This is a genomic window from Halalkalibacter oceani, from assembly GCF_023715705.1.
Lineage (GTDB): Bacteria > Bacillota > Bacilli > Bacillales > Bacillaceae_D > Halalkalibacter > Halalkalibacter oceani_A.
Map to the genome: position 1 here is coordinate 1 of NZ_JAMBOS010000017.1, position 57,671 is coordinate 57,671.

At 46.5% G+C, this 57,671-nt stretch carries 52 protein-coding genes, 2 pseudogenes and 1 riboswitch (1 of these 55 running past the window's edge); of the genes and pseudogenes, 7 read left to right on the forward strand and 47 right to left on the reverse strand.

Annotation, left to right across the window (positions count from 1 at the left end; genetic code table 11):
- Positions 1 to 175 precede the first annotated feature (175 nt).
- The 20 genes and pseudogenes from M3212_RS14610 to M3212_RS14705 form a co-directional block, all read right to left on the reverse strand.
- Entirely contained in the window at positions 176 to 1,141 is a 966-nt protein-coding gene (locus M3212_RS14610) for an ABC transporter permease (protein WP_251194717.1), read from the reverse strand.
- Positions 1,141 to 2,199, reverse strand: coding sequence for an ABC transporter permease (locus M3212_RS14615; RefSeq protein ID WP_251194784.1), 1,059 nt, complete (start codon positions 2,197 to 2,199; stop codon positions 1,141 to 1,143). The genes M3212_RS14610 and M3212_RS14615 overlap by 1 nt, the downstream gene beginning before the upstream one ends.
- Positions 2,192 to 3,727: an ABC transporter ATP-binding protein gene (locus M3212_RS14620; protein WP_251194718.1), complete on the reverse strand. Its 1,536-nt coding sequence runs from the start codon at positions 3,725 to 3,727 to the stop codon at positions 2,192 to 2,194. Before M3212_RS14620 ends, M3212_RS14615 begins: the two co-directional genes overlap by 8 nt.
- A 327-nt stretch (positions 3,728 to 4,054) precedes the next feature.
- Positions 4,055 to 5,179 carry a BMP family lipoprotein gene (locus M3212_RS14625; protein WP_251194719.1) on the reverse strand — a complete coding sequence of 375 codons (1,125 nt, stop codon included), beginning with the start codon at positions 5,177 to 5,179 and terminating at the stop codon, positions 4,055 to 4,057.
- A 454-nt stretch (positions 5,180 to 5,633) separates the two neighbouring features.
- The gene (locus M3212_RS14630; protein WP_251194720.1) at positions 5,634 to 6,569 is read right to left on the reverse strand and encodes an alpha/beta hydrolase; all 936 of its coding nucleotides are present in this window, start codon (positions 6,567 to 6,569) and stop codon (positions 5,634 to 5,636) included.
- A gap of 105 nt (positions 6,570 to 6,674) precedes the next feature.
- Complete coding sequence (locus M3212_RS14635) at positions 6,675 to 7,850, reverse strand: CamS family sex pheromone protein (protein ID WP_251194721.1); 1,176 nt, start codon at positions 7,848 to 7,850, stop codon at positions 6,675 to 6,677.
- An 18-nt stretch (positions 7,851 to 7,868) separates the two neighbouring features.
- On the reverse strand, positions 7,869 to 9,893 hold the full coding sequence (ligA, locus tag M3212_RS14640) for an NAD-dependent DNA ligase LigA (RefSeq protein ID WP_251194722.1): 2,025 nt from the start codon (positions 9,891 to 9,893) through the stop codon (positions 7,869 to 7,871).
- 72 nt (positions 9,894 to 9,965) lie between these two features.
- Positions 9,966 to 12,164 carry a DNA helicase PcrA gene (gene pcrA, locus M3212_RS14645; protein ID WP_251194785.1) on the reverse strand — a complete coding sequence of 733 codons (2,199 nt, stop codon included), beginning with the start codon at positions 12,162 to 12,164 and terminating at the stop codon, positions 9,966 to 9,968.
- A gap of 60 nt (positions 12,165 to 12,224) precedes the next feature.
- Positions 12,225 to 12,920, reverse strand: coding sequence for a heptaprenylglyceryl phosphate synthase (locus M3212_RS14650; RefSeq protein WP_251194723.1), 696 nt, complete (start codon positions 12,918 to 12,920; stop codon positions 12,225 to 12,227).
- Between the two features lie 360 nt (positions 12,921 to 13,280).
- Positions 13,281 to 14,600 carry a CitMHS family transporter gene (locus M3212_RS14655; RefSeq protein ID WP_251194724.1) on the reverse strand — a complete coding sequence of 440 codons (1,320 nt, stop codon included), beginning with the start codon at positions 14,598 to 14,600 and terminating at the stop codon, positions 13,281 to 13,283.
- 226 nt (positions 14,601 to 14,826) lie between these two features.
- The gene (locus M3212_RS14660) at positions 14,827 to 15,540 is read right to left on the reverse strand and encodes a response regulator (protein ID WP_251194725.1); all 714 of its coding nucleotides are present in this window, start codon (positions 15,538 to 15,540) and stop codon (positions 14,827 to 14,829) included.
- Complete coding sequence (locus tag M3212_RS14665) at positions 15,533 to 17,194, reverse strand: ATP-binding protein (RefSeq protein ID WP_251194726.1); 1,662 nt, start codon at positions 17,192 to 17,194, stop codon at positions 15,533 to 15,535. The genes M3212_RS14660 and M3212_RS14665 overlap by 8 nt, the downstream gene beginning before the upstream one ends.
- Before the next feature lie 114 nt (positions 17,195 to 17,308).
- Positions 17,309 to 18,337, reverse strand: a complete 1,029-nt coding sequence (locus M3212_RS14670) for a ribonucleotide-diphosphate reductase subunit beta (RefSeq protein ID WP_251194786.1) — start codon at positions 18,335 to 18,337, stop codon at positions 17,309 to 17,311.
- A gap of 28 nt (positions 18,338 to 18,365) precedes the next feature.
- A complete protein-coding gene (locus tag M3212_RS14675) occupies positions 18,366 to 20,558 on the reverse strand; it encodes a ribonucleoside-diphosphate reductase subunit alpha (protein WP_251194727.1) in 2,193 nt (730 codons plus the stop codon).
- Positions 20,559 to 20,745: 187 nt separating this feature from the next.
- Positions 20,746 to 20,936: riboswitch (cobalamin riboswitch) on the reverse strand.
- 110 nt (positions 20,937 to 21,046) lie between these two features.
- A complete protein-coding gene (locus M3212_RS14680; RefSeq protein ID WP_251194728.1) occupies positions 21,047 to 21,619 on the reverse strand; it encodes a hypothetical protein in 573 nt (190 codons plus the stop codon).
- Positions 21,620 to 21,781: 162 nt separating this feature from the next.
- Positions 21,782 to 22,097 (reverse strand): annotated as a pseudogene (locus M3212_RS14685) (YbjQ family protein).
- Positions 22,098 to 22,786: 689 nt separating this feature from the next.
- Entirely contained in the window at positions 22,787 to 23,311 is a 525-nt protein-coding gene (locus M3212_RS14690; RefSeq protein ID WP_251194729.1) for a hypothetical protein, read from the reverse strand.
- 234 nt (positions 23,312 to 23,545) lie between these two features.
- Positions 23,546 to 24,781, reverse strand: coding sequence for an OmpL47-type beta-barrel domain-containing protein (locus tag M3212_RS14695; protein WP_349774195.1), 1,236 nt, complete (start codon positions 24,779 to 24,781; stop codon positions 23,546 to 23,548).
- Between the two features lie 114 nt (positions 24,782 to 24,895).
- Positions 24,896 to 25,054: a hypothetical protein gene (locus M3212_RS14700; RefSeq protein ID WP_251194731.1), complete on the reverse strand. Its 159-nt coding sequence runs from the start codon at positions 25,052 to 25,054 to the stop codon at positions 24,896 to 24,898.
- A 17-nt stretch (positions 25,055 to 25,071) separates the two neighbouring features.
- Complete coding sequence (locus tag M3212_RS14705; protein WP_354573234.1) at positions 25,072 to 25,509, reverse strand: GLUG motif-containing protein; 438 nt, start codon at positions 25,507 to 25,509, stop codon at positions 25,072 to 25,074.
- A 718-nt stretch (positions 25,510 to 26,227) separates the two neighbouring features.
- On the opposite strand from M3212_RS14705, the gene M3212_RS14710 reads away from it, so the two are divergent.
- Positions 26,228 to 26,665, forward strand: a complete 438-nt coding sequence (locus tag M3212_RS14710; RefSeq protein ID WP_251194733.1) for a hypothetical protein — start codon at positions 26,228 to 26,230, stop codon at positions 26,663 to 26,665.
- A gap of 343 nt (positions 26,666 to 27,008) precedes the next feature.
- Entirely contained in the window at positions 27,009 to 28,040 is a 1,032-nt protein-coding gene (locus M3212_RS14715) for a helix-turn-helix transcriptional regulator (RefSeq protein WP_251194734.1), read from the forward strand.
- Between the two features lie 325 nt (positions 28,041 to 28,365).
- Here M3212_RS14715 and M3212_RS14720 read toward each other — a convergent pair whose 3' ends face one another.
- From M3212_RS14720 to M3212_RS14730, 3 genes are all read right to left on the reverse strand, one after another.
- Positions 28,366 to 33,669, reverse strand: a complete 5,304-nt coding sequence (locus tag M3212_RS14720; protein WP_251194735.1) for a leucine-rich repeat protein — start codon at positions 33,667 to 33,669, stop codon at positions 28,366 to 28,368.
- A gap of 32 nt (positions 33,670 to 33,701) precedes the next feature.
- Positions 33,702 to 34,160, reverse strand: a complete 459-nt coding sequence (locus M3212_RS14725) for a MaoC/PaaZ C-terminal domain-containing protein (protein WP_251194736.1) — start codon at positions 34,158 to 34,160, stop codon at positions 33,702 to 33,704.
- Between the two features lie 334 nt (positions 34,161 to 34,494).
- On the reverse strand, positions 34,495 to 35,085 hold the full coding sequence (locus M3212_RS14730; protein ID WP_251194737.1) for a TetR/AcrR family transcriptional regulator: 591 nt from the start codon (positions 35,083 to 35,085) through the stop codon (positions 34,495 to 34,497).
- A gap of 464 nt (positions 35,086 to 35,549) precedes the next feature.
- Here M3212_RS14730 and M3212_RS14735 point away from each other — a divergent pair, with 464 nt between their 5' ends.
- Positions 35,550 to 36,137: a cupin domain-containing protein gene (locus M3212_RS14735; protein ID WP_251194738.1), complete on the forward strand. Its 588-nt coding sequence runs from the start codon at positions 35,550 to 35,552 to the stop codon at positions 36,135 to 36,137.
- Between the two features lie 114 nt (positions 36,138 to 36,251).
- On the opposite strand, the gene M3212_RS14740 is transcribed toward M3212_RS14735, so the two are convergent.
- The 15 genes and pseudogenes from M3212_RS14740 to M3212_RS14810 form a co-directional block, all read right to left on the reverse strand.
- Positions 36,252 to 37,031 carry a sulfite exporter TauE/SafE family protein gene (locus tag M3212_RS14740; RefSeq protein WP_251194739.1) on the reverse strand — a complete coding sequence of 260 codons (780 nt, stop codon included), beginning with the start codon at positions 37,029 to 37,031 and terminating at the stop codon, positions 36,252 to 36,254.
- A gap of 51 nt (positions 37,032 to 37,082) precedes the next feature.
- Positions 37,083 to 37,247, reverse strand: a pseudogene (locus M3212_RS14745) (sulfurtransferase TusA family protein).
- A gap of 73 nt (positions 37,248 to 37,320) precedes the next feature.
- Positions 37,321 to 38,448 carry an MBL fold metallo-hydrolase gene (locus tag M3212_RS14750; protein ID WP_251194740.1) on the reverse strand — a complete coding sequence of 376 codons (1,128 nt, stop codon included), beginning with the start codon at positions 38,446 to 38,448 and terminating at the stop codon, positions 37,321 to 37,323.
- Positions 38,449 to 38,491: 43 nt separating this feature from the next.
- Entirely contained in the window at positions 38,492 to 38,887 is a 396-nt protein-coding gene (locus tag M3212_RS14755; protein WP_251194741.1) for a DsrE/DsrF/DrsH-like family protein, read from the reverse strand.
- A 17-nt stretch (positions 38,888 to 38,904) separates the two neighbouring features.
- Positions 38,905 to 39,138, reverse strand: coding sequence for a glutaredoxin family protein (locus M3212_RS14760; protein WP_035661034.1), 234 nt, complete (start codon positions 39,136 to 39,138; stop codon positions 38,905 to 38,907).
- Between the two features lie 11 nt (positions 39,139 to 39,149).
- A complete protein-coding gene (locus M3212_RS14765; protein WP_251194742.1) occupies positions 39,150 to 39,725 on the reverse strand; it encodes a sulfurtransferase TusA family protein in 576 nt (191 codons plus the stop codon).
- A 55-nt stretch (positions 39,726 to 39,780) separates the two neighbouring features.
- Entirely contained in the window at positions 39,781 to 40,065 is a 285-nt protein-coding gene (locus M3212_RS14770) for a rhodanese-like domain-containing protein (protein WP_251194743.1), read from the reverse strand.
- Positions 40,066 to 40,084: 19 nt separating this feature from the next.
- A complete protein-coding gene (locus M3212_RS14775) occupies positions 40,085 to 40,447 on the reverse strand; it encodes a rhodanese-like domain-containing protein (RefSeq protein WP_251194744.1) in 363 nt (120 codons plus the stop codon).
- Positions 40,448 to 40,465: 18 nt separating this feature from the next.
- A complete protein-coding gene (locus tag M3212_RS14780) occupies positions 40,466 to 40,945 on the reverse strand; it encodes a DsrE/DsrF/DrsH-like family protein (protein ID WP_251194745.1) in 480 nt (159 codons plus the stop codon).
- 71 nt (positions 40,946 to 41,016) lie between these two features.
- Positions 41,017 to 41,244, reverse strand: coding sequence for a sulfurtransferase TusA family protein (locus M3212_RS14785; protein WP_251194746.1), 228 nt, complete (start codon positions 41,242 to 41,244; stop codon positions 41,017 to 41,019).
- A gap of 160 nt (positions 41,245 to 41,404) precedes the next feature.
- Complete coding sequence (locus M3212_RS14790) at positions 41,405 to 41,665, reverse strand: metal-sensitive transcriptional regulator (RefSeq protein ID WP_035661025.1); 261 nt, start codon at positions 41,663 to 41,665, stop codon at positions 41,405 to 41,407.
- Positions 41,652 to 42,041 (reverse strand): hypothetical protein, encoded by a 390-nt coding sequence (locus M3212_RS14795; RefSeq protein WP_251194747.1) that lies wholly within the window; start codon positions 42,039 to 42,041, stop codon positions 41,652 to 41,654. Before M3212_RS14795 ends, M3212_RS14790 begins: the two co-directional genes overlap by 14 nt.
- A gap of 16 nt (positions 42,042 to 42,057) precedes the next feature.
- Complete coding sequence (locus M3212_RS14800) at positions 42,058 to 42,447, reverse strand: rhodanese-like domain-containing protein (RefSeq protein ID WP_251194748.1); 390 nt, start codon at positions 42,445 to 42,447, stop codon at positions 42,058 to 42,060.
- Positions 42,448 to 42,606: 159 nt separating this feature from the next.
- Complete coding sequence (locus M3212_RS14805) at positions 42,607 to 42,990, reverse strand: DUF302 domain-containing protein (protein ID WP_251194749.1); 384 nt, start codon at positions 42,988 to 42,990, stop codon at positions 42,607 to 42,609.
- Positions 42,991 to 43,088: 98 nt separating this feature from the next.
- Positions 43,089 to 43,481, reverse strand: a complete 393-nt coding sequence (locus tag M3212_RS14810; RefSeq protein WP_251194750.1) for a carbonic anhydrase — start codon at positions 43,479 to 43,481, stop codon at positions 43,089 to 43,091.
- Positions 43,482 to 43,974: 493 nt separating this feature from the next.
- Here M3212_RS14810 and M3212_RS14815 point away from each other — a divergent pair, with 493 nt between their 5' ends.
- The gene (locus M3212_RS14815; RefSeq protein ID WP_251194751.1) at positions 43,975 to 45,198 is read left to right on the forward strand and encodes a PucR family transcriptional regulator; all 1,224 of its coding nucleotides are present in this window, start codon (positions 43,975 to 43,977) and stop codon (positions 45,196 to 45,198) included.
- Positions 45,199 to 45,529: 331 nt separating this feature from the next.
- Here M3212_RS14815 and ade read toward each other — a convergent pair whose 3' ends face one another.
- Positions 45,530 to 47,245 carry an adenine deaminase gene (ade, locus tag M3212_RS14820; RefSeq protein WP_251194752.1) on the reverse strand — a complete coding sequence of 572 codons (1,716 nt, stop codon included), beginning with the start codon at positions 47,243 to 47,245 and terminating at the stop codon, positions 45,530 to 45,532.
- A 134-nt stretch (positions 47,246 to 47,379) separates the two neighbouring features.
- Between ade and M3212_RS14825 the strand changes: the two genes are divergently transcribed.
- The gene (locus M3212_RS14825; RefSeq protein ID WP_251194753.1) at positions 47,380 to 48,213 is read left to right on the forward strand and encodes a metallophosphoesterase; all 834 of its coding nucleotides are present in this window, start codon (positions 47,380 to 47,382) and stop codon (positions 48,211 to 48,213) included.
- A gap of 263 nt (positions 48,214 to 48,476) precedes the next feature.
- Here M3212_RS14825 and M3212_RS14830 read toward each other — a convergent pair whose 3' ends face one another.
- The 3 genes from M3212_RS14830 to M3212_RS14840 are packed head-to-tail and all read right to left on the reverse strand — an operon-like array spanning position 48,477 to position 51,631.
- Entirely contained in the window at positions 48,477 to 48,788 is a 312-nt protein-coding gene (locus M3212_RS14830; protein ID WP_251194787.1) for a YerC/YecD family TrpR-related protein, read from the reverse strand.
- Between the two features lie 26 nt (positions 48,789 to 48,814).
- Positions 48,815 to 49,837 carry a DUF3048 domain-containing protein gene (locus M3212_RS14835; protein ID WP_251194754.1) on the reverse strand — a complete coding sequence of 341 codons (1,023 nt, stop codon included), beginning with the start codon at positions 49,835 to 49,837 and terminating at the stop codon, positions 48,815 to 48,817.
- A 54-nt stretch (positions 49,838 to 49,891) separates the two neighbouring features.
- Positions 49,892 to 51,631, reverse strand: coding sequence for an adenine deaminase C-terminal domain-containing protein (locus M3212_RS14840; RefSeq protein WP_251194755.1), 1,740 nt, complete (start codon positions 51,629 to 51,631; stop codon positions 49,892 to 49,894).
- Between the two features lie 131 nt (positions 51,632 to 51,762).
- Here M3212_RS14840 and M3212_RS14845 point away from each other — a divergent pair, with 131 nt between their 5' ends.
- Both M3212_RS14845 and M3212_RS22305 read left to right on the forward strand, forming a co-directional pair.
- Entirely contained in the window at positions 51,763 to 52,020 is a 258-nt protein-coding gene (locus M3212_RS14845) for a YgaP family membrane protein (RefSeq protein WP_251194756.1), read from the forward strand.
- Between the two features lie 80 nt (positions 52,021 to 52,100).
- Positions 52,101 to 52,211: an EYxxD motif small membrane protein gene (locus tag M3212_RS22305; RefSeq protein ID WP_349774194.1), complete on the forward strand. Its 111-nt coding sequence runs from the start codon at positions 52,101 to 52,103 to the stop codon at positions 52,209 to 52,211.
- On the opposite strand, the gene purD is transcribed toward M3212_RS22305, so the two are convergent.
- The 5 genes from purD to purF form a co-directional block, all read right to left on the reverse strand.
- Positions 52,186 to 53,457, reverse strand: a complete 1,272-nt coding sequence (gene purD, locus M3212_RS14850; protein ID WP_251194757.1) for a phosphoribosylamine--glycine ligase — start codon at positions 53,455 to 53,457, stop codon at positions 52,186 to 52,188. The two genes, M3212_RS22305 and purD, sit on opposite strands and share 26 nt — an antisense overlap.
- Before the next feature lie 539 nt (positions 53,458 to 53,996).
- Positions 53,997 to 55,535, reverse strand: a complete 1,539-nt coding sequence (gene purH / locus M3212_RS14855) for a bifunctional phosphoribosylaminoimidazolecarboxamide formyltransferase/IMP cyclohydrolase (protein WP_251194758.1) — start codon at positions 55,533 to 55,535, stop codon at positions 53,997 to 53,999.
- Positions 55,536 to 55,588: 53 nt separating this feature from the next.
- On the reverse strand, positions 55,589 to 56,158 hold the full coding sequence (gene purN, locus M3212_RS14860; protein WP_251194759.1) for a phosphoribosylglycinamide formyltransferase: 570 nt from the start codon (positions 56,156 to 56,158) through the stop codon (positions 55,589 to 55,591).
- Positions 56,155 to 57,192, reverse strand: coding sequence for a phosphoribosylformylglycinamidine cyclo-ligase (purM, locus tag M3212_RS14865; protein WP_251194760.1), 1,038 nt, complete (start codon positions 57,190 to 57,192; stop codon positions 56,155 to 56,157). The genes purN and purM overlap by 4 nt, the downstream gene beginning before the upstream one ends.
- A 20-nt stretch (positions 57,193 to 57,212) precedes the next feature.
- A protein-coding gene (gene purF, locus M3212_RS14870) for an amidophosphoribosyltransferase (RefSeq protein ID WP_251194761.1) crosses the window boundary here: on the reverse strand, positions 57,213 to 57,671 show its final stretch. The gene runs 954 nt beyond the window's last position; 459 of the gene's 1,413 nt are visible here — the last part of the coding sequence; its start codon lies beyond the right edge, outside the window; its stop codon occupies positions 57,213 to 57,215.

Here is a 57,671-nt window from a genome sequence, read left to right on the forward strand (position 1 = left end):
TCCATTTGCTTGATATATTGGTTGGCGAACCACATATATCGTAGCATCACGAAGGAGTTTTTTTCATACCTCGCTGGAAGCTTTCCGGAACCCTAGGCCTAGCCTAGGGTTTTCTTTTTACAAAAAGGACGATGTTTCAAAAGGTCACATTCGAAACATCGCCACAAATTTGTTATTAACGGGAACCTTTTATATAAGGCTTGCCGATTGCCTTTGGACCTTCAGCGCGACCGACGAAGCCGGCCAGCGCGAGAATCGTCAGCACATAGGGCGCGATCAGGAGAAAAACGGGCGGGACGTTCACCAGAAGCGGAATCTGCTGCCCGGTTATACTCAATGCCTGCGCCAATCCGAAGAAGAGCGCCGCCCCGAGAGCGCCGAGCGGATGCCACTTTCCGAAGATGAGCGCGGCAAGACTCATGAAGCCTTGGCCGACAATTGTCGTCCCCGAGAAGTTTCCGGAAAACGTCAGCGCAAACACGGCTCCACCGAGACCAGCAAAAGCGCCGCTGAGCATGACGCCGATATAACGCATTTTGTTGACGTTAATCCCCATTGTATCCGCCGCCATCGGATGCTCGCCGACAGAGCGCAGTCGAAGTCCGAACGGCGTGTAAAAAATGATCAGATAGACAATCAAAGCCAACAGAATCGCCACAAAGGATGTAATATACACATTTGAGAAAAACAACGGTCCGATAACCGGAATATCACTTAAAACAGGGACATTAAAACGATAAATGCCATTTTGCACGGAATCGGTTTGTCCTTTGTTGTAAAAAAGCCGCACAAGGAAGACACAAAGCCCGACTGCTAAAAAGTTCAGCGCGACCCCGCTGACAATCTGATCCGCCCGAAAGCTGATCGAAGCGACCGCATGAAATAGTGAAAAAATCATGCCGACGATAATCGCCGCAAGGAGGGCAAGAAAAATCGATGTCCACCATGCTACACCGGCTCCTTGCAATGTCAGCGTAGTTACAATTCCGGTGAAGGCTCCCATTACCATCAGCCCTTCAAGCCCAATATTGACAACACCGGCCCGTTCGCTGAACAAGCCGCCAAGTGCCGTCAGGATAAGAGGAGCAGCTAGGTAAATGGCTGCCGGAATGACAGCAGCTAGTATTTGCATGAGATCCATCATACATCCTCCTTCTTCACACGGTTAATCACCCAACGAATCATATAGCTTGAGGCGACGAAGAAAATAATAAGCGCAATGACGATATCGATCAGTTCACTAGGTACACCGGCCTGCGACTGCATCGTCAGGGCGCCAACCTTTAAGCCCCCGAACAAAAAGGAAGCGAGGGCGACTCCTATCGCGGTATTCGCGCCGAGCAGAGCAACGGCAATTCCATCAAAGCCGACGCCGGAAAAGCCGGCAAGAATGCTCATATATCCATAGGTTCCAAGCCCTTCCATCGCCCCGGCAACACCGGCAAAGGCGCCTGAGACGACCATCGAGAGGACGATGTTCTTCTGCACGTTCATCCCGGCGTATTGCGAGGCGTGCTGGTTAAAGCCGACCGCCCGTAATTCAAAGCCTTTGGACGTTCGCCAAAGCAGAAACCACATAATGAAACAGCCGAGCAGCGCGATGAGAAAGCCATAATGTAAGCGAGAATAATCGGTAATGGATTGCAAAAACGGCGAAGCGAGCGAGGCTGTCGAATGGATTTCCTCCGTCCGCTCACCCGGCACGATCAAATACGTCCGAATAATCGCATTGGCTGTATGTAACGCAATATAGTTCATCATAATTGTCACGATAACTTCATGAACCTGAAAGCGGGCTTTAAGCAAGCCTGGAATAAAACCCCAAAGCGCTCCCGCAGCCGCCCCCGCCAAAATCGAAAGAGGTAGATGGACAATCAGCGGAAGTTCAACTGCCAGTCCGACGTAAACCGCTGCCAGCCAGCCAACGATCAACTGACCTTCCACCCCGATATTCAGCAATCCGGTCCGGAAAGCAAAGGCTACCGCCAGTCCGGCAAGAATGAGCGGTGTCATCGCCCGGATCGTTTCGCCAATATAATAGCTTTCCCCGAAAATTCCTTTTACCAATGCCGCATAACCGGCAATCGGATTATATCCGGTAATCAGCATAATCAACGCACCAATGAGACCGCCGAGCAGAACGGCAATCAATGGCACGGCTAACGACAGCAGTCTTCCTTTAGGAAGCCATTTAGCTATCACGTCTCTCACCTGCTTTCTCTTTCTTCGCGCCTGCCATTAGAAGGCCCAGCTCCTGTTCATTGGTCGTTGCCGCGTCGACAATCGCCACAATTTCCCCTTCGTACATGACCGCAATCCGGTCGCTAACATTCAAAATTTCATCCAGCTCAAGCGACATTAGCAGGACGGCCCGTCCTTTATCACGTTCCTGGACGAGCCGCTGATGGATCGTCTCAATCGCCCCGACATCCAGCCCCCTTGTCGGCTGAGCGGCAATTAACAGCTCAGGTGAACGATCAACCTCACGGGCAATGATTGCTTTTTGCTGATTTCCGCCGGACAGCGCGCGCGCCTGCGTCAGTTCCGTTGGCGTGCGTACATCATAATCCTCAATCAAATGACGGGCTTTCTGATAAATTTCCCCATATTGCAAAATACCATTTTTGGAAAACGGCTTTTGATAATAGGTTTGTAGCACGATATTTTCGCCAATCGTAAAGTCGAGCACGAGACCATGCTTATGGCGATCCTGAGGAATGTGGCCGATTCCGGCCTCCGTCACTTCCCGCGGCTTCAAATTTTGCAGCGGCTGACCTTTTAACTGGATTGTGCCTGCTTCCACTTTGCGCAGTCCCGTAATCGCTTCGATCAGCTCCGTCTGCCCGTTTCCTTCCACTCCGGCAAGCCCGACAATTTCCCCAGCTTTAATATCAAGGCTGAGGTTTTTGACAGCCTCGACACCGCGGCCGTCTTTGACTGTTATTCCTTTGACATCCAGCACAACATCCTGCGGCTTGGCCGGAGCTTTTGTAACCTTAAAGTTGACCTCGCGTCCGACCATCATCGCCGCCAGCTTATCTTCATCGGTTTCAGCGACATCTACCGTCCCGATCCCCTTGCCACGGCGAATGACCGTGCAGCGGTCACAAACAGCAAGAATTTCCTTCAGCTTGTGGGTAATTAAAATAATCGACTTGCCTTCGGCGACCAATGCTTTCATGATCGCAATCAGCTCTTGAATTTCCTGCGGCGTCAACACCGCCGTTGGCTCATCAAAAATCAGAATATCCGTCCCGCGGTACAGCGTTTTCAAGATTTCAACACGCTGCTGCATGCCGACTGAAATATCTTCAATCTTGGCGTAAGGATCCACTTTCAAACCGTAGCGGAGTGAAATTTGCTGAATTTCTTTTGCCGCTTTCTTACTATTAACCGTCCCGAACATCGTCGGCTCGCTTCCGAGAATAATATTTTCGGTAACTGTGAACTTTTCAACGAGCATAAAGTGCTGATGAACCATCCCAATCCCGAGTCGATTAGCGACATTCGGATCGGTAATCCTCTCCTTTTTTCCACGGACGATAATTTCGCCTTTTTCCGGCTGATATAAGCCAAACAGAATATTCATTAAGGTCGATTTACCAGCGCCGTTTTCACCGAGAAGGGCATGGATCTCCCCTTTTTTCACTTGGAGCGTTATATTATCATTTGCGACGATCCCCGGAAACTCTTTGCGAATATGATTCATTTCAATGACATAATTCATCTCGACTCACTCCTTGCTTCTCAGACTCAGCCGTAGTTCTTCCCCGGACTCCAAGCCTTGTTTTCTTGAAAAAAGGGGCAATGATGGATTGGGGAACAGCAATCCGTCATTGTCCCTTTTTCTCCATAATTCACATCCTGTTAAGGAAAAAGAGCAACCTATGCACCCTCACTCCTCGTTAGATCCAATAGCAGGCGACAGGATGCGACGCCCAGACTATTCTACAACTTAAGTCAGAACAGCATAAGTCACCCTGAGTGATGGTGCTCCGAAGATCGCCATCGACCTTCGGAGCAGTCTCTTGCATGAATGATTTCAGTCTGCTTATTACAGGGAAGAAAGATATTCCTCATATTCTTCATCCGTCTGAGGTACGCTAATTTCCCCATCCTGGATTTGAACTTTGTATTCGTCGACCGCATCAAGTGCTTCCTGCGGCACATTGTCAGTTGTCGGCGCAATTCCAACCGCATCCTCTTCCAAACCATATTCGAGGATCTCTCCACCAGGGAAGTCTCCGCTCATCGTCCGCTCAGATACAAGGTAAACAGCCGTATCAACACGCTTTACCATCGAAGTTAATGTAACAGACACATCGCCGGAAACACCTTCCTCATGCTGATCACGGTCAACTCCGATGACCCAGACTTCCTCACCGTTACGCGCTCGGTTAATCGCTTCCTGGAAGACGCCATTTCCCGCTCCTCCAGCGGCATGATAAATAATGTCCGCGCCTTGGCCGTACATATTATTGGCAATTTGCTGACCACGCGTCGCATCATTAAAGCTTTCTGTATACTGCGTTAAAATTTCAGCATCCGGGTTGACAGCCTTTACACCGGCTTTAAACCCGCTTTCAAACTTTTTGATCAATTCACTTTCCACGCCGCCAACAAAGCCGACTTTATTTCCTTTTGTTTGCAATCCGGCAACAACGCCGACAAGGAATGAGCCTTCATGCTCTTTGAACGTAACATTGGCAACATTGCTGTAAGGATTGCCATCCCCATCTGTAACAACAGTATCGACAATCGCAATTTGAGCGTCTTCAACCTGCTCGGCAATGGTCTTGACAGCATCCTCCATTAAGTAGCCAATCCCCCAAACAAGGTTGGCCTCTTCACGTACAAGTGTCCGAATATTAGGTTCAAAATCGTCCATTGTAGCCGATTGCAAATAACGATAGCCTGTCCCTTCTTCAAGACCCATTTCTTCACCAAATGCTGTTAAGCCTTCCCACGCCGACTGGTTGAATGATTTATCATCAATTCCACCGACATCGGTCACCATTGCGACAGTGAAATCTTCCGCTTCCGGTGTAGCTTCGTTTTCCGCGGGCTCTTCACTCGGAGCCGCTTCATCGGTCGTTCCCTCTTCTTCTCCAGCCCCACACGCCGTAAGGGCGACAACAGCCGCCGCCGTCATTGTTAATGTGCGTAACCACTTCTTCATCTTTCTTTCCCCCTTTTTTATTCTACAATAAAAATGCTTAACAAATGTACGCAATAAACGGTTTTCAAATCTGCTCATTCCTTTCTTATGGTTTTCGGCACTCTACTCTCCTATACCCATCAAGCAGCATCATTCATCCCTTATTTTGTACATCGTCAAGCCGACTATCACGCTCGTTAGACATCAGACCTCTGAGGACAGTCCATTGTCTTGAACGACATAAATATATCATGTAATGCGGCAATAATAAACACTTTTTTCATCATTTTTGTCGTATGTAACATACTAATTGTTGTACTTTTACAAGATTTTATTGATTGTACAGCGCTATCATCTTCGGCAGGAAAAAACAGAAATGAGAAAAGGCCGGGCCAAAAGATTGTTACCTTTTGCCCGGACCCTATCAAAGCCAGTTTTCTTTCATCCTCTTCAGCCCTACTGCCTCTCCTTCAGATTATTCACCCGCAGAACGCGCCAGTCTAGTCAGGGTCGCAGCAATTTGCCGATGCAGCTCACGGCTCTGTTCAAACAGCCGCGTCATCCGGAAAAAGCCGTGTATCATTCCTTCATATCTTGTTACTTCCACCGGAACGCCGGCCTCCCTTAAACGAGCGGCGTACAGCTCTCCTTCATCACGGTACGGATCATACTCAGCGGTGATCACAAGAGCCGGCGGAAGCTCGGCGTGTGACGCCGCCAAAAGAGGCGAGGCGAGCGGATCAGTCCGCTCCTCTTCCTGTAAATAGTGATGACTGTACCAATCAATCGCTTTCTTCGTAAACCCGTACCCTTCGCCATTTTCCTCGTAGGACGGCTTCGGCTCCGAAAAGTCCGTTCCCGGATAAATTAAAATTTGATAGTGTATAGCCGGCCCTTGCTTTTCCCGTGCCATTAAAGTCACAACCGCCGCCAAATTTCCACCGGCGCTGTCTCCGCCGACGACAAGAATACCTGGATTGCCGTTATAAGCGGAAATATGTTCAGCCACCCATTTTACCGCCGCATAACAATCGTGCGGCGCGGTAGGAAAGCGGTACTCCGGCGCTAAACGATAGTCAACGGACACGATCAGATACCCTGATAGATTGGTAAGCGCACGAAGCGGACGGTCAACAACATCCAGATCACCAAGCACCCAGCCGCCACCGTGAAAATAAACGAGCACCGGAAACGGTCCCGCTCCTTCAGGCGTGTAGATCCGCAGCTGTATCGTGCCGTCCTCAACTGGAATGGTCACCTCTTCCACCTTTGCCACAGCTTGCGGCTCCCCACTGACATCAATCGTTTCTCTCATTCGTTGGCGGTTTTCTTCCACCGTTAATTGTTCAATTGATTTTTGGCCCGCTGCCGCAGTCTCTTCCAAGTATTTTTTCACCTCTGGATGTAGCACACTGTCTCCCCCTCTTTTACATGAATATTCAGTTATTTTGTAGTCTAAGAAGACCTTGAAGACAGACGACTGCCTCCAAGACTTCACTTAGGCTACATTTTGAAACTAGTAAACATGGATAAACGGTTCTTCATTCGGATTTAAAATGACGATGCTTTCCGTATTGCCCGATACAGAGGTGATCGAAACACTGACCTTGTATCCTCCTTGAAAGCGTTGCTGGACCTGACTCGCCGCAAATTGGGACAGCGCGACAATTTCCGCCTTGCCCTGGTAGCGGATCGGGATTTCAATCGTTAACTCCTGTATCTGATTGTCTTCGTAGCGGCCCCTGGCAACAACTCCAATGTACGTGTCAAAGAAATCCTGGATATCATCCTTGAAGCGCTGGAACTGGTCGGCTTCATTACGCGCCTCTTCATTCGCTTCATTGGAAGGGAATAAATAGTAGCGCTGATTAATCCGCTGCCACCGCTCGAGACTGCCTCCCGGCTCAGCCTCGGCCTGGGCGATGAAGCTTCCTGGAATCACGGATTCCTGCGGCTGCTCCCGGAATAGGGCGACAATAATCGGAATCTCGTTAAAAGCCCCGTTCTCACGATCCTCAGCACGCAATCGATTGACCACTTCCTCCGCGATCCGTCTGCCTTCCTGTTCAATCATTGCTTCGGAAAGCGGAGTCTCGTAGAAGTAGTAACGCCCCTGTTCATCTTCCACGCGGAAATTATACACACTGTTCATTGAAAGGCCGATAACAATCCCGCCAAGGTTCAGCTGACCGTTCTCCCCCTCGACCATATAATTATGCTCCAAAATGTGCGACAGAGCTCGCGGCTGATTCTCTTCCCGTTCACGCATCGTGTCTCCTTCTCCAAGCGGCGGATTCAGACCGAGCGGATTATCGTTCTCATCATAGCGCCTCAGCCAACTATTTAATTCTTCACGCTCTATAAACTGACCTTCCCGAAAGAAATAATTCTCCGGCTCAAAATATTGCTGGGCAATGCGGGTCAAACCAATTTCAAGCTCGTCCAAATCAAGCCGGTTATGGACGACGGAATTCCCGAACCCGCGTGATTGTCCATGCAAATAAGTTCCATCATAAAGCACGCTTTGATAATAATTATCCGGCGTAATGACTTGCGGTACGACTTCTACACTCGGTTCCCCGTCGTCAACCGCTTCCTCTACTTCTGCTTCTTCCTCTTCCGGAGGGGCGATCGGTAAGCACCCTGCCAATAGCAGCAGGGTAAGTGACAATCCTGCCAGACGTTTCAACATGTCAACCCCCTCTCCTTTCTATTTTTCTAGACCGTTCTCATGGAGCACGGCAACGAGCTCCTCCTCATTCCAGACCGTAATCTTAAGCTCAACGGCTTTCTCAAGCTTTGAGCCTGCCTCTTCACCGGCAATAACAAGATCTGTTTTCTTACTTACGCTTCCTGTCACCTTACCGCCCAACTGCTCGATTCTTTCCTTTGCCTCGCCTCTTGTCAGCTGCTCCAGCTTTCCGGTCAGGACTACCGTCTTACCGGCAAATGGACTCTCTTCAAGCTCAGAAGCCCGCGGAATCTTTGGCCCTGTATACGTAAAGTTCAAGCCCAGTTCCTTCAGCTTGGCGAGCAAAGTCGTCACTTCAGGCTTTTCAAAATAGCGGACGACTGAAGCCGCCATTTTTTCGCCGATTTCATTGACCGCCATCAATTCCTCTTCCGTTGCCCGCTGGAGGTTTTCCATCGTCTCGAATTCCATCGCCAACGTTTTCGCCGCTTTGGCACCGACAAAGCGGATTCCCAGGCCAAACAGCAGACGCTCAAGGGAGTTTTCCTTTGTTTTTTCGATTGCCGCCAAAAGATTGTCTACCGATTTTTCTCCCATACGCTCCAGCTTTAGCAGTTCATCGCGCTCCAGCCGGTAAAGATCGGCGACATCGCGAATCAGCTGATGATCGAAAAGCTGCCCGATCACCTTTTCCCCGAGTCCGTCAATATTCATCGCGTTACGGGAAACGAAGTGAATCAGACCTTCCTTGATTTGTGCAGGACACTTCGGATTGATGCATCGCAGCGCCACTTCTCCTTCAAGTCTGACGAGCTCGCTGCCACAGGCAGGGCATTCCGTCGGCATTGCAAACTCGCGCTCATCCCCCTTACGTAAATCGGTCAGCACATTGACCACTTCCGGAATAATGTCCCCGGCCTTCTTGACGACAACGGAGTCGCCGAGCCGAATATCCTTCTCCCGGATCAAGTCTTCATTATGCAGCGAGGCGCGCTGAACTGTCGTGCCGGCAACGGTCACCGGCCGCAAAAGAGCTGTCGGTGTAATGACGCCGGTCCGGCCGACATTTAACGTAATATCCTCCAAAATCGTCACTACCTCTTCTGCCGGAAATTTGAAGGCAATCGCCCAGCGTGGACTTTTCGCGGTAAAGCCAAGCTCCAGCTGCTGATCAAGCGAATCGACCTTAATGACGATTCCATCAATTTCGTATGGAAGCTCAGCCCGCTTTTCGACCCATTCCTCAGTAAAAGCAATGACCTCTTCAATATCGGCGCAAAGCCTGCTTTCCGGGTTGATCCGGAAGCCAAGCTCCTGCAAATAGCGGAGGCTTTCATGGTGGGACGGAATTACTTTCCCTTCCAAATGGTTCATCGAATACACATAGATCGAAAGATGGCGCTTCGCGGCCAGCTTCGGATCTAGCTGACGCAAGGAGCCGGCGGCGGCATTACGCGGATTGGCAAAACGCTCTTCGCCTGCTTGCTCCTTCTCGGCATTAAGCCTTTCAAAGGACGGCTTTGGCATATAGGCTTCACCTCTGACTTCCAGGTCGACTTCTTCCTTTAAACGTAAAGGAATCGCCGGAATCGTCTTCAGATTAGCCGTGATATCCTCGCCTATCGTCCCGTCTCCTCGCGTCGCCCCTAGAATAAAGCGCCCTTTTTCATATAAAAGCGAAACAGCGAGGCCGTCAATTTTCAGCTCGCAGCTGTAGCGGACCTCGCCATCAATCAGCTGCCGGACCCGGCGATCAAAGTCCCGCAAATCGTCTGCAGAAAAGGCGTTGCCCAGACTGAGCATCGGATTGCGATGCTCGACCTTTGTGAAAAAAGGCAATGGCTCGCCCCCGACCCGGACTGACGGAGAATCATCGCTGATGAACTCCGGATACTGCTCCTCCAGCGCGATAAGCTCCTGCATCAGCCTGTCATATTCATAATCGGGTACAATCGGCTGATCGAGCACATGATAGTGATAGCCGTACTCTTCCAGCAGGGATCGAAGCTCTTCAATCCGCTGCTTTGCATCGTTTCGCTCCATTTCGTTCGTTCCTTTCTTACAATCAACCCAAAATTTTTATGTCTTTATGGAAAACCGCGCAGTGGCTTTGCCCTATTTCTTCGTAATCGGGGCAAATTTGGCGAACAGCCGTTTAATGCCGGTCGGGTTTGGAAAGGCAATATCAAGCTCAACCGCTTCGCCTTCGCCCTTTATGCTGACGACCGTGCCGACACCCCATTTTTTATGCTCGGCTTTATCCCCAACTTGCCAGGAAATCCGCTCGCCCCCCGTTTCTGTCGTCTGCGGCCGGCGCGCTGACGCTGAGACCGCCGTCGGCTTTGGCCGTGACGTCTTCATCCAGTCTGGAACCTGCTTCTCTTCATTAAGCGTCTCCAGGCATTTCTCCGGAATTTCGGCGATAAAGCGGGAAGGAGGGTTCGTATTCGTGCGCCCGTATAACGTCCGCAGTCTGGCGTTTGTCAAATAAAGCTGCTTTTCGGCACGCGTAATTCCGACATAAGCGAGACGGCGCTCTTCCTCCATTTCCTCTTCCTCAAACAGTGAACGGCTGTGTGGGAAAATGCCTTCCTCCATTCCGATCAGAAAGACAACCGGGAACTCCAGCCCTTTGGCCGAGTGAAGCGTCATTAGCGTAATCGCCTCCTTCGGCTTGCCATCCTTCTCCTCATCCAGCTGGTCAATATCGGCGACTAAAGCAAGATCGGTTAAAAACGCGACAAGCGACTTGTCCTCGTTCTGCTTCTCAAATTCATTCGTGACCGTTAAAAATTCATCAATATTCTCAAGCCGACTTTGCGCTTCAAGCGATTTGTCGTTGCGCAGCATCTCGCGGTAGCCTGTCCGCTCAAGCAGCTCTTCCACGAGCTCAGAAACCGACAAGTATTCCTGCATTTGCATCCAGTGGCGAAGCTGCTCGGCAAAATCCTGGAGCTTCACTACCGCCCGTCCGCTCAGGCCGATCTGGTCAACTTCCTGCAAAGCGGCGAACATCGAGATTCCCTGCTCGGTCGCAAAGGCGCCAATCTTATCGACCGTCGTCGCGCCGATCCCCCGTTTTGGGACGTTAATAATCCGCTGCAGACTGATATCGTCATCCGGGTTGGCAATCAGCCGCAAGTAAGCGAGCACATCCTTGATTTCTTTCCGATCATAGAATTTTGTGCCGCCGATAATATTATAATCAATATTTGATTTGACGAAATATTCCTCAATCACCCGCGACTGGGCATTTGTCCGGTACAAAATCGCAATATCGGAGTAGGAATAGTTCTCCTGTCTCGTCTTTTCTCTAATTTTCTCAACGACAAACTGAGCTTCGGACTGTTCCGTATCGGCAGCAAAATAGCCGATGCCACAGCCTGCCTCGTTATCCGTCCATAGATTCTTCTTCTTTCGTTTCGCATTATTGGCAATCACATTGTTTGCAGCTTCAAGAATTGTTTTTGTCGAACGGTAATTTTGCTCTAGCAGGATCACCTTCGCATTAGGATAGTCTTCCTCAAAGGACAGAATATTACCAATGTCCGCTCCGCGCCAGCGATAAATCGACTGATCGGAGTCACCGACGACACATATGTTTTTAAAGCGGCTGCTCAGCTGCTGCACAAGCATATATTGAGCGCGGTTCGTATCCTGATATTCATCAACGAGAATATACTGAAACTTGCGCTGATAAAATTCAAGCACTTCCGGCACAAGCTTAAACAGCTCGATCGTTTTCATGATTAAATCGTCAAAATCAAGCGCATGATTCAGCTTTAGCTGCTTTTGATAGTCAACATATACATCAGCGGCAATTTGCTCGTAAGGTCCCGTCGCCGTACTGGCAAACGCATCCGGCTTTTTCAATTCGTTTTTCGCACTGCTGATCATTCCGAGAATCGTCCGCGGCTCGAATTTCTTGGAATCAATATTGCGTTTTTTGACAATCTGTTTGATCACCGACAATTGATCGGTCGAGTCAAGAATCGTAAAGTTCCGGCTGTAACCAATCCGGTCGATATCACGGCGCAAAATGCGGACGCACATCGAGTGAAAGGTTGAAATCCAAATATCTTCGGCGATTGGTCCGACAAGCCGGGCGACCCGGTCCTTCATCTCCCGCGCCGCTTTATTCGTAAACGTGATCGCCAGCACATTCCATGGCGCGATCGCTTTTTCCCTTAGCAAATATGCGATCCGATGCGTCAGCACCCGCGTCTTGCCACTGCCGGCCCCGGCCATTAACAGCAATGGGCCTTCCGTATGCGTCACGGCCTCCCGCTGTTCCGGATTGAGCCCGGCGAGCATTTTTTCAGTAATTTTTCCTTGCACAAATCCCACCACCAAATATTCGTTCTTGTATTTATTCTACTTTTGAGTACGTTTTACAGCTTCCACTGTCGCCAGCGCCGCTCCGACATCTTCATAAATCAAATTCCCGACAACGACTGTATCGGCAAGCCCGGCCATTTCCCGCGCCTGAGCTGGCGATTGAATGCCCCCGCCGTAAAACAGCCGCGTCTTCTCCAGCACTCGTGATACTTCCTCAACGATCGTAACATCGCCATATACACCGCTGTATTCCAAATAAAATACCGGAAATTGATACAGCTTCTCAGCCATACGGGCGTACGCAACAATATCTTCACCTGACAGGTCTGTGTTTGCTTCGGTCAACGCAGCCACTTTGGCATCCTGATTCAGCACACAGTACCCTTCCATCACGACCTCGTCCCAGTTCATAATCGGGCCGAATTCCTTAATGGCGGCATGATGATGACCGAGTACCCATTCCACTTTTCTACTATTCATCACAGAGGGAATGAAAAAATAATCAAAGCCTGGCGTGATTGACTCGACATTGGAAATTTCCAGCGCGCAGGAAACGCTGAAACGGCGAACCCGGGCCAGCAGCTGCAATGTCTTATCTAATGTCACTCCATCCGTCCCCCCGAGCAGAATCCCGTCCGTCCCCGATTCACATACGGATTCAAGGTCCTCATCGGAAATCTCCTTATTCGGATCCAATTTAAATACATGACGCCACTCTTGATAGTCAAGCATTTCTACTTCCACCTCTGCTGTTCATGTCATTTTCTCTGAACGTCATTATACCAAAGATAAGAGCCGTTGTCGCTTGACGATCTTGTAAAATAACGGTCAACACTTCGCCTTTCCCTTACTAGACATTCAAGTAATGACTGCCTTATACAGATACGGAGGAAGGAGAAGAAATCATTACGATGAAAAATTTCTTCTTGCCTACGATAGAAGATTGAGCCGTTACCCGCAGTTCTGAGGAAATACAAAAACGCTCCAGCTTGAAACTGGAGCGGCTATCGTTTCCTATTAAATAGTCCCTGGGGAAGTGGATACTGAAAGAAACCCGCCTCCGCCATAACAGGACTTGAAACTTCATCTTGCTTAAAACGTCACAATACCCATCAGCATCGCAATGATGATTAACACGATACTGAACCCCCACACCCAGAAGAAGGCGTAACGGATATGCTTACCCATTTCGAGTCCGGCCAGCCCGAGCGCAAGCCATAAAGCTGGTGAAAACGGACTGACGAAGGTTCCGATAATATTACCGATAATCATCGCATAGGCGATCGAAGCCGACTCGACGCCATGAGCGCTGACAATTTGATCGATTAAAGGCAACAAAGCGAAATAATAGGCATCCGTACTTAAAATCAGTTCAAAAGGCACTCCGAGAAAGCCGATGATCACATGCAGATACGGGATGACGAACGCCGGAAGATAAAGGACTAAATCAGTCGCCAGTGAATCGAGCATTCCTGTACCGTCAAGAATTCCTAGGAACGACCCGGCAGCAAGAATGATCGCCGCCATCAGCAGCGCATTCGGCGCGTGCGCTTTAATCCGCTCCATCTGATCATTGACCTTCGGATAGTTAACAAGCAGAGCCACACTGAGACCGATCATAAAGATGAAGCCGGCCGGAATAATTCCCCAAACAAGCAGCGTAATCACCCCTAACGTTAAAAGGAGATTCAGCCACAGCAGGCGCGGCCGAAGCAGGCTCTCGTCTTTTTCTTTGATCGTTGCCGTCTCCACGGTCGCCGCCACTTCATCACCAAGCTCGCCCTTTGCCTCAAGCTTGGCAATCCGCCGCTTTTCGCGGATGCCGAGAATAACAGCCAGCCCGCACAGCAGCACGAGGGCAATGAGCTGCAATGGAATAAGCGGGCGCCATAAATCAGAAGGATCGCCGCCAATCACCGCCGCCGTCCGGCCAATCGGTCCGGCCCACGGTACCATATTCATTATGCTCGCACTGAGTCCGACAAGCAGCAGCAAAAGATACGGGTTCATCCGTAGCTTCTGATAAAGCGGAAGCAAAGCCGGTATCGTAATTAAAAATGTCGACGCTCCTGAGCCATCGAGATGGGCAATCGCTCCAATCAGAACCGTCCCAACTGTAACCGCTATCACATTCCCGCGTGAAATCGCAATCATTTTATTAATAATCGGATCAAACAGGCCGGCATCCTGCATCACGCCAAAAAACAAAATCGCAAAGATGAACATAATTGCGACCTGAATGACCCGGTCAATTCCTTCATTAAATAAACCACCGATTTCAGCGAGACCGAAGCCCGCTAACAGCGCGCCGGCGATTGGCACAAGCACAAGGCCGATAATCGGTGAAACCCGCCCCCGCAGCAATAAAAATACAATGACAAATATCGTTGCAAAACCGATCAAACTTAACATCATACTTCCCCCTTTTTTCCAAACAAGACAGAGGGACTCAAGCTTCCTAAACCTGTAAAGCGCTTACAAACATAAGTGAAACCCCTCTATCAAAATGCTATTCCAAAAGTAGCATAATTGATAAAGAGGATGAAGCTTTTGGAGAAAAAGCGTATATTGCGCATTATTTGCTTTTTGTTCATTGTGCTCACAGAAAGAAAAACGCCACAGGGGTCTTTTCTTTCATTCAACTTTCCTTATCCTGCAAGCGAAAATAGCGACGCTCCGGCCGGCCAACCTCTCCATACTTTTGTTCCGCGGCAATCTCGTTAATTGTCACCAGATATTCTAAATACCGTCTCGCCGTGGAGCGGCTTGCGCCGATCGTTTTGCCGACAGCGGCTGCGGTTAAGCCTTCTTCTTTATCGTTCTTCATTACCCGTCGGACTTTTTCCAAGGTCAGGCGGTCAATTCCTTTCGGCAGCTCACTGTAGTCCGCTTCCTGTTCCAGCCTTTTCTGACGTCCTGCAAATAAGCTGTCGATCTCCTCCTGCTCCAGCTCCTCGTTCCTCATAAAGGTTCGCCGCTGGTGCCGGTAACGCTCCAATGTTTTCTCCAGCCGGGCAAATTCCACCGGCTTAACAATATAATCAAACACTCCACCGCGCAAGGTCTCTTCGATTGTTTTTACTTCTTTGGCAGCCGTCATCATAATGACATCGCTTTGTTTTAGATGACGGATCTCCCAGAACAAATCAAGTCCTTCGACATCCGGAATAAAGACATCCAACAAGATCAAATCCGGCTTTGCCTTCCCACTTGCCAAATATGCTTTTGTCTCCTCCCCTGTCTGCAAAGTCGCCACCACCTCAAACCCTGGCACTTTTTCGACAAATTGCCTTGTAATTTCCGCCACCCGAAAATCATCTTCGACAATTAACACGTGAAACCTTTCAGTCATCCGTCTTCCCTCCGTTCCTATCTTTCGCTATTGTCACGACAAAGCAGGCTCCCCCAAGCTCGCTTTCCTCAAGCGTCAGTTCACCATCAATATCCTCCAACAGCCGGCGCGTCAACGCAAGACCAATTCCCCGATCAGCACCAGCCTTTGTCGTATAGCCCTGCTGAAAAACCTTTTCGATCTCCTCATCTGCAATGCCCGGACCTGCATCGTCAATTTCAAACACGACCACATCCCCAATATCAGTGAAAGACAGAGCGACCTCGCGCTGTTCTGTTTTGTCCTTAACTGCCTCAATTGCATTGCCGATCAAATTGCCCAGCACGGTTACCAATGCATCGCGCTGCCGGTCAGATAATGGATGCTGCAGTTGACTGTCTGGGTCAATCGTTAACGTCACACGCTGCTCCAAAGCCTGATTCAGCTTTCCTAGTAAAATCCCGCTTATCATCGGATCGGGTACCTTTTTCATCAAAAAATGAATCCAGTTTTGCTGAATTGTGCTCTCGCGCCTGATAAAATCAATCGCCTCCTGCTGCTTGTCGAGCTGAATTAAACCGAGAATTGTATACATCTTATTGGAAAATTCATGTGTCTGGGCACGGAGCGCCTCCGCATATTGCTTCACTCTTGTCAGCTCCTGTGAAAGCTGTTCCAATTCAGTTTTATTCCGAAAAGTCGATACGGCGCCGATCAAGTTCTGCTGGTAATAAATCGGCAGGCGATTGACCAGCACGATATGTTTGCCGACAAGCATCTCCTTATCATACTGGCGCTCTCCCGTCTGCAGCACCTCATGGAGACGCGAGTTTGGCAAGACGTCCAAAATCGGTTTTCCAATAAACGGATTCGGCACCTGTTCCTTTTCAGCGAGAAGACGCTGAGCCGCTGTATTCATTAAAGTGATCACCCCATAGCGATTAACGGCAATAATCGCTTCGTGGGTCGACTGTAAAATCGTTTCCTTTTGTAATAAAAGATGAGAAATTTCCTCCGGCTCCAACCCAAAGAGCAGTCTCTTAATATAACGGGCAATGAGAACAGCCCCGACGATACCGACGCTAACAAGAGCGACCAAGACATACCAGAGCTTGCGATGATAATTCATGACAATCGTCTGGACATCCTTCGTTAAAAAACCGACACTGACTACGCCTATCACCCCGCCATCGGCATCGCGCACCGGCGCCTTGCCGCGAATCGAACGCCCGAGCGAACCAACAGCCTCCGACACATAGGACTCGCCTAACAGCAGCGCCCTCTCATTGTCTCCTCCGACCATTTGTTCTCCCAGCTGCTCAGGCTGTGGATGAGCATAACGAATTTCCTCTCTATTTCCGACAACAATAAATTGCGCCCCCGTTGCCTCCCGAATCGGTTCCACTAACGGCTGAATGACTGCAGCAGGATCGTCCAGCTCGTACGCTTGCCGCAATTCAGGTATCCTGGCGACACTTTCCGCTACGGCCAGCGCTCTTTCCCCTACTTCATGTTTAAGAGTATCCGAGAAAAACGCATGAAGAAACAGTCCCATAATCGCAAACATGCTGATAATCAGCAGCCCGATGATCAACGTCATTTTCATTTGCAGCTTCAATTTCACATTAGGGTTGCCAATGTATTTAAGATAGTCTCCTTCTTTTATCGTCAGCATTTTTGCCCCGGCTCCTTTTCCCTTTCATTGTTCCATCTCGTATTGTTTCATATTGCCAACAATAAGAAAAGTCTGGCGACATGGTTTTTCAACCTGTTTGCCAGACTTATTTTCCTACAATTCATCAAATCCGTTATCACTTGATACTTTCGCATATTGTCGTGACTTTTGCTCAAAGAAGTCGCTTTTGGCGGCATTGACGTCTTCATAGGCTTTGATCCATCTCATCGTATTCGTCCGATATTCCGGATAAATCGCTTCATAGCCAAGCTGCTTGATCCGTTTATTTGCCATAAACTTCAAATAAGCTTCCATTTCTCCCGGATCGATCCCGTCAATCCGGTCGCCAATAATATAACGGAACCAGTTCATTTCCAGCTCGGTCGCTCTATGAAAAGCCTGCTCGACAAATTGCTTCATCTCTACTGAATCAAGCTCTGGATTTTCACGAAGCAACTCTTTAAAGAGATTTGTAAAATAGTAGACATGGAGCTGCTCATCCCGGTTAATATAATTAATCATCGTCGACGTTGAGACCATTTTTTGATGGCGGGCGAGGTTATAAAAGAAGGCGAACCCTGAATAAAAATTCAGCCCTTCGAGAATAACATCATAGACAATCGATTTCGCCAGCGTTTCGGCGCTCGGACGCTCAGTAAAATCCTCATAGCCATCGACGATAAATTCATTTCGTTCCCGCAGCACAGTATCATGCTTCCAATATTCATAGATTTCATCTTGGACCGCCTTTGGCACGAGGCTTGACAGCACATAGGAGTAGCTTTGGTTATGAACGACTTCCTGGAAGGACAGTACGCTCATCAGCGCCGCCATGCTTGAATCGGTTAAATAGTCGGCCACCCGCAGCGTGTAATCGGTTTGGATGCTGTCAAGAAAAGCGAGCAGACCGATAATTTTTTTGAACGCCTCCTGCTCGTGCTCCGTCAGCGAGGTGAACTGCTTAGCATCATGAGTCATATTGATCTCAAACGGCGTCCAGAAATTGGCAAGCATATTCTTATACAGCGGATAGGCCCATGAGTAACGAACATCATCCCAGTTCAGCACGTTTGAGCTTTTGCCGTTGATCAGCGCGGTTGAGGCATTCGGCGCCTCAACATCGTATAGCTTTCTTTTTTCCATCATCGTTGATTCTCCCCTTTGTTCCAATTTAGCTGGAGCAGCTCTCACAATCTTCAATCGCCACCGAAGTCGAGCGGACATAATAGGTCGTCTTCAACCCTTCCTGCCAGGCGAGCAGGTGAAGCTCAAGCAGCTCTTTTGCTTTCACCGTATTCGGCACATACAGATTAAAGGAAATCCCTTGATCGACATGGCGCTGACGGCGGCCGTTCTGGCGGATGCTCCATTTTTGGTCGATCAGGTGAGCCTGCTTATAGAGCCAGGTCGTTTCCGCCGTCAAATCCGGCGCCACGACAGGGATTCGGTAATTTTTCTTTTCTTCAACATAAAACTTCGCAAAAATCGGATCAATCGAAGCAGTCGAGCCGGCAATGAGCGAGGTCGTCGCATTTGGCGCGACCGCCATCATATAGCCGTTGCGCACGCCGTACTCTGCCACATCCTGCCGCAGCTCATTCCATTTTTCCGACGTGTAGTCCCTCTTCGCAAAATACTCCCCCGTATGCCAATCGGAGCCGGAAAATGCCGGATAGGCGCCCTTTTCCTTTGCCAACAGCAATGAGGCTTTGACGGTGTAATAATGAATTTGCTCGTAAATCTCATCTGCATAGGCGACCGCTTCCTCGCTTTCCCAGCGAATTCCTTTCTTCGCCAGCAAATGATGCCAGCCGAACGTCCCCAGTCCGACCGCGCGGTATTTTTCATTCGTCAACTGCGCCTGTTTCACCTCAATCTGATTGAGGTCAATCACATTATCGAGCATCCGCACCTGAATCGTAATTAACCGTTCGAGCACATCATCTTCCACGGCATTGGCGAGCGAAATCGAGGACAGATTGCAGACGACAAAATCACCCGGTGTTTTTGTTGTAATGATTTTCCCGTCCTCTGTATGCTCTTCTTCAATGATCGTCGGGCTCATATTTTGCATAATTTCCGTACAAAGATTCGAGCCGTAAATCATGCCGCGATGCCGGTTCGGATTCATCCGGTTCACCGTATCACGGTAAAACATAAACGGACTGCCCGTCTCCAGCTGAGACAGCATGATCCGCTTCATGATCTCAATCGCCGGTACTTCCACTCTCGACAGCGCCTCTTCTTCCAGGCAGCGGCGGTAACGGTCGCGGAAGCTCCCCTCGCCCTTTTTCTCGTCGTAGCTGTCCTCTAACGAAAAGCCCATCACCTGCCGTACTTCATGCGGGTCAAACAGCGCCCAATTCTCACGCTTTTCTACCGCCTCCATAAATAAATCAGGAACGGAAACAGCGGTGAACAAGTCATGCGTCCGCTGGCGTTCATCACCGTTGTTCAGCTTCGCATCAAGGAAGGAAAAAATATCACGGTGCCACACATCCAAATAAACGGCAATCGCCCCCTGGCGTTGGCCAAGCTGGTCAACGCTGACCGCGACATTGTTCAATTGCTTCATCCATGGCAGCACACCGGAGGAGACTCCTTTAAAGCCGCGGATTGAAGATCCTTTTGCCCGGATTTTGCCGAGATAGATTCCGAGGCCGCCGCCATTTTTACTGACGGTCGCCGCATCGGTGCAGCTGTCGAAAATCGCTCGAAGATCGTCCTCGACCGTATCAATAAAGCAGCTTGATAATTGCCCTCCCTTCTTTCCGGCGTTGGCCAGTGTCGGCGTTGCCGTCGTCATATATAAATGAGAGAGTGCCCAATAGCTTTCCTTCACCAGCTCAAGCCGCAAATGGCGCGGCTCCTTGACCATCAGCAGCATCGCGATCACCATGAAGCGCTCCTGCGGCAGCTCCTGAAGCGTCCCATCATAGCTTCTCGTCAAATAGCGGTCAGCCAATGTCTTGATTCCAATGTATGTAAAACGCTGATCCTGCGAAAGGTCCAGCACGCCGGCCAGCTCAGCAAGTTCCTCCGGCGAATAGCTCGCCAGCCGTTCATCGTATAGGCCGTCTGCGATTAACCGACCGACCTGGGCCGGGAACGTCGAAGCCCATTGCTCCACTGCTGTACCACGTAAGCCCGTGACTTGCTCATAAATCGAGTACAGATAGCATTGCGCCGCAACATACGTCCAATCCGGCTCATCGACGTCAAGATGATTCAACGCCTCAAGCGCCCGCTTTTCCCAGGAAATGTCTTTATCCATCTTCTCCAGCCACTCCGCTATCGGTAAATCGCTAAATCGGCTGATCAGCTCGTCTATCCCATACTGTTCCACTGTTCCTGCTTTACTCATCTTTCATCACTCCTTCAAAAATTTCGAGGCCATCGAACTCCATCAAAAAACGCCCTTTCTCGGGCTGAGAAAGGGCGTAAAACGGCAGATTGAGAGTGTCATGTTCAACTTTTGGGCATGGAATATCCTTAAACAGTCCATCCACTCTAAAAGCTGTGCCGTCTCACTTCTCAGTCCCCGAAGATAGCTGACTTTGGAAAAAATGGCAGGTCTCCTGACTTGTGCTTCGTCCTACAATGAGCCTTCCCATACAAGAGCGATCTACCTGCTTGCACAGTGGTTTTCTCATTTCGTCACACTTACAGTTGCGGGGACAGTTCTGGATTTTCACCAGATTCCCTATTAAGCCTTATGTGGCACCATTTATCCACATCAATATATAGTTGTCATTCTCGCGACCAATCACGATATATTGTATATAGTAATGGATTTCTGTCTGAGTTGCAAGATTTGTTTTTGAAGAATGATAGGAAAGGATGAGGGCAGGGTCAGCCAACTTGCTCCAGAACATCTTTCAGACTGCCTGATCCCACCGAGGACAAATGCTGTGAAAAATATCCCTCAACCCGGCCTTCATAAAGGAAAACAGCCTGCTTGCAAGCTGCTAAGTCATCAGGTTTTACAAAGCAGGGAAGCTTCCCACCGACAGAAATTCCGCCTCTCTGCAATACCGTCGCAACAAATTCCGAGCAGAAAAAAGCATACGGCCGCTTGATTTCCTTCGCAAACAAAACGCCAAAAAGTCCGAGGAAGTTATACGTATAGCTTGTCTGCTGCGTCTCGATTTCCCGGACGTAGGACAGCATTTTTTGATAGCTTTCCTCCGTTACAGAGCAGCGATAAATCGCGCAATACGCTTCTCCGAAAAAACGGTCTCTCATATTCTCCTTTACAAATCCACCGATGAAAGGATTATTCATTCGTTTCCGTCCAAAGCTGCAGGTCATCTCCAGTTCTTTGTCAAAAGACAGGGACGCATGGTTCAAGCGCTTTTTTGTAAACAACCTGATCATCCTTGTAAAAACCGTTCCGGTATCGGTAAGTATAATATAAACATCCATCCTCTCGCCTCCATCTTCTGACGCAGCTAAAGCAGCATCTTTCTTTATAGATCATCCTATAAATTTGAAGATGGAAAAACGCTCCGAGGTTGCAAATCCTATCCGTCTTAAGGCTGATTATTTGCACACGATTAGGGCGCCCCTTTGCCCGCCCTCTCTTCCTCATCCCTCAGCTTCAATCACAACCGCTGTCCCGTAGGCGATAATTTCTGCAGCTGCACTCATCAATGTAGCCGACTGCAGTCTCATGCCGACAACCGCATTGGCTCCTTTCGCTTCAGCCTCTTCGACCATGGATCGCCAGCTTTCTCGCTTCCGCCATCATGTCAGAATATCCCTTTATTTCTCCGCCGACAATTCCTTTTAAAGCCGCTGTAATATCCCGTCCAATATGCTTCGTCTGGATCGTGCTTCCTTTGACATAGCCCTTTACCTCTGTTATTTCATAGCCGGCCACCTGCTCAGTAGTCACTATCATCCTAATCGATTTCCTCCTTTTTTTCGATGCGCCTTTCTCTGATGAGAATCAGCAGCAAGACGACCAATGAAATCACGTAAATGTTTGGTTATCCGTAATATAGAATTTTTACTAACTAACTTCTAGGAAAGACTGAAATAAGACACTTACAAAACAAGACCCTGTGAAAGCCTTGTTGATCTATTTTTGATAGTACTGGATTCCCAATTCACAATTGCTTTGTTCGGAATAAAATACCGATCTTTTCATCTGTAATGTTCAACAGCCAGTTTCCCTTCTTATGTTGTATAGACTTATGGTTGGTGGAGTGACCTTTAACCGGCGGGCTACCCCACTAGAGTCAATCCAGTAAGTACATTGGTCAGCAATGAGTACCAACGAGAGATATCATGAAAGCGATCGGTCATATGCAAGAGAGTACAACGGAAATTTATTTGCAGAGTTAAGTTAAAAAGAGCCAGCAACAATGGATAGAAACTTTTCCTGATATTTGAACTATTCCACCTTACTTTCTTGCGAAATTTGAAGATGGAGATTCCAAAGAACACTAGCGCAACCGATAGTTATGGATTAGGCTATCCCCTAGAAGTCTTATCGCTTCATTTTTAAGATTCTTTTGAAGCGATTGCATAGGGAGTCGTCTGTCGGGAAAAGCTAAAGACTAAAAATATGAATGCTTATAGCCAACTTTACACACTCATATCCCCCATCTCTACACCAAGCTGCTCGCCCAATCCCTGCAGAACAAGAGCATTCTCATGCAGCTGGAAGTTGGAGACATTCCGCATCACCTTAAACACCGCTTCCGGGTAAGATTCCAACATTACCCCCAATGAACCCGCCGGAAACTGCATCTGTACAGCCTCTTCTGTGTTATTGATTTCAAGGGTGATATAAGGTTTCTTTCCCTCTGCCAAATGTGCTATCAATTCATTCATCATCTCTTTCGAAAGAAAGAAATTTTCCTCCGCGACGCCGTCTTCCAACGTTATCTTCTTAAACGCAGATGGATCGACATGGAGGTTTATTCCACCGTCTGGGTTGAAGCTTAGTTCAATCGTTACAGAAGGTGAAGAAAAGTCGTCAGCACTGCTGTCTGATGAATCATTACGGCCTGTGTTCCCGGTACCAGAAGGTGTATACAATTGGAACCGATTGGAATGGGTCTCAACCGTATTGCCTGCCCGATCCTCGCTTGAATGTGCAAATACCAATCACCATCTACACCACTTTTTGTCAATATCTCTCCATCTACAAATGAAGTCCAGCCTGATGTAGGGGCTGTTGTATTGGGTGACCATAAATACCTTATAGATGTTGGGTCTTGACCACTAGCATCATCCGACACATTCACTACTGTCCGTGCCGATGCTGACCCTCTCTCCGTTCCATTTGTACCAAAAGTAACTGTCGGTTCAGATTTGTCAATGTGAATCGCAATGGATAAGTCAAGTGTATTGCCCGCTTTGTCGGTGACCGCAAACACTAGCATATGCTCCCCTTCTGCACTTATAGTAATCAGATCTCCATTTTGATAAGCTTGAGGGGCTCCACCATTCAATGTATAGGTGATATGGCCAATGCCACTTACACCTGCCTTCGCATCGATGCTTGCCGTCACACTCAAGTTTGTCCAGTCGCCGCTCGTGTACCAGCTCAAGTGTTGGGGTGAGCTTTAATCCACTTGAGCTGACCTTAACGATACGTTGCACAGTTGTTTCGTTGCCTGCGATATCCATGGCTTTCAACACAAGCGAATAGGAACCGTCCTCCTTCAGTTTGATCGGTGAGTCATACGGACTCCAGGTGACGCCACCATCCAATGAGTATACGAAGGAAGAAATCCCTGAATCATCATACACAATCGCCGTGACTGTCACTTCCTGGTTTGACCAAGTGTCAGCCACATAAGTTTGGCCGTAGGCCCTCTTCATCCCGATATCAATGGTCGGCGAAATGCCATCGATCATTATTCCGCTTGTATCGCTCACAGGCAGTTGCAGCGAAGCATCCATCCCGTTAGCAAGGATGCGAGCAAGCTCCGGGAGTATGATCGCTCCAACCTCAATGCCACTCGAATCACTTATCCCCTCTTCGATCACATACTCAAATTGAAGCTGATTCGTTTCCGGCTGTGTTGTATAGCTTGCCAAATAAGTATTTCCGTCGATCAAAACCGGCAAAGTCGGGGTGCCGTCCACCGTAACAGGCGTGTCATAGACTGCAGTAAACTTCAATGTATCCCCAATCCCATACTTCCCATCTGGTATGACCAGTTCAGTTATTTTCGAGGGTACCTTGATGGTTACTTCATATCTACCCACAAATTCTGTCTGATTCGAATAAACGTCCAGCGCAAAGAGATTGTCTCCCGCACCGACTTTTTTCGTAACCGACCCTTCCATCTTCTCCCCATTGATCCAAACCTCTGCGGCAGAATGAACAGGAGGCGCATCAAAGACCACCTCTTCGACTGCCTGATCAAAGGTCACCGTATACGAATGGTTCCCTTGGTCAAACGCTGCATCCCACATCGCAGTTGCAGTTCCTTGGGCATCCTCTATCGTTAAAGCAGACAAGTGATTGGCGGTAAAGTCTGCAATTAGCCGGGGATAAGACTCCCCATCGATCATCGTCCAAGTATCAGCAAAATCCAGATGTCCATAAGTGGATTGTCTTTTCATCTCAGCCGCAATCTCCAAACCGACAACTTGATCCTTTATACTATGATCGCTACTAAATTGATAAGCTCCTACATTCACTCCGGAGGTTTCCTTATTCCAGTAAGAGAAAGATACCTACCCTACATTCACAGCTAACGCAGCAGCGATATCACCTGCCGTAACTCCTCCACCAGCATAATAATGGGAAGCGTTGCCCCAGTTGTAACCAATCAAGCCTCCCGCTTTATCTGTGCCATTAGTATTCCCTGTCGCATAAACGTTTGATACTTCCACTTTGTTGTTATAACCAATTAGCCCCCTACCATTACGCCTTCAACCTCCCCTGTCGCGTATGCAAAGGAAACAGGTATATTATTTAAACCGATTAATCCACCTGCATCTCCGTCTGACGTCACATCACCTGTCGCATAAACATATGAAACAGAACCATCATTATTATTGCCGATCAACCCGCCTGCATCTCCATCTGACGCCACGTCTCCTGTAGCATAGCTGTATGAAACATTTTCTCTATTACTTCCTATTAATCCACCAACATAGTGACTTCCCGTCACATTTGCCGCAGACTGGGAGATAGTCACTTCTCCTCCTGATTCATTATAGCCAATCAGTCCACCGACATCTTGAAACTCGCTGTGAATCGTCCCAGAAGTATTTACATTCTCGATCTTGCCTTCATTCATGCCAACCAAACCACCTACATTGCGCTGATCAGCTCCAGTTTTGATAGTTACGTTCGTTACGCCTACATTTTTGCTCTTGCTTTCCGAAGTTGTAGCCGAAAATAAACCAACTTTTCTATTCTATACGTAGTGATAGAAAGGTTCGTTATTTCATACCCTTGGCCGTCAAAAATACCGGAGAACCGTTCATCCGTGATCTCACATGGATTTCTGTAATCGGAAGTTCCATCTTCACATTTTCCGATTGGTTTCCATTCTGTGCCTTCCAAGTCAATATCGTTCATCAGGATATAATGGCCGGACAAGTCATTTCGGATATTATCGAGATCCGCCGCATCGTAAATTTCTATCTCTTCTGCGCTTGCCTCCGCCTGAACTTTCTCGTTTAAACCCGGTATTGAGACAAATAGCGTCAGCAAAATTCCAATAGTAAAAGCCCTGTACAATCGTTTGTTAGCATGTTACCATCCTTCCCTAATGAATGACCATTTTCGCTCCGTTTTATTTCGTGGTTAACGTTGCTTCGTGAATTTCCCCACAGAAACTCACCTAATCTCTGTTCAGAACACAATTAAACTATCACAAGACCCCTCACGTACTATTCGTATTGGATCACGTCCACCGTTTGCATCATCCAGAAGCACTAGCTGAACTCAAAGATTGGATTTTGCACAGCGAATCCTCGACTAAATTCATTTTTCTGTCGAGAGAGGCTTTACCGTATTTATCCAATTGCTCTGACTTACTACACAAGCAGTTTCAGTTGGCTTCAAAGGATTTAAAGCTTTCTTATGAGGAAAGCGAGGTTTGGTTTTACCAGCAACCTGAAATCGAAATGAATGCAATCCAGCTGTCGGACATCTTCTTTATAACAGACGGCTGTCCTGCTTTGCTCCACTTGGCAGTTCAACATAACCGCTCCGATCAAGGTGTCTTGATGGATAGTATGGACAGAATCACGCCATCCTTGGAGGGTTATGTTCTCGGGGAGTGGCTTCAACATATACCCGAAGCGATCTGGACAGAAATCCATCCATTATGCGTGACGCCTTACTTCACGATTGATTTTGCCAAGAAATTAATCCAGAAAGTAGTGCATTCACTTATTCTCCTGCTTGAACAGCATTGTTTGTTATGTAAAACAAATGTTAGAAATCGCTGGCTCTATCGATTTCACCCCCATTGTGCAGGCAATTATTAAGGAACGATTCACTCCTTTCCAAGAAACAGACACCTGCATAAAAGAAAGGGCAGCTTTATTTTTAAACGAAGAAGGCTTGATGAAGGAGGCCGTAGAGACTGCTCTAGAAGCTGGTCTGCCTATATTAGCGCTGCAATATATAAAGAAAATGGCTCCTGAGATGCTTTAAGTACAGGATTATGACTTATTGCGGAAAGGGTTTAAGGGGTTGGATTATAATGTAATATCACAAGACAAAGAGGCAACGGCATTATTTCATCGGATTTCCGGATCAGCTGATTGTTTCACTTTTCGTGCACCCGAGGATATATAGAGCCCTCATGTAACCCTTAATCGAGGGAGTTTGCCATTCATTCGTCAAGCGATGACCTTCAATGGCGATATAAACAGGATCGAACAGCAGACTCTTGGGCCTGAACCTCCTAATCCATATAATCTCCCTTTCCGCCATTTGGCTTTAGCTGAGGCTTTATATGAGAAGAATCAAATAATGCCTACGAGAGGGCAGCTTGACAAGGTATGGGAATGTGCCGGATCTAACCATCAGCAACCTGGACTTTCCATTCCTGCTTTATGGCTGACGCTTCTTTGTGATCAAGCCGAAGGCAGGCAAAAGGAAACTCATTTCATGGCTGAGGAGATTTATTACAGATCCTTGCAGACTTCGATTCCTATTTGGAGAAGAATTGGTCAAGCTGTGCGAACTTACATCCTTTTACAAGAGGGACACATAGAGGATGCAGCGGACTGGTTATCGGAACAAAAAGAAATATTGCCCATCTACTGGCACCAGTGGACAAGCTTTGAATTTTTCATGTTTGCCAGAGCGTTGATCTTATTTCAAGAAACGGAGGAAGCCAATAACTTATTGCGACGTATGCTGACATCTGCATCGTTGGAGGAAAATTCTGGTGTTCATCTGGAACGAAGAATACTGCAAACCATTGCTACCATCCAACTGGGGAGGCATGAGGAATCCCGCCTATATATAAGAAGCGCTTTAGAAATCGGTTGGAAAAATGGATATAAACGACTATTTCTTGATCATGATCCGCTTGTTTTTCTCTCGATTAATGAAGTTCAAGATGAGCTTCCCGATTATTTACAACGTTATTGCAGCCAGTTATTACAACTTGGGAGAAACGAAGACCTTAAAGTTATCAGTGAAAATCCAAAAATGAAAGATGCACTAACTATTCGCGAAATTCAAATCCTTCAATGTATTCGACAAGGTTTTTCGAATCGTACTATAGGCGAACAACTGCATATCTCGGAAGGTACTGTCAAAGGTCACTTGCATCGCATTTTTAAAAAATTAAATGTCAAAAACCGCGTTCAGGCAGTAAAGGCTGCAGAAAATGACCGGATGATTTAGCCTCCATCGATAAAGGAGCATCCTAATAGCTATGCAGACGGGTTTGACGAGCTTTTGTAGTGAAGAGTTATGGCTTGGTGACGAAAGGTGCGTCCCGGATGGTTTCACTGTCTCTATAGTTGACTCCACAAAGTCAGTCGGTGAGAGTCCTTTCAACGTCTTGACGCAAACAACGTGCAAACAGGAACTACTCACTAAAGTGTTTTCAGACTGAGCATGCACTTGTAGTTCTGCACAAAAGAAAGAGGAACCCGAAGGTCCCCTCATGCAAGTGTTTTTCAACCTGGATGCCAGACTAGCCTTGTCTCGCCTCAGGAATAACAGGTTAACCATCCTTTTCATTCTGCAGCACGTTCAGTACCTTGCTGACGACGATGGCTGCTTCTGCGCGGGTCACTTCCTGCTGTGGTCGGAAGCTTCCGTCCGGGTAGCCCGTCATCACCCCTTCTGCTTGCAGGACGGCGACCGCCTCCACGGCCCAAGCCGAAATTTCCTGCTGATCGGTAAATGTCATCGGTTCACTCGCTTCTGCTTTCAACCTCATCGCCCGCAGGACGATTAGCGCCATCTGTTCTCTCGTGATCGGATCGTTCACCCCAAAAGTTGTTTCGTCGTAGCCCGACACGATGCCATGCACGACTCCAGCGGAAATCGACTCCCGTGCCCAATGATGCTCACTGTCGGTAAAGACCGTGCTGTGCGTTCGCTCCGTGCTATCCGTTACTCCCTTGCCTTCCTGATTCAGGGCTTGAACCGCCATCGTCACAAACTCCGCTCGCGTCATCGTCTGATTCGGTTGGAAGGTACCGTCGGGATAGCCTTGTATCGCCCCTCGCGCCACCAAATGATAAATCTCTTCTTCCGCCCAATGTCCGTCCAAATCAGAAAAGGCCATCTGCGGACCATCGTCCTCCGACTCCCGCGGATCAAACGATTCATCTGGATGATTCGGTTCGTCTGCTGCTTCAACAGGACGGGCGATCGCGGCAAAATTCGTAAAATGATCGATGTCTCCACTGATCGTGCCTTGCTCTTCATCGATGATAATGTTATCCAGTTCCACCCACTCGTTTGCTTCTTCATCGAGCCAATACAGGCTAATCGTCCAGTCTTCCAGCACATGATTCATATTCGAGCCGAACGATTCAAGATCTAGCGTGAGGGTGATCGCGTCCTGAAAAGGTCCATCCTGATCCTTGGTCAGAGTGACGACCTTGCTGACCAGTTGCTCCTCATCCGTTAATGGCAACGTGTCTGGCAATTGTTCCTCATCTATGGTGTCGATTGTTAAACGGAAGGAGCGTGGCCAAGCTTCAGCGGGAATCTCGACCTCACCACCATCGAAGGAAATCACGGCACCGTTACTTCCAATGAACCTGCTGTTCGACGGCCTTGACCCTCCGCCTCCACCGCCAGAAGAGCTTCTCTCCGACGTATTCAAGCGAAAACGATTCGTCGTCGCCTGCACTTCGTTGCCCGCTGCGTCCGCTGCCTGAATATGCAAATACCAGTCTCCGTCCGCATCCTTCTTCGTCAAGTTGTCGCCGCTGGTAAACGGTAGCCAATCTGCGTCACCGGCGTCCGGAGGAGACGAATCTTGCGTCCATGCATAACGCAGACTGGATTCGTCCACGCCGCTGTTGGCGTCAGCCGGACTGTCGGTGACGGTCACCTTCGTCTCTGCGTAGGTGGACCAGGATTCATTTCCATCGGTGCCGAAATGGACCGACGGAGGGGTCTGGTCGATCCGAATTGTCCGTTCCGCTTCAACTGCGTTACCCGCGTCGTCCTGAGCACTCACGAGCAGGCCATGCACCCCTTCGGTGGCAAATTCAAGCGGGGCGGTATATGCTTGCCAATCAACACCGTTGTTCAGAGAATAGAACAACATATCCACAGGCAGGCCATCCTCATTGGAAGCATACACGGCTGCCGTCACGTTTTGGGTGGTCCATGCGCTGGGAGAATATAAACTGCCGTCCGCGTAAGTCAACGTGATGTCCAGGTTACTCGGCACAGGCAAAGCTGTCTTTGCCATGACCTCGACTGCCTCGCTCGTTCCGGAGGCGTTCACAGCCACCAAACGGTAACCATAATCCGTATTCGGAGCAAGCCCTGTATCAACATGCGAGGTTGACGGACCTCGGTATACTTCTTTGTCGTCACGGACCAAGATGTATTCATCTGCATACGGTACAGGATCCCAACTCAGATGAATCTCCGTCTCCTCCGTATTGTCCACCGATAGGTTCGGTTGCGCTGGCACCGGCAAGTCCGTTCGTGCACTCGCTTCCGACGCTTCACTCGTTCCACTAGCGTTAACAGCAACCAGGGAGTATTCATAGATGGTATCCGGTTCTAATCCCGTATCTTCATACGATGGAGACGAGCCTCGGTACACTTCTTCGTCACCGTCACGGATTAAAATGTACTCATCCGCATACGGCACAGGATCCCAGCTCAAATGAATCTCCGTCTCTTCCGTATTGTCCACCGATAGGTTCGGTTGCGCTGGCACCGGAGGAGCAACCGTGATGGTAATGTTTGCTGTACCCACTGCCCCATACTCCGTTTCAACTTGTAACGTCACCCCCAAGGTTTGCGGGGTCGATGTGTAGTCCGATACATCTAATGTCTCATTCGTGCTCGCTTCTACACCATCCACCAACCATGTCACCTTTTCAATATTTGCTACCGGGTGACTGTATGCAGCTTGCAATTGCCCACTTTCTTCATAGTCTAAAGTAAGAACCGAATCAACTTCCTCCCCGTCATACATAATCCCGACATCGGGAGCAAAATCCAACGCAATGAAGGCATACTCCTGCTCATCCGCATAGTCCTCTGTTGTTGAATTTTCATATCCGTACAGTATCAGTTCGGAAGAGTTTTCATAAAATACATCACTATCGAAAATAGCATCAGGGTTTAATACTGTTACTTTGGTAAGGTCATTCCTTCCAAGTGCATAATTTTCAATATGTGTGACGCTATCAGGAATAACCACCTCGGTCAAGTTATTAGTAAAGAATGCATATTGACCAATTGTTAGTACGCTATCAGAAATGATAACTTCGGTTAGATTGTTGTCTGCGAATGCATTAACATCAATCCTTAGCGCACTATCAGGAATGATGACTCCAGTCAAATTGTTGTTCGAAAATGCATATCTCCCAATTTCTGTTACATTGTCAGGAACCTCTATGTCTCTTAAATCGTTATATGCGAATGCCCGATTACCGATATATTCCAACGTGTCTGGAAGTTCTAATGTTTCGATATCTTTTCTCTCGAAAGCACCCTCATTAAAAGTTGCTCCATCCCGGATATGAGTCACCGTCAACCCCATCACTTCATCGGGAATCCTTAGATCACTCGGTACATCGCCAAAATCAGCGTTCCAACCGTCAATAGTGGCTGTGTCATCATCATTTTTCGTATAGTCAAACCCTGCGATATCAATGGGAATAAAGTTATACCTTTCATTCGCATGATCCTCAGTAGTTGAACCTTCCCAACCGTATAGGGTGAGGGCATCGTTAGAACCAAATGGAGAACCAACAAACTGTACCGCACGATTAAGAATGGTGACCTCGGTTAAGTTGTTGTCCCTAAAAGCATCCCTCCATATCTCCGTCACACTATCGGGGATGACTACCGATGTCAGGTCGTTAAGCCCAAAAGCAAATTCCCCTATCACCGTCACGCTGTCAGGAATGGTGACGTCGGTTAGAGTATTTCTCAGAAAAGCCTCCTCCCCAATCTCCGTCACACTATCGGGTATGCTTACACTTTCTAAATTATTATCACTAAAAACAGCCATCTCAATCACTGTCACACTTTCAGGAATATTTACGGATGTCAGCTTATTATTAGCAAAAGCATACCACCCAATCTCCATCACGCTATCAGGGATGTCTACAGATTCTAGGTTATTCTCTCTAAAAGCACCACCATCAATCTTCGTTACACTATCAGGAATGTCTACAGATGTCAGGTTGTTCTCTTGAAAAGCACCTTCTCCGACAACCGTCACACTATCAGGGATGGATACGGATGTTAGGCTGTTATTCGCAAAAGCCCAATCCCCGATATATTCTAGCGTATTTGGAAGTACTAGTGTTTCAATATCGAGCGAATCAAACGCATTATCGTTAGGTCCTGTTCCATCCCCAATCCTGGTCACGATCAACCCACCCAATTCGGAGGGAATGACGATATCCGCACCAGAACCCGTATACCCTGTAATCGTCGCGGTCCCGTCGCCGTTGTCCGTATAGGTAAAATCCAAGCCTGTAATGTCGACAAAATCGTGACCATTTGCAGTGGCATACGCCTCTGTCGTTGAGTCCAGATAACCGACCAACCGCAGATCAGCCGCGTTACTCTGAAACACAGAGTTGCCGAACGTAACATCAGGATTGTGAATGATCACGTCTGTCAAATCGTTATTCGCAAAGGCAGTGTCCCCTATAACCACCACGTTGACTGGGATGATCACGTCTGTCAGATCGTTATCCCGAAAGGCGCCATACCCGATCTCCGTCACATTGTCTGGAATGATCACTTCCGTCAGGTTGTTACCCCTAAAGGCTAAGCCCCCAATCGACTCCACACCGGTGCCCAACACCACTTCCGTCAGATTGTTGTCCGCAAAGGCTGAGACCCCTATCTCCTTCACGGTCAACCCATTTACTTCATCTGGTATGACAAGGTTCTGAGGCGGGGTACCATTATATCCTGTAATCGTCGCGGTTTCGCCGTCATCGTTGAGGCTGTAATCAAACTCCGGGACAACCTCCACCGTAACTTCTGCTGTAGCCGTCATGCCATAATTCGTTTCCACTGTTAAAGTGACTTGGATCTCTCCGAGCGTGTCTGTATAAGACTCCAGTGACAGTGTATCACCCGTTCCTGCCGGCTCTCCATCCACTTCCCAAGCAACTTCGTCAATCTCCACTATATCAGTATCATGACTATAGAAGGCCTCTAATTCCCCTGAAGATTGCAGGAAGACTTGCAGTTCATCCGCGACCGCCTCACCTGCATATTGAATGTCTACACTCGGAGGTGTGTCCAGCGGTTTGAATGTATGGTAGCTGTCATTCGCATACGTTTCCGCTACTGAATCTGTAAAACCGTAAATGGTAAAGGAACTAGATGTATGTTGGTTTCCACGAAATATAGCAATCCCCATATCTGTGACACTCTCCGGAATCATGATCGCTTCAAGGTCGTTATTATGAAATGCACTCCTCCCAATCCTTGTCACACTGTCAGGGATCGTTACTTCTGTGAGTTGATTATCGTTAAATGCATGCTCCCCAATGCTTGTGATGCTGTCTGGAATGACAACTGCTGTTAAGTTTTTATGAGAGAACACACCCGTAAGAAGATCGACCCCATCCGCAATCTCCGTCACGGTCAACCCATCCAATTCAGAGGGAATGACAATACCGACGCCCTCAGGACCCGTATACCCGGTAATCGTGGCCGTCCCATCCCCATTATCGATGTATTCAAAGTTCTCATCATTGGCATTCACTTCTACAGGTGGAATATTGGCCATTAATAACGCGATAATCACAATCACTGCCATATACGGGGTTTTTTTATTTTTCATTTTCATCAGAACTCCCCTTCCCTTTCCTTCAAGGTGATCTATGTACATGAAGAAGATTCAGCAAGTTGTTGAACTCTCGAAACAATAATACGAATTTTCACTTTAGCCCAAATCTCTTGTGCCTGATTAAAACCTGTAAATTGTAAGGTGATAAGTCCCCTTTGATCATCCAATATCTTTTTGTTTAAAACGTTAATCTCTGCTGAAATCGTGTCATTGGGGAATACCGGCTTTATCCATTTTGCATCTATCCCCATTCCTCCTAACATGTCCTCCCCGACAATCCCCAATTTGACCCATTCTCCATTAATAATGGACATCGTATGCATACCAGAGGCAACAATGCCATTGAATAAACCTGTTTTCTCTGCTTTTTTCTCATCTACATGATAATAATGAGGATCATATTTTTGTGCGAAATCAACAATTTCCTTTAGCGTAAGCGTGTATGGTTTGGTTTGATACACCTGCCCGATTTGAAACTCTTCATATTTCATTTTGTACCCTCCAATCCTTAGTTCAATAGTGCAAGTATCGCCTCGGTCATATCTTCTAGATCAACCTGCTCCCTGCAGCGGTTTGAATGTAGGGTTGCGATCATTCGCATACGTTTCCACTACTGTACCTTAAAAGCCACAAATCCTCCCCTGTCCTTCACCAGTTGGTATGGAGTGACTCACTTTCTCAAGCAATACTAATTAAATACTAATTAATTAGTATTTAATTAGGCAATTAACTCTTCTGTACCCATTACCGAATGAAATACTGGAATTTATTGGTTTTAGAAAAAAGTAAACCGAAATGCATATTAACCATCTAGTCATCAAAAAATCACTTCAGCAAAGCGAGTATCGCCTCTGTCATCTTATCTACATCAATCGGCTCTCCATCCATATGGTGATGGATAATGCCACCTGTGATGATGTCATAACAGCGAATAGCCAAATCTTTCGCATCTTTCTCCCGGGTGACCCAGCCTTTCTTTTGTAAACCTCTTATAATAAGAGCAATATCCTCCGCCCACTTTGAATGATATTCACGAAAATAAGTTCGGACTTTTTCATCATGACGATTTTGTATATAAAAATCATAAAATACCAATGTCCACCTTGAGGAAATGTAACGAGAGAGCACCTCGTTTGCCCAATAGGCTACAGTTTGCCTGAAGTCTTCACCGACTATTGCGTTGTCTTCCCTATGGATCTCCTTAAAAAAGAACCCTTGATGATCCAACAAATGAAAGAAAAAATCCTGCTTGTTTTTGAAATGTACATAAAAGGCGCCTTTTGTATAACCTGCCCGTGCAGTAATGTTTTCAAGTGTTGTAGCCGCATATCCCTGTTCGCAAAATAATTCCAGCCCTGCTTCCAACAATTTATGATAGGTATGCTCCCGCTTTTGTTGAAATTTATTTTTCGTCACTTTTTCAGTCCCCTATCTAAATACCTGCTTTGATTCTAATAATATAATTTGAATGCTACCACAAATTAAATACTATCAGGTTAGTAATTAATTTACAAGACCATTTTTTTCCGGAAGGAAAAAAACAACCTATTAACTCAGTCCCCTTCTTTTCACATAAGAAAAGACGAACTTGGCCACCCACACCCAAGTTCGTCTTAGCCTCCTCTCCATCCAGAAGCCAGTTGTTCCGCTCCATAGCGTAATAAAATTCAGGTAAACAGGAAAGTCAGTCTCACCCTTTCCTGTTTATCTAATCTTGAGATACTTCACCTTCACTGAATTTAAAAAATAGCAATAATGTTGCTTACATTTCTATGATGATTGTTTTTTATTGCAGAGTATCGTTGTACTATATGTAGGTACACTTCCTTAACTAAGTGCATAGGATAATATCACAAAGAATTGTGAAGGGATTGAGAAGTATGTACCATGTTCCTTATGTTTATCCGTACCAAAATCCATACTATATTGGTCCAAAGTATAATTATGAAAAACACTATGATCATTGGACTACTCCTAATGTTACTAGGTCTGTAAACAGATCTGATTTAGGCTCTTTCAATAATCATGGAGGATTTTTTTTAACAGATTATGGACCAAAACCACTTGTTGTTAATATCAATGAAGTAACGAAGCAAAACAATACGTACCGTACTGCTTTATGGACGGGATCACATTTACAAGTTACTTTAATGAGTATCGATGTTGGTCAAGATATTGGTATAGAAATGCATCCTAACGTTGATCAATTCTTACGCATTGAACAAGGTCAGGGAATTGTTCAGATGGGTAACAGTGAAGATAATTTAAACTTTAGAAAATATGTCTATGATGATTCTGCAATAATGATTCCTGCTGGTACATGGCACAATCTAACCAATACAGGCAATGTTCCACTTAAACTCTACTCGATATATGCACCTCCAAATCATCCATTTGGTACTGTTCATGTTACAAAAGCAGAGGCATTGGCCGCAGAAAAAAGCCACGTTCATAGCCCTGGACGGTAAAATGAAACTTAGAAGATATTAAAAGATGTATAATTGCTTATCCCATGGGTTGTTAATTTAACCAAAATAGGAAGATCCGTTGACCGGGTCTCCCTATAATTTCAAATATACTTACTAGCTAAGAATATCTAACCAAATCTTTATTGAAGTACCCAAAATTAACAGTGCTAATATCCATTGTAAAAGTTTTGTATTTACTTTCTGCCCCATTTTTGCTCCCAATGGAGAAGCAATTAAACTCGCTATAACCATGATAAGCGCTGGTAGAAATTCTACCTGCCCAGTTGATATTTTTCCAACTGTAGCCCCTATTGAAGAAATGAGCGTAATGGCTAAAGAGGATGCAATCGTCACACGTGTTGGTAACTTTAAAATAACTAACATAATTGGTACCAATAGAAAGGCCCCCGCCGCCCCAACGATACCTGCACCTATACCTACAATAAAAGCAAATAATGCTGCTAACCATTTATTAAAAGCCACTTGCTCAGGTGGAATATCATCTCTCCCCTTTTTGGGTAGGAACATCATAATCGCTGCAAGCAATGCTAAAATACCATAAACAAGGTTTATGATTTCTCCAGACATCATCCGCGAACTATAACTTCCTATAAAACTACCAACTAGAATACTTACTCCCATAAAGGTGATAAGTGTCTTATTTAAATAGCCACCTTTACGGTAAGCCCATACCCCACCCATCGTTGCAAAAAAAACTTGTACCGCACTGATTCCTGAAACTTCATGCGCACTAAATATTGCTACTCCAAATAATGGAGGGATATAGAGTAACAGTGGGTATTTTATAATTGATCCACCTATACCAACCATACCGGATATATATGAACCTATGAACCCTATCAAAAAGATCGTTAAGATAAATAGTAAATCCATTTCGTTTTGCCTCCTATACTATAAAAGGGAACCAATTTGGTCCCCTTATATTCAGAACTTTAGTACACCATCATCTTCTGAATCTTTTTGCCTCATGACCACCTGACTTTACCCATGGTACAAGACCACTTTTTGCTCCTTTATCTTTGCATGAATTCTAAGACCTCTCCTGCTAACTAATTCATTAATTGCCCTTTTTGTTTTTACAATTGGCATTGGACATGCTAATCCTTTTGCGTCAAATACTTTGCTACGTTCATCTTAAAATTCCTCCTAATTTATATTTTAATTATCGAACAGCACAACGGTTTGGACCAATTTCCATTTCACGTTGTTTTTCATCATCTGGACTGATTTTCCCCATGTTTGTTTCACGGATTTCTTGATAAGCATTTGGTTGCGGCGGTAAATTTTCCGTCACTAATTTTCTAAACTCATTTTCGTCTTCAATGTTTAACCCATGGTTTTGTGCAAACAGAGTACCCAATTTTGCAGAAACACTACCGTCTTCATTTAATTCGTCAATAATCATAAAGTGGGCTGGAAGAACAATAAGGTCCTCAGATAATTCTCTGTAACGCGTGTAAAGACTTTCTCGCAAATCGCCTACCCAATCTTTAGCGAGGCCTGCTAGGTCAGGTCTTCCAATGGAATCAATGAATAGAATATCTCCGGATAACAGATATTTTTCATCGATAACAAATGAAGTCGAACCAATTGTATGACCAGGTGAGTAAAGAGCATGGATGTTGATCGTTGAGTTCCCGATTTGTACGTCATTTCCGCCTTCAAGTGCTGCATATTCAAACACTACTTCACCTGCGTCTTTCGGAGGTAACCAGTACGTTGCACCAGTTGCTTCCGCAATTTTTCTTCCCCCAGAAATGTGATCAGCATGTAGATGAGTATCAAATACGTGTGTAATTTTTGCATTGATTTCTTTAGCAAAGTTCACATACACATCTGCCATACGTGTCGCATCGATTATGGCTGCTTCTCCATTGGAAACAACCATATAAGATAGACAGCCTTTACCTAGACGTACAAATTGATATAGCTCACCACCGTCTTTTAGGTCCCCTACTTTAACTGGCTCTAGATATTCACTCCAAGCCTTCATACCTCCCTCTAAATAAGCTACGTCTAACCCTTTATCAGAAAGCATCTCAGTTACCATCATGGAAGAACCTTCTTTCGCACAAACAACTAATACTTCTTTATCTGTTGGAATTTTATCCATGATTTCTTCTACGCCATCTAATAGTTCAAAATAAGGAATATTGAAGTAATCAAAGTTTTCTCCTTCGATTTTCCAATCTGCGAAATCACCTTCATTCCGAACATCTAGAATAAATAGCTCTTTCTTTTCGATTACTTTTCTTGCTACTTCTTTTGAATTCATCGCTTTAACTGACATTTTTATACCCCCGTTAGTATATTTTATTTTAAAAAAAATTTAATTAAAACGTTAATGTTACATCCGCATCCTTGGCGAATTCTAAGAATGTAACGGCTCCACCCACTTCAATTCCATCAACAAATGCATCTTTTTCTAGTTCTATAACATCCATTGTCATTTGACAACCAATCAATTTAACACCCATTTCTTGTGCCATTGCCACGAGTTCAGGGATCGCAGGAACATTTGCTTTCTCAAAACCCTTTTGGTAATGCTCTTTCCCCTCTGGCATTGGTAATTTACCGTATGCTTCTTTATGAATTAGGTTTAGACCTTCAAAGGTAAAGAATATCGCTACCTCTTGGTCTGTTGCAGCTGCAGCTGTTGCTACATTGAAAACTTTGTAGGCATCAAATAACCCACCATTGCTTGCGATAATCGCTAATTTTCTACTCATCTTCTTTCAACCTCCTATTATTTTCTCAATGCTGACATAATGCTATTTGGATCATAACCAACAACCCACTGGCCGTTCACTTCCGTTTGTGGAACCCCTAATTGACCTGTTTTTTCTACAAGTTGCTGCATAATGGCAGGATTTGTTTCTACATTCACTTCTTGATAGGAAATGTTTTGATCTGATAAAAAGTTTTTTAACATCACACAATAACGACAGTGATTAGATGTATAAACAGTAATCTGATTCATGTTGACCCCTCCTATTTATTAAGACTATCTGTTGGGTTACCCCATTCACTCATGCCAGGTACGACATTAATAACTGTTTTAAATCCAGCTTCTGTTAATTTTTGTGCGGCTAAATCACTACGGCTTCCAGTACGACACACAACATAAATATCTGCATCCTCGCTTAGTTCATTAAAACGATTCTCAAGTTCACCAAGCGGAATAGATTTTGCACCAGGAATATGATTGAAGGCATATTCAGCTGATTCGCGTACATCTAACACTAGAATCCCTTCATTGTTAGCTAATTTCGCTTGAAGTTCCTCGTTGTTTACAACATGTGGGTGTTTCTTCTCTTCTTTTTCTTCCCCAGTCGCCTTACGCAGATAATGTTTTAACACTTCACCCTCTTCAAGCGTTCCTAAATATTGATGTCCAGTGCTCTGTGCCCACGCCTTAATATCAGCAGTTGATCCTTTATCTGTTGCTTGAATTTCTAATACTTTTCCTGGTTCGAGCTCATTCATCGCTTTTTTTGTACGAACGATTGGCATTGGACATGCTAATCCTTTTGCATCTACTAGTTGATCATATTTAATCATTTCCATTAATAATCCTCCTCAGAATGAATACCTATATAGGTATAATTTATTTCAAAAAAATTTACTGAACGTTACCTTCCCAGTTCATCATGCCTCCAACCATATTGGTAGCATGAAACCCTTGACTTGACAGAAACTCAGTGGCTCTTCCACTTCTAGCACCAGAGCGACAAACAATAATATATTCTTTCGTTTTGTCTAGTTCATGTAGACGAAATTCTAGTAATCCAAGCGGGATGTTTACACTTCCAGGAATATGCCCTGCTGCTACCTCATCCGTTTCACGAACATCAATAATATTGGGGTTAACGAGACGTTCTACTTCTTTTGGTGTGATTTCTTTCATAACTGATCTCCTCCTAACGTTAGTTCCAAGTGCTCATACCGCCTTTTACATTTGTGATTTTTTGAAAACCCATTTTTCTCAAAAGTTTTGTTGCCTTATTGCTGCGCATTCCACTCTGGCAAATAACAACAACCTCTTTCTCTTTTAATAACTGACTTCCTTTTTGAGAAAGTTCATAGAGTGGAATGTTTTTGAACATATTAATCTTGTTTCTAGAAAACTCACCTGGTGTTCTTACATCAATAAATTGAACATCTTTTCTCTTTAACTCTTTTTTAAGGTCACTCGTTGAAATTTGTTTTACACCTTTAACAGGCATGAACTTATTAATTAAAAAGAATGCTACTATAAGACCGAATAAAATATTTATGACTAAATCCAATTTAAGTACCCCCTTGGGTTAAATAAATAAGTTCACATTTCCTTCTTCTGCATCAGCTAAATATGCGGCTACACCAGCATATTCTAAACCATCAATCAACTCTTCTTTTTGTAGTCCTAATAGATCCATTGTCATTGTACAAGCAACTAACTTTACGCCTTGTTCTTGTGCCATTTCGACTAAATCAGGTAATGGCATAGCATTGTGTTTTTTCATAACATGCTTAATCATTTTTGGCCCCATTCCGGCGAAGTTCATATTGGAAAGTCCCATGTTATCAGCGCCTCGTGGCATCATTTTCGCAAACATTTTTTCTAAGAATCCTTTTTTCACAGGTACGTGTTGATCCTTTCTAAAAGCGTTTAGTCCCCAAAATGTTGAGAAAATTGTTACTTCATGATCATAGGCTGCAGCACCGTTCGCGATAATAAAAGCTGCCATTGCTTTATCATAATCCCCACTAAATAAGATGATCGTTGTTTTCTTTTTTTCTGTCATGTTGTTCACTCCTTTGTTTTTTCTTAACTAATACCAGTACAGGTATATAAACTTTCATAAAAATAGGTTGGTTAGCCTTTTTTAATCCAGAACTTCAATACACTATCTTCTTCAGTATCTGATAGTAACTCATGCCCACCAGATTTTGCCCAAGCCGATAAGTCATTTTTGGCTCCTTTATCGGTCGCATGAATCTCTAAAACCTGACCTGATTCCATCTCATTTATTGCCTTCTTCGTTTTTACAATTGGCATCGGACAAGCTAGTCCTTTTGCATCAAGAACTTTATCTGCCTTCATTTAGATAGCCTCCCTTTTCATTTCAATACATATACCTCTATAGGTATTATAAAAGAATAAAAAAATTTGTCAATAACTTTTTAATTCGTTTCGCAAAGCTCATTTAAACCTATAGGGGTACTGTAATTGATATCACTCACCCCTGTCAATCATCTTTTTATTATCTGCTTTTTACTAATAAGTTCACAGCTTCTTGAATAAGCGCTTCTGTGTCTTCGCCTTTTACAATTTGCTCGCGGACACACTGCTCTAAGTTAGAGCTTACGACTAAACCAATCGTTCGGTCCAACGCATTTCTTGCGGCTGACATCTGAACGACAAGATCCTTACAGTCCTTACCCTCTTCCATCATTCTAAGAATCGCTCTGACTTGTCCTTCTACACGTTTTACTCTGTTTTTCATTTTGTCATTGTACTCCATGGATTTCCCTCCTTTTTCTACAGTTAAACCTAGTTGGTTGTTTATTATTATACAGATAATACCCTTTAACTTTTGCCCCCTTATTCTTCAAGAAGCTGGCACTTACATTAACATCAATCATCTCTGAACCAATGATATAAATGCTGTTCCCCTCAAAAAGATAGTAGTTCTTTTTTAAATAGGCTAATGGAATATTAACAGTTCCTGCTACCCGAGATTTATAAACAATAGAAGAATCCCTTACATCAAGAATGATAGTATGATCTTGATCATTTATTTTCTCCAGTTCAACACAACTTAAACCAAGAACTGGTACATATCTTTTATATAAGAAGCGAGTAAAGATAATTGTTAATACGATTAAGAATGTCGTCATATAAGCACCTATGAAGTTATTTTGTAACCTCGCCTTCCCACTTAAGCATTCCGCCTTTTACACTGACTAAATCTTGATACCCAAGATCCGTTAATGCATTTGCAGCTTGAAGACTTCTGTTCCCACTGCGGCAGATGATGACGATTGTTTGATCTTTAGGAATAAGTTCGGTTTGATCACCTAGTGTACTTAAAGGAATATTCATCATACCATCTATATGCCCTTCATTAAATTCATGAGACTCACGAACGTCCACAAAGAAAACATCTTCATGTGGCTCATTCATTAAATTGGCTAATTGTTCCGTGTTCATTTCATCTATCCCTGCATTAAGCGATAATTTATATCCAAAAAAGCCAATTAATATGGTTATAGGGATTATGATATGCCAATATTTTTTTATCAATGATCTGCCCTCCTCGTTGTTTATACTCATATAATATACCCTTATAGGTATATAGTCAAGCCTAATTTTTAAATGGAAATTATTATTTAACAAGCAATAAAGAAGTCTCTTAATGAAAAGTCATGACCTTTCACAAGAGACTTAAATTGGTTGTTTCCCTTAAATACTTTTATCTATAGCGGACATCAATCTTTTTTCAATGTTTAAGGCAATCTCATTCAATTCCTCATCATTTACATTTTGAATTAAAGCAGATGGCTTCGGCATTCCAATTTTTGTTTTTCCTTGGTCTGTATACACAACTATTTTACAAGGGAGAAAGTAACCAACCATTTTATTTTTGTCTAATACTCTTTTCGCTTCATGTGGATTACACACTTCCAAAACTTTATACGGTTCATTGAATTCTAACCCTTTCTCTTGGAGCTTTGCTTGAATGTCAAACTCCCATAAGACACCAAACTTTTCTTCCATAAGAGTTGCTTTCAACTTTTCAATTGTTTCTTCCATCGTGTTCGATGTTTCAATTGTGTAATCAAACATGTTATCTCTCCTTTTAGGTCTTTTTTATACCGCGCAGGGTATACAGTAAAGTATGTCGGTCTTGTTGTCAAACATTAAACTCATTTTTTTATATAACTTTATAAAGGATAAACCCTTTCAAGCTCTCCGGATTCTACGTGAAACAAGCCAATCATTTGTACACCTTGCCCATATTTTTTATAGATCGGATGCTGTTGTAGTTGTTTAACTTGTGATAATACATTTTCTCTAGTTAACTCATCCATCGAAACATCTTTTAACAAGTTGTGATCCGGCAAATTTTTTCTAACCTTGTCAATCCAACCTCGGAGCTCTTCTTCATTATTGCCCGACCAAGCTGCTTTGACTCCCCCACAATCAGTATGGCCTTTAAACACAATTACATTCACATTTAAATGTCTTAAAGCATAGAAAAGACTGGCTGAAAAACTCTCATCATCAGTGGGCACTTGATTAGCAATATTTCGATGAACAAACAATAAATTCTTCATTTCGTTTACGTAACTCTAAATCTAGCATAGCTTTCACCTATTTCCCGATTGCTCTTAAAGCTTGGTCAATTGATAAGTAGTCAAGTTTATCGCCGTATTTTTTATTCCAATTTGCTTTCTTTAACCCTAACCTCCAGTAAAATAACGCCAATATCTATTTTACTAAAGTAGTAGGTTATTGAGCAAAAGTGTAAAATCTTATCAAGCGAAAACTTTTAGTTGATTTATCAAAGATTGTAACCAGTTCTCTAGTATATCCTTAACATCTAATTGAGGCTTTCTCATTAATTCAAGGGTGAGCCAGTCAATCGCACTTCTTATTGTTAATGCCATCACCCTTACTAATTTTCTGGCAAATTCTCTGAAAACTCCTTCTTGTGTCCCTTGGATTAGAATATTTTCAATCTGTCTTCGTCTTCTACCTTATCTTCCCCCGCAAAAAAAGATATGATATTCTAACAGAATAAAAGTTTATCAGACAAGGAGTTTGCCGATGCAGGATCAAGCCCAGCTGTTCAATCGTCCGTTTGATTCATTGGAAGAGTTTGTTGATACCATTAGTGAGTGCTTACAGTGTCCGGTTACGCTGGAGGATGCCAACCACTATTTGCTGGCGTACAGCTCTCATGACGATCAAACCGATGCAGCACGGATTGCGACCATTATTGGGCGGAGAGTCCCTGAAAAAGTGATTAACCGTTTTTGGAAGGAAGGGGTCATCCCGGCGTTAAATCAGAGCAATGAACCGGTTATTATTTCGGAAATGACGGAAATCGGGCTTGGGCGCCGCGTCGCTGTCTCGATTCGCAAAAATGAAGAAGTTCTCGGTTATATTTGGGTTTCTGAGTCCGGCCGCACGTTGTCAAAAGATGAGCTCGAGCTGCTGAAAACGGCAGCAAGCAAAGCGAAAAATGAGCTTCTTCAGCTTAATATGCAGCGGAAACGGAAGGAACGCAATTATCAGAATGTCCTTTGGCAGTTAATGACCGGCGATGTCCATGATTATACGGAGATGAAGCAGGATTTACAGGCGATCGGCATGCATCCGAAGATGGGCTTCTCGGTGATGATCATGCGCTTCCCGAAATTATCCGAGACGCTCTATCGGCAAATTACCTATGCAGCGAAAACCTCACAGAAGATCACGCTTTTCATCACCGCCCAGGATGGCGATCAAATTATTTTTCTGACCGGACTGCCGGCAAAAGATAAAGGCAGTCAGCAAGCGCTGACTGCTTTCAGTTCCACCCTTCAGGCTCAGATCGCGGAGCGTTTCAGCATTATTCCGGCTGCGCTTGGCTGGGGCTCTGTCTATCATGATTATGACTATATCAAAAAAAGCTACGAAGAAGCGCAAAAAGTGATTCAATTAAAACAAGCCTTTCCGAAAGAAACGGAAGGCCTGCTGTTTTTTCATGAGCTTGGCGTGCTGCGCTATGTTGAGTTTTTTCAGCGACACAAAGCGGCTGCGACTGTCGGGAAACATCCCGCTCTGGCCATTTTGCAGCATTACGATAAACGTCATCGCACGGAGCTTTTTGCCACACTAAGAGCCTTTTTGCTGACGGACGGCAATATGAATGAGGCCGCCTCTCTGCTCCATGTTCACGTCAACACGCTAAACTATCGCCTGAAGCGCATTAAGGAACTGACTGAGATCGATCTAAAAAATCCGATCCAAAAGCTTGGTCTCTACTTTGATCTCCTTCTCGATTAAGGGGGGAAAACGAGCGCTTCACTCGCCAAAAGCCCGGTGCGAGAAACCCACTCACAACGAGGCCATTGAAAAACCTCTTTTTCCGTAACTCGAAGAAGAGTAATGGCTCCGCGCGTTGCACGCCTTGCTTCGAGACACCTACTCGTAGCAAGGCTTTCAAAATCAGGCAACGGCTACGCTCATTACTAAAAAGCTGCTGAAAAAGTGAAAATCGTACTTTTTCAGCAGCTTCCTCACAACGGGCTTTATAGGGTCAAGGCGGTTACACTCATTACTTCTACATATTTCCCGCTATCATTTTATCCGCTCAGCCGCACTTGAAATCAACTTCTTACAAATGCCTGAACGCTTCAACATCAAACAAGCCGCAATCGGTCAGCTTTAGCGCCGGGATGACCGGCAAAGCGAGAAAAGACAAGGTCAAGAACGGATTCCACCCTTCCTCCACGCCGAGCTCTTTTAAGCCGGCATCCAACGTTTTTATCGAGCGATAAACTTCTTCGTAAGGTGCTATCGACATCAATCCGCCAAGCGGCAAAGGAAGCCCGTCAATCAGGCTCTCCCCTTCAGCAAGCACCATTCCACCGTTCATCCGGATCAACTGCTCAATCGCAGTACGAATGCTCGCATCATCTGCTCCACACGCCACAATATTATGAGAATCATGGGCAATCGTTGCGGCCATCGCGCCTTTTTTGAGCGGAATTCCTTTGACAATGCCGACCCCGACATGGCCGAGAGCCCGATGCCGTTCAGCGACGACCAGCTTCAGCTGATTATTAGCAACAGATGGCTGAAAAAGCCCATCGCGGCTAGCCACAGGCTCCTGCAAATGCTTCGTTACGATCGAACCCGGTGTGACGCCAATAACCGGTTGCACCTCCTCTCGAACAGGCAAAGCAAACGCATCATCCGCCAGCGGCTTTACGTTGATGCTGTGTAAGAGAAAGTCCGGCGGTGCGATTGGCTCGCGTAACACCGTTTTAAGCTCGCCCTTTTCGGCGATAAGTTCCCCTTTCACATAAACGCGCTCGATTTCCAGCGTCTCCAGATCACGCAGGAACAGGAGGCTCGCTTCATAGCCTGGCGCGATCGCTCCTTTTTCCCGGAGGCCGAAGCACTCCGCCGCATTAAGGGTCGCCATCTGAATTGCCTGAAGCGGGTCGAGCCCTAGCGAAACCGCTTTTCTCACACTGGCATCAATGCTTCCTTCATCGATAAGGTCGTCGAGATGCTTGTCGTCTGTCGCAAACACGCATCGTCTCGCGTTGGCAGCTGTGACCGCCGGAAGAAGCGCCTCCAAATCCTTGGCGGCTGTCCCCTCACGAATGAGAACATACATCCCTCTGCGGATGCGCTCCTCTGCTTCGCTCGCGGTAACAGCTTCATGATCATTTGAAATTCCAGCCACACGGTAGGCATTTAGCCCATCACCATTCAAATCGGCAGCATGACCGTCGATTCCTTTTTGCCGCATCCTGGCAGCCTCCAGCTTTGCGACCATCTCTTCCTCTCCGGCAAACACTGCCGGATAATCCATTACTTCTGCCAGCCCATATGCCTGATCCTCATCAAACAGCTCCTCAATTTCTTTCGCCGTTAACGTCGCTCCATTATGCTCAAAGCTCGCCGCCGGGACGCAGGAAGGCACCATAATCCGAATATCGAGTGGCAAATTTTTCGCCGCTTCCAGCATATAGCGGACTGCCTCCTTTCCGCCTACATTCGCCAGCTCATGCGGATCTGTCATCACGGTCGTCACGCCATGCGGCAGCACAACCTTGGCAAACTCCTCAGGTGTGACCGTTGCTGACTCAATATGGACATGACCGTCAATAAAGGATGGCGCAAGAAATGCACCAGCCGCATCTATTTCCACTCCCCCCTCATACGAACCGACGCCAACAATCATCCCGTCTGTAATCGCGACATCTGCTTCATATGTGGTTAACGAAAACACATCAATAATGATTCCATTTTTAATAACCAGCTCCGCTTTCTCCCGTTTTGTCGCGGCCGCCAGTTTGGCTTTTAATCGTTGTTTCATAGTCTGCCTCCTTCTGCCTGCTTGTTCATGAGTACAGTTTACCTTGCTTTGCGTGGAAATGCACGACGATCAAGAGATTATATCTGATACCTTTTTTTGCTCCCGCTGTGCTACTATCAAGATGAGGTGAGAAAATGAAAAAACGAATAACGAAGCGCCTGCTTGTAATAGTTGCAATCCTTATATCCCTGTTTTGGTTCTCACATTGGCAAAATAATTCGCTCGTCACGACTGAAGTAGCGCTTCATTCCGAGCGTCTTCCGCTGAATTTTTCAGCGTACCGCATTGTGCAATTATCCGACTTACATAACAAACGGTTCGGCAGCGAGCAGCAGGCTCTTGTACAAAAAGTTGCCGACGCCCGGCCTGATCTCATCGTTTTTACCGGAGATCTTGTTGATTCCGCTAAAGGCGATGAAGAGGCAAGCTTACTCTTGATGGAAAAGCTGGTCGAGCTCGCTCCTGTTTACTACGTAACAGGCAATCACGAATGGTCATCCGGCCGCTTTTCATCGCTTGAACAGCAGTTAACGGCCGCAGATGTCCACATATTGCGAAATACAGCATCGGAGCTCGCGATCGGAGAGGATACGATCCAGCTTGTCGGCATCGATGACCCGGCGCAAGGTGAGCAAACGGAGAACATGCTTGAGCAGGCCTTTCTCACTATCGCCGACGAGCCATTCACGATTTTATTGGCTCATCGACCAGAGGAATTTGCTCGCTATGCCGATTATCCGGTTGACCTGATTTTCTCCGGTCACGCGCACGGCGGCCAATTTCGCCTGCCATTCGGCGGTGGGCTCGTCGCTCCAAATCAGGGCTGGTTCCCCGCCTATACAGCCGGCACCCATACGATGGGGCGCGCAACGATGATTGTAAACCGCGGACTCGGCAACAGCATCATTCCACAACGAATCTTCAACCGCCCTGAAGTTGTCGTGGTGACATTAAGAAAAACCGCGTAGCGGCTTTTCTTAGAAGCGGCGTACATCTTTTAAGGAGTAACGTGCGAAGCCGCCGCCCTTCCTCGAAACAACCCGAAAATCTTATACTTTCTTATCTTTTGAAAAAATAGAGCCACTCAAAAGGCTAACACCGGCCTTTTCGCCTGGCTTCGCTCGCTGGAATTCATGAGGACTTCACTCATGAATTTGAAGATCTTCCTACGGCTCCGCTTTCAGGCTAAGAGCCACTCAAAAGGCTAACACCGGCCTTTTGAGTGGCTCTTTTATTCTTCGACTTTTAGTTCGTTTTCTTTGACGCGGTCAAGCGTCATTTTATAGCCGTCGTTTCCATAGTTCAGGCACCGTTTGACGCGGGAAATCGTCGCAGTGCTGGCGCCTGTTTCGGTTTCGATTTTATGATAGGTAAAGCCGTTTTGCAGCATTCTGGCTACCTCCAGACGTTGTGCAAGGGACTGGATTTCATTAATCGTACATAAATCATCGAAAAATTGATAACATTCCTCAAGATCCTTTAATGACAAAATCGCTTTAAATAATTGATCTAGCTCCTTGCCACGCAGCTTATCTATTTGCAATGTCATTCACACCTTTCCTTTTTCATTTAGTAGGTGACACTTGTAAGAGTAGGAACAATATTAATCCATGTTTGTCCAGGGCTTAGCGGGACTTGGACCCCATCCCTGACAGGTATAATTTGACCATCGCGATTTTCCCAATCCACTTCATTGGCGATTCCGCTTTGAAAGAGGATTCCTTTTCCGCCTGAGGTTAGATTAATGGCACGACGTCCGACATCATCCAGCGTCCGGTGTTCAGCTTCGACAACGAACAAGTTCGCCAGACTGACCGGCTCGTCCGTTTCGTGGTCAACTGTCTGTGCCTCTCCATTGAATCGATGGTAGACGCCCAGTTCCTCATCGAAGACATAGTTGACCATATTCCGGTCATAATAATTAATTTCAATCGCCTTTCCGTCCGCACCCGCTAGTTGAATTTCTTCATTTTCATAGAAATCCAAGCTTGGAACAGGCCCGTCCAGCTCATAGTTACGAGATTCAAAGCCTTCCAAAATATGCTCAAACGTAATATAGGAGTTATGAGGAGCCTGCCGTTCAGCAGAACGTTCAAAAAGCGTTCCGTCATAAGACAGCCCGTTTAGAAAATCCGCCGCCCCGCCATTCAATAATTGCTCGGCTTCCGGACTCCAGCCATGAATGACGAGCATCCCGTTATAACCGTTCACCAGGTCAATAAAATAAGGCCGAGCGCTTCTCACAGGTCCGACACGCTCCGGCAATTGACTGTGATACAAAGCGATAAAACGGGTAACCTCGCCTTCCGCCAGCACTTCATAGACCACATCCGCCGAAACCAAGCCTGATTGAGGCCTTGCCGCAGGATGATTATTAATCGTCACGCCGACAACGCGACGATCAAGCTGCTCCTCCGTTCCAACTCCTGTTAACGGATATGTATAAGGGAGAGAAGCCTCGGCTTCTCCCGCATCTTCAACCGGTTCAACCTGTTCCTCTTCTATGTCCACCGTCGGTTCATCGTTCTGACACGCGGCCAGCATCGTCAAAGCGGCAACTGCCGCGATCCATTTGCTACTGCTTTTTTTCATCTCTCGCACAACCTTTTCCTGAATTAACTCACTAAAGGATCTTTCTTTTTTAGTTTACCGCATAATTGCAGGAAAGAGTACCGTTTTCTTTTTCACATCATAAATTCCACGCTGGGTGACACGGATATACGGCAAATGGGTTGATGAAAAGAAGAGTAGGCTGTAAATTGGGTCTTCATGCTTATAGCCTCGTTCCCGTAATAGTGTAACAAATTTTTTCTCTTCTTCCATAATCTCTTGCATCGGTTTCGCTGATAAAACACCAAACAGTTCTAATGTCATACTGCCGATCACATTGCCATCCTCAACGAGCGTCATTCCGCCGCCCTGCTTTTTCAGGGCCCGGAAGGCAGCGATCATATCGGAGACATTTTTTCCTATTAAAATAATATCACCGGTGTTCGAAAACGAGCTGGCAAAGCCGAGCACATGGGTGGCGAAGCCTTTAATCATTGTCGCAATAAGCCACTTGCCGTTTTTATCGATCATGACAAAGAAGCTTTCATCGTGCGTCGTCGCCAATTCCTGATCGGTCGGCTCCACCGAGATTTGATATGGCTTCAAAATAACGGCATTGGCCATTTCAATTCCCATCGGCATCGAAAAAGATAAATCACTTTCTGACAAATCCCAATCAATTTCAAGCGGTCCGATCCCGAACTTTTCCCACGGAAACGCTTCAAAGCCTTCACATTGCCGGCCTTCACGCACCAGCCATTGTCCTTTTGCCAGCACCGCTTTCGGATTCGGCTGGTCAATCGCTTCAAGAATGTTCAGATGAGCGATCCGGCCAGGCGCGATCATGCCAAGCTTGTGGTCAAGCTGATAATACTTCGCGACGTTATAGCTTGCCATTGAATAAGCGTCAATCGGATCAAGCCCGCTATCTATCGCAATCTTAATCAGCTGATCCATCACACCGTTTTCGTAAAAAGAAGGTGGCGACCCATCGGTGGTCAGTAAGCATCTGTCGAAATAGTCAACACCAAGCTCTCTCATTTCCTTTAACAGCTTCGGTAAGTCCGGCCGGATTGACGAATGGCGTAAAGAGGTCATGTAGCCGAGGTTTAGACGCCGCACCACCTCTTCTCCTGTCATCGCCTCGTGGTCGCAGGTGACCCCTAACAGAGCCATCTTCGCCAAAGTCCGCTCAGAAGCGCCAGGCAAGTGGCCTTCAATCCGTTTGCGGAGACGAGTCGTTTCCTGCATCCAGTGTAGAATCGAATCATCGCCGTTCAACACCTTCGGCCATGAGGTCAGCTCGCCACCCTGGATGACAAGCGGATGCTCCAGCCATTCCTTCATTTTCGAATGCGAAAAGAAGGCATCGTCCAGCACTTCCGTCTGGGCATCATAGCGGCACCACCAGAACATCGTCGCCGGAAGCTCATTCAAGGCTTCAATAATGGAAAGCGCTTTCTTTTTTTCAAGATACAAAAAGAACATCATGTTGTCATTGATCAGCGTTGTCGTTCCCCTAGAGGACGCATATTTCGCAAAGCTGTGGGGATTATATAGTTGAAACGGGTGGGCGTGGTGCTCAATATAGCCAGGTACCACAAAGGATTTTTTACAATCCACAATTTCTGTCCCCGTTGTTTTCGTAGGCATTTCATCGCCAACATAAACGATCCGGTCCTCGGTCACCCAAATGTTGGCGGTCAACCATTTGCGGCGGGCATGGTTTAGATACGTTGCCTCCTTAAGGACCACTGAAGGAGCGCGATCTCCTTGCACAACAGCAAGCTGTTGCCTCAGTCGTTGTTTTGTCCAGCGATAAAGTCGCTCTGGCATTTCATCATCACTCATTTCAATTCCTATTTTTTCAATCGTAACATATTTCTATGGGTGAACTCACGAAAGATGTGATATCTTTTAACGAATTTTTTGTGAAACATCAATTTTGACAGAAAGGTAGGTTGTACATGAAACCAAATATCGGAAGAGTTGACGCCCTTTGTCGAATAACTGCCGGATTCACTTTGTTGGCCTGGTCGACAGCAAAACTTGGCCGAAATCCATCCCATGCACTCCCGTTGCTTGGCGCCGTAATGGGCGGCATGAAGGTTGCAGAAGGCATTACCCGTTTTTGTCCACTTGTTTACCTGGCTGAACAAAGAAGCTCATCTTTTCCCCATGAGCAAAGCTCTGCTCAGCAACAGCAGGCGAACCCTTATTCATGAATCATAAAAAGGATAACCTAAAAAGGTTTATTTTAACCTTCAGGTTATCCTTTCACATCCATTTATCAGGAGGATGAAGAATGTTTACAATACAAGAATATGCAACCGATACGTTATTTGTGTATATTATGCTGATCGGCTCCATCGTTGCCGCCGTCTATTTTTTTATGAGGAAGAGGCGCGCAAAATAGCTTTATTGGCAATATCTGAACGGTAGAACAACCCGGCTGTGTCCAGCTGCTTGACTTGTTCATACACACGCTGCTGGGCAGCAGCCAAAGACGGCCTCCGTGCAGCGAGCAAAAGAACCCGTCCGCCGTTTGTTATCCACGTTCCATTTTCCTGCTTCGTCCCTGCATGGAATACAAGGACATCGCTGTCGACTTGATCGAGGCCATGAATCGGCGTTCCTTTTTGATAAGCGCGCGGATATCCTTCGCTGGCCAGTACGATCCCAACGACCGCCTCCTCCGACCAGGTCAATTCCGGCGTTTCCCCTGCAAGTAACGCATCTAAAACAGCAAGAAGATCGGAGTCGAGCCGCGGCAGGACAACCTGCGTTTCCGGATCGCCGAAGCGGACATTAAATTCAATGACCTTTGGCCCTTCCGCCGTCATCATCAGCCCGGCATATAGAATTCCCGTAAATGGAATTCCTTCTTTAATTAGAGCATCGGCTGTCGGCTGCAAAATGCGCTGAACAGCTTTCTCCACCTCTTCGCTCGTAAATTGCGGAACAGGAGAGTATGCGCCCATTCCACCTGTATTAGGTCCCTGATCTCCGTCAAAAGCCCGTTTATGATCCTGCGCCCCAACCATCGGCACTACAGTTCCCTGATGTACAAAAGCCATTAAAGAAAGCTCTTCACCATCCAAATATTCTTCGATGACGACCTGATGACTCGCCTCGCCGAAAGCATGCTCCTTCAGCATCGAAGCCAGAGCTTCAGTCGCTTCCTGCTCCGTCATCGCCACAACGACCCCTTTACCTGCCGCCAGTCCGTCGGCCTTGATGACGATTGGAGCTCCTTTTTCCTTCACATAGGCCAGAGCCTTGTCATAATCCGTAAAGGTTTCATAGCTGCCTGTCGGGATGTTGTATTTTTTCATAATATGCTTGGCGAACGATTTGCTTCCTTCAAGCAGAGCCGCTTCCTTTGTCGGGCCAAAAATTCGCAACTCCTCTGCCTGAAAACGATTGACGATCCCGTCAAGCAACGGGGCCTCAGGGCCGACAAATGTAAGATGAATCTCGTTTTCCTTCGCAAACGCCACAAGCTGATCATGCTCTTTTTCCGCGATCGGAACAAGCGTCGCGACATCCGCCATACCATCATTCCCCGGCGCGACAAACACCTCTGTCACCTGCGGACTGTCGGCCATTTTCCAGGCTAACGCATGCTCGCGCCCCCCGCTTCCAATAATCAGTACGTTCATGTCTTCCCCCTCCTTTATGAATTGACTTTTCTATGCTATACGTTAACTTCGCTGATTCGCTTTTAAGCAAAAGGGAAAAGCGCCTTTTGCTTATATGGCGATGAATAGCAGCGGCTCCGTTCGACGCGCCGACTCCTCTCTTTTTCAAGCTGTATCATCAGCTTGCAATGGCTCCGTTCGCTACTCGCCTTGAGAGAAGAAACCCGCTTCTCTCAAGGCTTTTAAAACATGTAGCGACTCCGCTCATTGTTTCGCTTTTAAGCAAAAGGAAAAAGCGCCTTTGCCTATATGGCGATGAATAGCAGCGGCTCCGTTCGGCGCGCAGTCAGAAGGAAAGAAACCCGCTTTCCTTCTGACTTTTGAAACCCTTGCGCCGACTCCTCTCTTTTTCAAGCTGTATCATCAGCTTGCAATGGCTCCGTTCGCTACTCGCCTTGAGAGAAGAAACCCGCTTCTCTCAAGGCTTTTAAAACATGTAGCGACTCCGCTCATTGTTTCGCTTTTAAGCAAAAGGAAAAAGCGCCTTTTGCTTAAAAGCTTCAGTGTTTAAAGTGGCGGATGCCGGTCATGACCATGGCGATGTTGTATTTGTCGGCCATTTCGATTGATTCTTCGTCACGGATTGAGCCGCCTGGCTGAATGATGGCCGTGATACCGGCTTTTCCGGCTAATTCAACTGTATCTCCCATCGGGAAGAAGGCATCGGAGCCCAGGACGGCTCCTTCGATTCGTTCGCCTGCCTGCTTGATTGCGATATCAGCCGAGCCGACGCGGTTCATTTGTCCAGCTCCGACGCCGACTGTCATTAAGCCGTTCGTGACCACAATTGCATTCGATTTCACATGCTTGACGACTTTCCAGGCAAGCTTTAATGCTTCCCATTCCTCTTCTGTCGGTTCACGCTTTGTCGGAATTGAAATCTCAGCATCCTCCAGTCCGAGCAAATCTTCATCCTGCAAAAGAAGACCACCGTGAACAGAAGTGAGCATCGCTTCCGGCTCGGTTTGCTTTTGAACAGGGACAGTTAATAAGCGCAAGTTCTTCTTCGCTGTTAGAATTTGTACAGCCTTCTCCGAGAACGATGGCGCGATGATAATTTCAAGGAAAATCTCCTTCATTTTCAAAGCGGTTGCTTCATCAATTTCACGGTTTGCGGCAATGATTCCGCCAAATATCGACACAGAATCCGCTTCATAGGCACGATTGTAAGCTTCCTCGATCGTCGCTCCTGTTCCGACACCGCATGGGTTCATATGTTTGACAGCGACAACTGCTGGCTCTGTAAACTCCTTCACAATCGCTAATGCGGCATCAGCGTCATGAATATTGTTATAAGAAAGCTCCTTGCCGTGCAGCTGCTTTGCTTCAGCAATTGAGCTTGGGTCAGCAAGCGGCTTTTGGTAGAACGTCGCCCGCTGATGTGGATTTTCGCCGTAGCGCAAGCCCTGCTTCCGCTCGAACGTCACGGTTAGGCTTTCCGGCTCTTCTTCTCCAACTGCCTTCGTCAAATATTCAGCAATCAACGCATCATAAGAAGCGGTATGGCGGAATACTTTCGCCGCTAAGCGGCGTTTCGTTTCTACGGAGACCGCCTGCTCCTGCTTTAGCTCGTCAAGCACAACCGCGTAATCAGCCGGGTCGACGACAACGGCCACATGCTGGTGGTTTTTCGCCGCCGCCCGCAGCATACTCGGACCACCAATATCAATGTTCTCAATCGCATCGACAAACGTACAGTCCGGCTTGGCAATCGTTTCTTTAAACGGGTACAGGTTGACGACGACTACGTCAATCGGTGTAATCTGATGCTCGGCAAGCTGCTGCTGATGCTCCTCGCGCTCGCGCATCGCCAGCAAGCCGCTATGTATATTCGGATGCAGCGTCTTTACCCGCCCATCTAAAATTTCCGGAAAGCCCGTCACTTCGGAAATCCCAATGACAGGAACTTTAGCTGCTTCAAGAGCTTTCTTTGTTCCGCCTGTCGAAACAACTTCAAATCCCAGTCCAACCAAAGCCTGGACAAATTCAACGATTCCTTCCTTATTTGAGACACTGACTAACGCTCGCTTCTTACTCATTCTGCTCCAATCCCTTCTTCTGTTCTCCAATCAATGGTCGCTGCAACACCCGTTTACCTGCGTTCTTTCACGATACGCTGCAACGTGCGCGGATACAAAGAATGCTCGACCTTCTGCACCTTTTGCCGCAATGTCTCGATCGTATCGTCCTCTTCAATCGTCACCGCTTCCTGCGCGATAATCGGTCCTGTATCCATTCCCGCATCGACATAATGAATCGTCACCCCGGTAACCTTGACCTTCGCCGCAAAAGCCTGACCAATTGCGTCAAGCCCGGGAAAGGATGGTAGGAGAGACGGATGAATATTGACAATCCGTCCTTCATAGGCCTCAAGTAAGGTCGTTCCGATTAGCCGCATATAGCCGGCAAGCGCGACAAATTCAATTCGCCGCTTCGTAAGTTCCTCGACGATTTCCCGTTCAAAAGCCGCCTTGTCCGGATAGGCTTTCGGATCAAAGTCCATAACCGCGATGCCGTGATTTTTCGCCCGTTCAATTACTTTTGCCTGCGGATTATCGCTGACGACTAGAACAACCTCTGCGGCAACCCGGCCCTCTTTCGTCGCGGCAATAATCGCTTCTGCGTTCGTTCCGCTTCCTGAGGCAAAAACAGCCATCCTCATTCGTCAATGCCTCCGATCACAACACCATTGCCAGCCTCCACGCGCCCGATAACAAAAGCAGACTCCCCTTGTGCTTTAAGCTCGGCAAGGACAGCATCCTGCTCCTTTTTTGGCACGACCATCACCATGCCAATGCCCATATTAAAGGTGGAAAACAGCTCTTTTTCGCTCAGCTTGCCATATTTCTGCAGCAAAGGAAAAACAGGCGGGATCGGCCATGAACCGTGCTCAATCGCGACAGCTGTTCCCTCTGGAAGCATGCGCGGAATATTTTCGTAAAAGCCGCCGCCGGTAATATGAGCCAGTCCGTGGACCGAATATTTAGTCAGGCAGGCTAAAACCGGCTTGACGTAAATCTTCGTCGGTGTTAACAGCTCATCACCAAGCGACTTTCCTAATTCCTCGATCTGATCGGTTAAGGAAAAACCATGATCATTGAGAAAAATTTTCCGGACGAGTGAGAAGCCGTTGCTGTGAAGACCACTGGAAGCTAGGCCAATCACGACATCCCCAGCCTGAATCTTTTCCCCTGTGATTAGCTGCTGCTTCTCGACCGCACCGACTGCAAAGCCGGCAAGATCATATTCATCCTCGGCATACATGCCCGGCATCTCAGCCGTTTCTCCGCCGACAAGGGCGCAGCCGGCCTGTTCACAGCCATCGGCAACCCCTTTTACAATGGCTTCCAGTCGCTCTGGCACAGCCTTTCCACAAGCGATATAATCAAGGAAATAGAGAGGCTCCGCCCCCTGGACGACAATATCGTTGACGCACATCGCCACTGCATCGACGCCAATCGTGTCATGGCGGTCAAGCATAAAGGCAAGCATCAGCTTTGTTCCAACGCCATCCGTTCCGGAGACAAGCACAGGCTCCTTCAGGCCGAGCGTCGAAAGGTCGAACATGCCGCCAAAACCTCCAAGTCCGCCCATCACACCGGCGCGCTTTGTCCGATTGACGTGCTGCTTCATCCGTTCCACTGCCTCATACCCTGCTTCAAGACTTACCCCTGCTTGTTTATATGCTTCTGACATTGTTCCTGCTCCCTTCTCCTTTATACCTTCGCATAAGGATGTAACGTATCCGGATAAATTTCCGTTGGGTACTTTCCTGTAAAGCACGCCAGACATTGGCCGCAATTCGGATCAGCGTCAGAGCGGCCAATCCCCTTCATCAGCCCGTCCGTACTAAGAAAGGCCAGTGTGTCCGCCCCCATCATTTCACGCATTTCTTCAATTGAATGATTAGAGGCAATCAGCTCGCCCGTGGTCGACGTGTCAATTCCATAAAAGCACGGATGGGTGATCGGCGGTGAACTAATCCGCACATGGACTTCCACGGCTCCGGCTTCACGCAGCATTTTGACGATCCGGCGGCTAGTCGTTCCACGCACGATCGAATCATCGATCATCACAACGCGCTTCCCTTCGACGACTCCACGTACAGCGGAAAGCTTCATTTTCACTCCCTGCTCGCGAAGCTCCTGGGACGGCTGGATAAACGTCCGGCCGAC

What these genes read in the sequence shown, in the direction of transcription:
- M3212_RS22305 (WP_349774194.1), top strand. Translation starts at nt 52,101, where the DNA reads ATGTTTACAATACAAGAATATGCAACCGATACGTTATTTGTGTATATT.
- purH (WP_251194758.1), bottom strand. Translation starts at nt 55,535, where the DNA reads ATGAGTAAGAAGCGAGCGTTAGTCAGTGTCTCAAATAAGGAAGGAATC.
- M3212_RS14835 (WP_251194754.1), bottom strand. Translation starts at nt 49,837, where the DNA reads ATGAAAAAAAGCAGTAGCAAATGGATCGCGGCAGTTGCCGCTTTGACG.
- M3212_RS14660 (WP_251194725.1), bottom strand. Translation starts at nt 15,540, where the DNA reads ATGACTGAAAGGTTTCACGTGTTAATTGTCGAAGATGATTTTCGGGTG.
- M3212_RS14755 (WP_251194741.1), bottom strand. Translation starts at nt 38,887, where the DNA reads ATGAGTAGAAAATTAGCGATTATCGCAAGCAATGGTGGGTTATTTGAT.
- M3212_RS14760 (WP_035661034.1), bottom strand. Translation starts at nt 39,138, where the DNA reads ATGAATCAGATTACTGTTTATACATCTAATCACTGTCGTTATTGTGTG.
- M3212_RS14780 (WP_251194745.1), bottom strand. Translation starts at nt 40,945, where the DNA reads ATGACAGAAAAAAAGAAAACAACGATCATCTTATTTAGTGGGGATTAT.
- purM (WP_251194760.1), bottom strand. Translation starts at nt 57,192, where the DNA reads ATGTCAGAAGCATATAAACAAGCAGGGGTAAGTCTTGAAGCAGGGTAT.
- M3212_RS14735 (WP_251194738.1), top strand. Translation starts at nt 35,550, where the DNA reads ATGTACCATGTTCCTTATGTTTATCCGTACCAAAATCCATACTATATT.
- M3212_RS14810 (WP_251194750.1), bottom strand. Translation starts at nt 43,481, where the DNA reads ATGAAGAATTTATTGTTTGTTCATCGAAATATTGCTAATCAAGTGCCC.
- M3212_RS14805 (WP_251194749.1), bottom strand. Translation starts at nt 42,990, where the DNA reads ATGTTTGATTACACAATTGAAACATCGAACACGATGGAAGAAACAATT.
- M3212_RS14840 (WP_251194755.1), bottom strand. Translation starts at nt 51,631, where the DNA reads ATGCCAGAGCGACTTTATCGCTGGACAAAACAACGACTGAGGCAACAG.
- M3212_RS14655 (WP_251194724.1), bottom strand. Translation starts at nt 14,600, where the DNA reads ATGTTAAGTTTGATCGGTTTTGCAACGATATTTGTCATTGTATTTTTA.
- M3212_RS14750 (WP_251194740.1), bottom strand. Translation starts at nt 38,448, where the DNA reads ATGTCAGTTAAAGCGATGAATTCAAAAGAAGTAGCAAGAAAAGTAATC.
- M3212_RS14675 (WP_251194727.1), bottom strand. Translation starts at nt 20,558, where the DNA reads ATGAGTAAAGCAGGAACAGTGGAACAGTATGGGATAGACGAGCTGATC.
- M3212_RS14795 (WP_251194747.1), bottom strand. Translation starts at nt 42,041, where the DNA reads ATGACGACATTCTTAATCGTATTAACAATTATCTTTACTCGCTTCTTA.
- M3212_RS14665 (WP_251194726.1), bottom strand. Translation starts at nt 17,194, where the DNA reads ATGCTGACGATAAAAGAAGGAGACTATCTTAAATACATTGGCAACCCT.
- M3212_RS14785 (WP_251194746.1), bottom strand. Translation starts at nt 41,244, where the DNA reads ATGAAGGCAGATAAAGTTCTTGATGCAAAAGGACTAGCTTGTCCGATG.
- purD (WP_251194757.1), bottom strand. Translation starts at nt 53,457, where the DNA reads ATGAACGTACTGATTATTGGAAGCGGGGGGCGCGAGCATGCGTTAGCC.
- M3212_RS14625 (WP_251194719.1), bottom strand. Translation starts at nt 5,179, where the DNA reads ATGAAGAAGTGGTTACGCACATTAACAATGACGGCGGCGGCTGTTGTC.
- M3212_RS14825 (WP_251194753.1), top strand. Translation starts at nt 47,380, where the DNA reads ATGAAAAAACGAATAACGAAGCGCCTGCTTGTAATAGTTGCAATCCTT.
- M3212_RS14740 (WP_251194739.1), bottom strand. Translation starts at nt 37,031, where the DNA reads ATGGATTTACTATTTATCTTAACGATCTTTTTGATAGGGTTCATAGGT.
- M3212_RS14695 (WP_349774195.1), bottom strand. Translation starts at nt 24,781, where the DNA reads ATGAAAAGACAATCCACTTATGGACATCTGGATTTTGCTGATACTTGG.
- M3212_RS14770 (WP_251194743.1), bottom strand. Translation starts at nt 40,065, where the DNA reads ATGAAAGAAATCACACCAAAAGAAGTAGAACGTCTCGTTAACCCCAAT.
- M3212_RS14720 (WP_251194735.1), bottom strand. Translation starts at nt 33,669, where the DNA reads ATGAAAATGAAAAATAAAAAAACCCCGTATATGGCAGTGATTGTGATT.
- M3212_RS14765 (WP_251194742.1), bottom strand. Translation starts at nt 39,725, where the DNA reads ATGGAAATGATTAAATATGATCAACTAGTAGATGCAAAAGGATTAGCA.
- M3212_RS14610 (WP_251194717.1), bottom strand. Translation starts at nt 1,141, where the DNA reads ATGGATCTCATGCAAATACTAGCTGCTGTCATTCCGGCAGCCATTTAC.
- ade (WP_251194752.1), bottom strand. Translation starts at nt 47,245, where the DNA reads ATGAAACAACGATTAAAAGCCAAACTGGCGGCCGCGACAAAACGGGAG.
- M3212_RS14725 (WP_251194736.1), bottom strand. Translation starts at nt 34,160, where the DNA reads ATGAAATATGAAGAGTTTCAAATCGGGCAGGTGTATCAAACCAAACCA.
- pcrA (WP_251194785.1), bottom strand. Translation starts at nt 12,164, where the DNA reads ATGCTCGCCGGGCTCAATCCGGAACAGCGGGAGGCCGTGACGCATACG.
- M3212_RS14680 (WP_251194728.1), bottom strand. Translation starts at nt 21,619, where the DNA reads ATGGATGTTTATATTATACTTACCGATACCGGAACGGTTTTTACAAGG.
- M3212_RS14845 (WP_251194756.1), top strand. Translation starts at nt 51,763, where the DNA reads ATGAAACCAAATATCGGAAGAGTTGACGCCCTTTGTCGAATAACTGCC.
- M3212_RS14790 (WP_035661025.1), bottom strand. Translation starts at nt 41,665, where the DNA reads ATGGAGTACAATGACAAAATGAAAAACAGAGTAAAACGTGTAGAAGGA.
- purN (WP_251194759.1), bottom strand. Translation starts at nt 56,158, where the DNA reads ATGAGGATGGCTGTTTTTGCCTCAGGAAGCGGAACGAACGCAGAAGCG.
- ligA (WP_251194722.1), bottom strand. Translation starts at nt 9,893, where the DNA reads ATGGAGCGAAACGATGCAAAGCAGCGGATTGAAGAGCTTCGATCCCTG.
- M3212_RS14620 (WP_251194718.1), bottom strand. Translation starts at nt 3,727, where the DNA reads ATGAATTATGTCATTGAAATGAATCATATTCGCAAAGAGTTTCCGGGG.
- M3212_RS14815 (WP_251194751.1), top strand. Translation starts at nt 43,975, where the DNA reads ATGCAGGATCAAGCCCAGCTGTTCAATCGTCCGTTTGATTCATTGGAA.
- M3212_RS14650 (WP_251194723.1), bottom strand. Translation starts at nt 12,920, where the DNA reads ATGCTTGACTATCAAGAGTGGCGTCATGTATTTAAATTGGATCCGAAT.
- M3212_RS14635 (WP_251194721.1), bottom strand. Translation starts at nt 7,850, where the DNA reads ATGTTGAAACGTCTGGCAGGATTGTCACTTACCCTGCTGCTATTGGCA.
- M3212_RS14670 (WP_251194786.1), bottom strand. Translation starts at nt 18,337, where the DNA reads ATGGAAAAAAGAAAGCTATACGATGTTGAGGCGCCGAATGCCTCAACC.